The organism is Paenibacillus sp. JNU01, from assembly GCF_059130585.1.
The window spans coordinates 5,248,103-5,305,773 of sequence record NZ_CP169723.1; the positions used below are offsets into that span (position 1 = coordinate 5,248,103).

Genomic DNA, 57,671 nt, shown 5'->3' on the forward strand with positions numbered 1-57,671 from the left:
AGGCATCAAAATGGCAACCATTATTATCGCCACCTTGCCGATCATTATCATTTACCCTTTCCTGCAAAAGCATTTTGTAAAAGGAATCATGGTCGGCTCCGTCAAATCTTAAGTACAAGCAACATACAGATCTGACGGAAACGGGGGAATGGCGATGTTCAGAATCTTGATTACGGACGATGAGCCAATGATTCGAATGGGTCTGGCGAAGATGATCAAACAAGCGGGACTGTTCGACTGTGAGATTCGGCAGGCTGCACATGGGGAAGAAGCTCTCCAAGTGATGGGAGACTTTCGGCCGCACATCCTGTTTACGGATATCCGCATGCCAACGATGGACGGTATTGAGCTCTGCCGTCGTTTATCCGAGCAAGGCAGTACGATACGCATTGTTGTGGTCTCCGGTTATTCGGACTTTGAATATGCAAGAGCCTGTATGGATTATGGGGTAAAGCGATATTTGCTGAAACCTGTGGGACGACAGGAGCTTCATGAACTGCTGCTCAAATTGCTGGCATCCGAAGAGGATAAACCTACGGTTTCTCTTGTACCCGTGAGGGAGCTGAACGATTGGGCGATGCGTCTGGAAGAGGCGATATGGGAGCTAAGGCAATCCGATGTGACGGAGTTGCTCGCAGCATGGTCAGATCGTTATCCGGCTTATGCCCTGATGCCTGAGCAGACAGCGGCGCTTTTTCAGGAATTGCTGGAATTGATTGTAGCCAGAATGAATGCACGGGGAAACGGAACGATGAGTACGTCCAGTCAGATTAATGAAAGCGCTTCCTCAAAAGATTGCTTCAAGGCTCTGGGCAACGAAATCCAGATGTTGATGAAGACGATCAAGGAAAAGCGCAGCGGCAAGCGCAAGCATCCGGTGGAAGAAGCTAAGGCTTATCTGGAACAGCATTTGCGCAGGGAAGTGTCACTGGACGAGATTGCCGCCAAGTTGGGACTGAACCCGTCCTACTTCAGCCAACTGTTTAAACAGACGACAGGTCAGACCTTTATTCAATACCGGATACGCAGCAAAATGGAACTGGCCAAACGCATGCTGGAACAGCCGGGCAACCGGATTACGGATATATCCTACGAAGTGGGGTATGCGGATCATCCCCATTTTACCAAGACATTCAAGAAAATTACCGGACTGACCCCGTCCGAATACCGTAGCAAGTTGGGCATTGAATGATGAAGCGCAGCCTGTCTATCCGCCTGTTCTTTCATTTTGCCATCGTAATTACGTTGTCCCTGTCTGCTATCGGCTTGTTTACCTACACCTATGCCTCAACTGAGATGAACGACCAGTTGGCGGGCAACATCGCCCAAACGATGCGTAATACGGCGTACCAGACCGACCTGTATTTGCAAAATTATGATCGCTCAACGTACTCTATCCTCTCTAATGGAAGTGTGAAGCATTTCCTCGATATGAATTGGGAGGATAGTTATGCCTATTACGAGTACAGCCGTCAGATTAAAAGGAACGTGTTCCCGCCTGTATTTATGTTATATCCACAGATCAAGTTCCTGTATGTTATCGGGGAGAACGGGCGGGTTGTCATCGATGACAACCAGAATTCAGCGGGCATACCCGATATCGATGCTGCCCAGCAGTATAAGGAGCTGCTCGCTACGACCCCTGCGAATGGCGAATCGACGTTGCTCACCCGCAGTATTCGCAGTGGACAGAGTTCGAATGTCATTACGATTGCACGCCGGATCAGGGGGATGTCCTCCTACACACCAAACGGAGTGCTGGCGATGGAAGTGAATGTGCTGGAGCTTGACAACATCTGGGGAGAACTCGATCTCGGTCAAGGGGGATATCAGTATGTGATGGATCAGAACGGAAATGTCATCTACCTTCCTGGGGTCGAGGAGGCGCAAACCGTGATGTCATCCAGCACCGTGGACAGACTTATGCACATGGAGGCAGGGTCACTGGAACAGAACACGGATGGCACCAAACGGCTGTTTATATCGGAACTGTCTGCCTATTCGGGCTGGCGCTTTGTCGCTTCCGTGCCGCTGTCGGAGCTTCAAAGGCCGATTGCAACGATTCGCTCAGCTACATTATGGGTTGGTGCAGGAACCTTGCTCGCTGCGCTTGTTGTGGCGTATCGGATCGGAGCATCTCAAGTGGAACCCATTCGGGTGCTGATGAACGGAATGAGACAGACGGAGAAGGGAATCTGGAACAAGGTGGAGATGAAGGAAAGGCGTGATGAGATTGGCGTGCTGATCCGCAGCTATAATCTGATGGTCAGCCGTTTGTCGGACATGATTGAGAGTGTATATGAGTCGGAGCTGCGCCGCCAGAAGTCGGAAATTGAGCTACAGCAGGAGGCGTTGGAACGACACCGTGCGGAATTTCAGGCGCTCCAGTTGCAGATCAATCCGCATTTTCTCTACAACACGCTGGAGACGATCAAATGTTATGCCGTTGTACAGGACTCCGAAGAAATTGCACAGATGGTGGAATCGATGGCCCATATGCTCCGTTATTCCATTCAGACCAATCTGGAGGAAATTACGGTGGCCAATGAGTTGAAGCATGTGCTCGCCTACCTTTCTATCATGAAACATCGCATGGATCGGGAGCTTGAAGTGGAGGTCATCATTGCACCGGATCTGTTGCTGGAAAAAATGGTTCGTCTCACCCTCCAGCCCCTGGTGGAGAATGTGCTGCAACATGCGTTTCCACAGGGCATGGAACCGGGTCATTATATCCGCATCGATGCTCGGCGCCTGGAAGATCGCTTCCTTGTGATCGTGCAGGATAACGGCATGGGCATGAACGATGAACGCCTGAAGAAGCTGCGTGACCGTCTGGAATTAAATCGTCTGGCAGGGGAAGATTCCGATGATTTCTACCATCGTGGAGGCATTGGTCTCATGAATGTCCATCGACGGATTCAACTGGTATTTGGAGAAACGTATGGCTTGATGATTGAGAGTGAGCGAGGCTTGGGAACGACCATTACGATGGCGCTTCCGGCCGATCAGCACAGCAAGCGGATTTAATGTAATTGAAACCAATAACAGGGAGGAAGATCAAACATGAATATTAACTTGCAGAACAAAATTGCGTTGGTAACAGGTTCCAGTGGAGGGATTGGCGCTGCTATTGCCGGGTCATTGGCTCGCTGTGGGGCAAAGGTGGCTGTGAATGGTCTGCATAATATGGAGCGGGCGGAGGAGGTCGTGGCAGCGATTCGGGATGCTGGTGGTGAAGCGGCGGCATTTCAGGCCGATGTGACCGATATGGATGCCATAGAATCGATGGTTGGGGATATCACGCTTCGTTTCGGCGGTCCAATTGACTTGTTAATCAATAATGCGGGGCATCTGGTGGAGCGGAGCCCTATTGAAACGATGAGCGAGGAGCTTTACAGCCGGATTATGGATGTCAATCTGAAGAGCGCCGTATTTGTCTCCAAAGCGGTCATTCCTGGCATGAAGGCGGCTGGAGGCGGACGAATTATCAATCTGACCTCGGTAGCGGCTCATAACGGGGGCGGGCCGGGTGCAGCTATTTACGCAGCCTCCAAGGCGGCTGTCATTGCGTTAACCAAAGGGCTTGCCAAAGAACTGGCTCCTGGGGGGATTACGGTTAATGCCCTTTCACCGGGCTTCATTGGACAGACGGCATTCCATGCTACGTTCACCTCGGCAGAAGGCCGGACTTCTGCAGTAGGCAGCATCCCGCTTGGACGGGAAGGGACTCCCGATGATGTTGCAGGAGCGGCGTTGTACCTGTGTTCTGACCTGGGGGCTTTTATCACCGGAGAGACGATAGAAATCAATGGCGGAATGTACATGCGTTGAGGCTACAACATTGCGATAAGGAGGGAATGATACGATGGAAGTGAAACGGAAGCTTGCAGAAAGACTGTTGTACCAACCTATTAGCGGGCCGTTCCATGTGGACTATGCACCTGATGAACATACCATTCTGGCAGAGAATCCGCCAAGGTTTACCTGGATGGCGGCACAGCAGGAGGATGAGAATGCCTATCTGCTGCAAGTATCGGCGAGCCCTTCTTTTCAGAAAGAAGAGACGATGACCTTTACGCCGCTCCCGTATAATTTTTTCACACCTGACCGGGTGTTTGAACCTGGAGAGTATTATTGGCGATATGCGCTGCTTATAGATCAATCAATGCAGCAAGGAAGCGAAGCCGAAACGGATGCCGTGCAGGAGAAACAGCAGGAAATGTCATCATGGAGTGAGGTGCGGCGGTTTAAGGTTCCAGCGGGACTACCGGAGACACCTCTACCCTCCCGGGCACAGCGATACGTTTGCACAGACACATCTCACCCACGGCTGTGGCTTGGTGAGCGTGGACTGAATGCGCTTGCTGATGGTGTTGCGTCCGACTCCACGTATTGCGGCTGGGATGTGTTTATGGCAAATTCCGTGGAACCGTGGGCAGACCGTGAGCCAATTCGTGAACCGCTGCCTTACCCGGAGAACAAACGTGTCGCCACGTTGTGGAGACAAATGTACATTGACTGTCAGGAAGTGTTATATGCCATTCGTCATCTGAGTATCGCTGGGCGGGTGCTTCGAGACGAACGGCTGCTTGAAGCGGCGAAAACCTGGCTGTTGCATGTGGCGGCCTGGGATACGGAGGGAACAACCTCCCGCGATTATAACGATGAGGCAGCCTTTCGGGTCGCAGCGGCGCTTGCTTGGGGCTATGATTGGCTGCATGATGAGTTGAACAGTGAAGAGCAAGATGTGGTAAGACGCAGTTTGCTGCGGCGGACAGAACAGGTAGCCCAGCATGTAATGGTCCGCTCAAAGATTCATCATGTGCCCTATGACAGCCATGCAATTCGTTCATTGTCTTCCGTACTTGTACCGTGCTGTATGGCTTTGTTGCATGAGGAGCAGCAAGCTGCAGCGTGGCTGGATTATGCGATCGATTATTATGCCTGTCTGTACTCCCCTTGGGGTGGCAGTGATGGGGGTTGGGCCGAAGGACCGATGTACTGGACAACAGGCATGGCCTATGTAACCGAAGCGATGAATCTGCTGCGAAACTATGCGGGCATCGACTTCTTCCGTCGACCGTTCTTCCAGCGTACCGGGGATTTTCCACTCTACGTGTACCCGCCTGATGCACGGCGCGCCAGCTTTGGAGATCAGTCTACGCTGGGTGACCCGGTCAATTTGAAAACAGGCTATCTTGTGCGCCAACTGGCAGGTGTTACAGGCAACCGCTGGTACCAGTGGTACTTTGAGCGTGTACGCCAATCCGATCCGGGGACAGAGGGAGCTTTTTATAACTACGGCTGGTGGGATTTTAACTTTGACGAATTGGTATATCGCCACGATTATCCGCAGGTGGAGGAAGAGTCACCTGTGAACATCGAGCCGCTCAAATGGTTCCGGGATGTGGGATGGGTAGCTATGCATCACCGGATGGATGATCCGGATGAGCATATGATGCTGCTACTCAAGTCAAGCCGTTATGGCTCCATCAGCCATAGCCATGCGGATCAGAACAGCTTTACCCTGCATGCATTCGGTGAGCCGCTTGCGGCGGATACCGGCTATTATATCGCGCATGGAAGTTCCTTTCACCGGGAATGGCGCAGGCAGACACGCTCCAAAAACAATCTGCTGATTGGCGGAGCAGGTCAGTATGCCGAGAACAACAAAGTGCTGAACATGGCGGCAACCGGGCAGATCGAAGATGCGTATTGGCGAGACGGTGATGGTTATGTGCGCGCGGTAGCGACCGATGCCTACGCCAGCACCGTACCGCATGTGAAGCGTGTTGTACGGGAAATACATTTTCTGCAATCATCCTACTTCGTCATTGTGGACCACATTGACCTGAAGCAGCCGGACAGTGTTCAATGGCTATTCCATGCACTACACCCGTTACAGCTGAAAGGGCAGACCTTCCGTCTGAACGGTACTAAGGCAGGGCTTGAGGGGACATTTGTCTATGCTTCCTCCGGTGAACTGTCGCTCAGCCAGACGGATCAATTCGCAGAGGTGGACCCGGCAGAGTATGAAGGGCTGGACAGACATTATCATCTAAGCGCGGAAACGAGGCCTGCTTCAAGCCATAGAATTGTAACGCTGCTTGTGCCATATAAGATTGAGGAGCCGAAGTATGTCCCTTATTTCATCGATGACCAGGATCACGGCATTCATCTCTATTTTACCGACAACGGTATAACAAAGAAGATCGAGGTATCCAAGACGTACTAGTAAGTGCTGACCTAAAGAAAACGCAATCTCATCTAAAACATCCCCATTGTTGCAGGCGGTGGGGATGTTTTAACATCTATTTGAAAGCGCTTCACCAACGAGTGGTACCTAAATCTAAATCAGGATGAAAAGAGGGGTAGCATGAAAAAGTGGATGGTCACAGGCATGGCGCTATTGCTGGCGACAACCGTCATGGCGGGATGCAGCACTGGAAACGGGGCGAAATCCGGTGAGAATGGGGGAGACGGCAAGACGAGGTTCTCCATGTCACTGCGAACGCTGGCGTATACGTATGTGGAGAAGTCGCCCGACATCAACCAGGATAAATGGGTGAAAAGGCTGGAGGATCTGACCAATACAGATCTCAAAATTGTCCTGGTGCCTCATAAGGAATATGAGCAGAAAATGGTGCAAATGTTTGCCACCAATGATATTCCTGATGTGGTGCAGGGTGACGGCGGCGTCAACGGCAAGGAGATGGCCGGCTCGGTCGAAGCCGGAGTATTTCAGCCACTGGATGAGTTGTTGCAGCAGTATGGGCAAGATTTGCTGAAAGCCGTGCCGAAGGAAGCCTGGGACCAGGTCACCCATGACGGCCAGATCTATGCCATCCCTGAATATTTATCCAATCCATCCCGCCGGGCAACCTGGATTCGTAAGGATCTGCTGGATCAAACCGGATTGCCGGTGCCTACTACGGTGGAGGAGACAATGGAAGTGCTGCGCGCCTTTAAAAAGCTTGGCGTGGAGAATCCATATATGGGGCGTGAGGATTTCAAATATGCGGATACCTTCTTTGGTGCCTATGATGTGCAGCAGTTCCTGTCCATGATGGAGCAGCAGGGCGACCAGATTGTACCGAAGTTCATGGATAACGAGAATATGCAGCAAGCCCTGACGGTGTATAAGACGATGTATGAGGAAGGGCTTATCAACAAAGAGTTCGCAACCATTAATTCCACCGTATTCAAAAATACGATCCTCTCCGGCAAAGCAGGCATGTGGTCCATGAATGCCAACGAACTGATCCAGTGGGAGAAGCAGATTAAAGCGTCGGTTCCCGATGCCAAAATCGAGATTATCCCTTCCCCTGTCGGCCCGGACGGAAAAGGCGGTTATTATCTGTACGGTCCTGTGACACGTGCCTACTTTATTAATAAGGATGCGACCGATCCGGCTTCCATTATCCGTTTCTTCAACTGGATGGTGTCTGATGAAGCGGAGAAGTTCTTCACGTACGGTACGGAAGGAGAGACCTATACAGAGGATAATGGTGTGATTTCATATATAGCTCCGACAGACTCTGCTGGCGTGGACGAGGAGCGTTACCGTCAATCGTTCTTATGGTTCGTACAGGACACAACATACAACAAAGGCTCCCTATCCCTGACTGAAGAAGGCAAAAAGCTGATGAATATTTACGATACGGTTTTAGCCAAAGAAGGTCGGGATGGCATTAACTTTGATCCGCGTTTGGAAGCTTTTGTACAGAATCCCGATATTGCTCCCAATTCGGATACACCTCCTCAGGTATTGCTCACACACATGATCAAGATGGTATATGGCAAGGAGCCGATCTCCGATTGGCCGAAGGTAGTTGAAGAATGGAAATCCAAAGGCGGGGATCAGGCCATCAAGGAAGCCACAGAGAAGTTCAAGAACGGTGAAGGCGTGTCGGCACCGCGTCGATAGAATTGTACTGGATAAGCAATGATTACCATCAGCAATCGCAAGGGTATAACGTCAGGAGATTGGACTACCGTGCGGAGGGGATACAAGTGAATAATTTGTTCAAAACGTGGAAAAAACGAGTTGTCCTTGTTGCCATGTCTATGATTCTCATTAACGGCACCATCGTTCCCATGCATGAAGTCCGGGCGATGGAAGATGTTGTTCCTAGCTCTATTCGTAACCCTACACAGGAAGAAAGAGAGAACGTCCCGGAGCCGGAGGGCCCGGAGCTGGAGATTTACGCGGAAAACTTTGATGACCCGGACAATTTTGGCTCTACAGGTGGAATTGCATTGAGAGCTCCCTGGTCGCAGGAAGGGGCGGGTGGAAGCAAGGCCAAGACGTCATCTTCCACCACGGCTCCCTCGCTGCCCAATATGATCAAGATGGACGGAACCGATGCGCTTGCACTACCTCTCAACTTGACTGGATACGGAAATATTCGGCTGAGCTACTACACTCGTGCTTCCTCCTATATAACTGGAAGTGTGATTATCGAATGGTCAAAGGATGGTGGCACATCCTGGACGACGCTGGAGACATTTGAACTTCCCCCGGGCACCCCGGACCTGAAGAATAAGGAAGGCAATACGCTAAAAAGCTGGACGCTGGGTTCGGAAGCGAACAATAACAGCACGGTCAAAATTAGATTTCGGACAGGAGATGCCATGCAGGCCAACATGTATATCGACAATGTTGCCATTTACGGTCAGGCTATTCCCGGAATAACGCCTGCCCCATCCCCGGTGCCACCTGGAGAGGGGAATACTGAATTCACGCCACCGCAAGGAGTGACTTTATATGAGGATGTGGAGAGCGGTACGGCTGGTGGGCGGGCGATGTATTCATCCATTGCCGTTCCCGAGACAGCGGCAGCAGAACCGATGCCAGTCATGGTCTATATCCATGGAGGTGGATGGAATCACGGGGACCGGAAGCAGGCATTGAACTCCATATGCAACTATGTACTCAAACGCGGTTACATCGGTGTGTCTCTGGACTACCGACTGACGCCTGAGGCACCTTTCCCTGCCCAGATTCAGGATGTAAAGCTTGCTATTCGATACCTGCGAGCTCACGCTGAGCAGTACAATCTGGACCCAAGCCGTATTGGTGTCTGGGGATCATCGGCGGGCGGACATCTCGCTGCATTGCTCGGTACAACAGGGGACATGGTCGCTGGTGACACTGTAGAGCTCGATACAGGGGTGACAGTAGATATACCTGATCTGGAAGGTTCAGGCGGATGGCCTGAGTATTCCGACAAAGTGCAGGCGGTCGCCGACTGGTACGGACCTGCTGATTTTACAACGACATTTGCTAATAACTATAGCTCGGTCACAGCTCTGCTTGGCGGGCATCGCGCGTTCGATGTTCCGGAGCAGGCCAGACTTGCCATGCCGGGCACGTATGCCTCACCAGATGATCCACCATTCTGGATTCGGCACGGTGATGCTGACGCCACTATTCCCTATACCGACAGCGTTACTTTCGCGGGACAGCTTCAATCTGCGGGTGTGCCGATTGTGGATATGAAAGTCGTGCCTGGTCAGGGCCATGGATTTACAGGGACCGCTTCCGAGACTGCGAATGCAGAGGCATGGGCTTTCATGGATGAACATGTGAAGAACCGGATCGTTACGGAGCCTATTATTTTCAAAAGCAATCCTGAAGACACTTCGCCTGGAGATGAAGAAGTGGCTGAAGAAAAACCGTTGATTGAAAAGGTCATCGCCAGTAAGCTGCCAAGCGACGATGCGGCGATTGACAGCAGCAAGCCTGACCTGAATTTCAATCAGGCCACGGGCTCCAGTACCGGATTACTAAGCATCTCTTCCACTTCTTCAACCAAGAAATATGTGTACTTCAAATTTGATATGACTGGAAATGAGCCGGAAGGAGATCGGTATCGATTGCGGATTGCAGCCAAGAAAGGCACATCAAATATCGATACCACGTTGTCTCTGTACGGTTTGAATGTAACAGACTGGAGCGAATCATCGTTAACCTGGTCGAATGCTCCGGTCCAAAGTCTGAGCGAAGGTTCGCTGCTCGGCACATTCCAGGTTACGGCAGATCGGAATGGAAGCCCGGCCGTCTACGAAGTGGATGTAACCGATGTTGTGAAGAATCGTCCAGATGCGGATCAGGTTACATTTTTGCTTGCGGATGCGGAATCAACGGGTGTTTCCGTGAACGTATACACCAAGGAAGCGAACGGAACGAGCAATCCGCGTCCACAGTTAGCAGTCATTGCTTTGATCGAAGAAGGCAGTGACACGCAGTCACCCGAATGGGAGCAGGGAGCTGAGCTTGAGATTCGCAACTGGGGGACAGATTTTGCGGAACTGAGATGGCCAGCGGCCAGCGATGATACAGCTGTATCTGCCTACCGAATTTATCGAGATGGAGTCCTGCTGGCAGAACAAAGTAAGCGGTCATTTCGTGACAGCGAACTTGCAGCTGGGACATCGTATACGTTTCAAGTGAAAGCAATTGACGAGGCGGGCAATATCAGCAGTGCTTTATCAACCGAAATGACAACCCTAGACGTCCCGTTATTGTCCCTGCCTGTGGCTTCTGTCACGGCAAGTGGCAGCGACGGCAACCTGGCGACCAATACCCTCGACAATAACAGCTATACACGCTGGTCTGTTGCCGGGGAGGGGCAATGGATCACATTTGATCTGGGTCAGATACAGTCAGTGGGTTATGTGGGGATTGGTTTTTACAAAGGGGATGTCCGAAAGACCTTTTTTGAGATGGAATCGTCTGTTGACGGTGAGCAGTGGACCCAGGTATTCAACGGCGAAAGCAGTGGGGATACAACCGAAATGCAGGCATTTGATATCCCAGACACTTCTGCACGTTATGTACGAATCACAGGGCATGGCACTTCAGATGCGAGTATTTACACAAGCCTGACTGATGTGCATCTGTATGCCCCTTTTGCAGGGGGAGGGACACCTGTGGCTCTGATTCCATATATCGTGCCACAACCACCTGAAGGGACGATGCCCTTTATCGCCCCAGGTCTGACGGAAACAGATGGCACACCACATGTTGTCCATGTTCCACATGCCGTGACCGGACGTACAATTGATGTACGGGATTTTGGAGCAAATCCTGCCGACAACACGAGTGATGACCGACCAGCAATACAGGCTGCTATTGATGAGGCTGAGGTGGGTGATGAAGTGTTTTTACCCAATGGAGTGTACAATTTGTTATCCGGGCCGGATGGAACCACCAACCTGATGCTCAAATCCGGCGTGAATCTGAGAGGAGAGAGCCGTGAAGGAACCGTGCTCAAGACATCGCTGGATCAGGTAACGGGCAGTGCCGTTCTGAAGGCATCAGCTCAGCATAGCATTCTCGTATCCAAGATGACCCTAACTTCATCCTGGTCCGGCAGCTACACGACGGATCATCAATCCAATAATCCCTCCGCTGGGGGGCCGGATAGTCTGATTCACATCGCCAATTATGGTGAGTTACCATCGTATGACATTACAATTGACGGCGTAATTGTGGAGAAGTTCAAACGAATGGCGATCCGAATTGAGCACAGCCGCGATGTTGTTGTGAAGCATGCAACCTTCCGCAATGCAACAGATCTGGGCCCCGGAGGTTCAGGATACGGCATTTCGATTCAGGGAACGGCCAAGACCGATCGACTCGGCTTTGATAATGATACGTTATGGAATGTGGTGGAGGACAGTGCATTTGAGGGTCCTTATCTCAGACATGGAGCACTGATTCAGTTTGTGGCTCACAATAACGTGTTACGCGGCAATACATTTAATGGAACCAAGCTGGATGCCATTGATCTTCATGGTGAACTGGAGTATTTGAATGAAATCTCTGGCAATGTCATTACGGATGTGCTGACAGGTGCAGGGATTGGGCTTGGCAATACAGGGGGTTCAGCGCCAAGCAACCACAGCAAGTCTGGCAAAGGAAACTACATTCATGACAACACAATCAAGAACAGCCGGATCGGTATTTCGGTGACGATGGGTACCCCCGATACTCTAATTGAGGATAATCTCATCGAGAATACAACCACGATTGCAGATGCGGCTGGAATCAAAGTATTGAATGGACCAGGTACGGTAATTCGCGGCAATGTGATTCGTAACAATACTGCCAGTGGATACTGGGGCGTACGGCTTGAGCGCGACAAAGGCGATGCTGGAGCTGGCAATATAGGCGAAGGGAATCCCGAGAATGTGTTGATCGAGGATAACCGAATCGAAGGTAACACAAACGGAATCGGCTTGTTTGCCGGAGTCGGCATTCTGCTAAAGGCTAACATTCTAAACAACGTGAATGAGGACTACTACCAAGCAGAAGGTGTGACCGTTACCGAACTATAAAGGATCAGAATAAGTAGCCTAGCAGGTATCTATATAAGTTGAAGCTCAATTTTACACCTAAACGGAGAGTGCAGAACCAATTTGAAGAAGCGTAGCGTTCGCCTTTATCACTGGATTTTCCCCATAAACAAAGGGAATGATGAAAATCTGGGGATAAGAGCGATCGGAAAATGGTACTGCAATCGGAGTGATAAGGTGTAACATTCATAGTTCAACTTATGTAGCCTGATGGGCTACTTTTTGTTGTAGTCGTTATTTAAGATTCACTAAAGGTTCGTCCTCTACCATGGTTACATAAGCCTCAGTTGCTTAACAGAAACCAAGAAGGAGGATTTATCATTTTGAAAAATTTATTACGAAAAGCAGCAGTAACGGCTTTGTCCGTGACTATGGTAACGTCATCTTTTGGCCTGATGGAAGGTCCAAATGCGGCATTTGCCGCAGAGAGCACAGCGACAACCGCGAGTGCAGGCGTGACACAAGCTTATGAATCGTTGTTCCAGACGGACAACGTGATTGATGTGAATGTAACGATTGATGATGCAGACTGGAAGAGTATGCTTGAAAGTCCGCTCGATAAGGATTACAAGAATGTGAGTGTGGACGTGGACGGCAACAAGCTGGACAACGTTGGTTTCTCCACCAAGGGGAATCTGACCTTGAAAGCCGTAGCCTCGATGGAGGATTCGGATCGATACAGCTTCAGACTGAAGTTCGATAAATACGACAAAACACAAACCTTGCTCGGACTGGACAAAATGGTGCTCAATAACAACTATGCAGATCCATCCTATATGCGTGAGGTACTTCACTATGAAGCGCTTCGCAGTATTGGCATGGATGTGCCGATGACAAACTATGTTAATCTGTATGTTAATGGCGAACTGGTCGGTTTCTACACCGGGGTTGAAGCCGTAGATGACAGTTACTTGGAACGCAACTACGGTGAGGATTACGAAGAAGGCGTGCTATATGATACAGATGAGAAGAGTTATCTTCAATATGAAGAGGGCAGTGACTACAGTACAATCACCAAAGACTTGGGTACGGATAAGGACAAAGCCAAACTAAAAACCTTCATCCAAACGCTGAACGAGATGCCAGAAGGTGAAAAGGGTGATATCGAGAGCGTGCTGGACGTGGATTCGGCGCTTCAATATATTGCAGGCAACATGGTTTTCGGCAACTATGACAGCTATAGCGGCGACAAAGGACATAACTACATGCTCTATGGCGATGAGGATGGCAAGTTTACCGTTGTACCTTGGGACTTTAACATGTCCTTCAATGGATACTCCGGTGGAGGCGGACGTGGCACAACAACCGGATCAACCACGACTAACACCAACGCAACGAACGTATCTGTGGATGAGCCTGTACTAGGCATTAGCATGGAAAATGTACCGATGATTAACAACCTGCTTGCTGTACCGGAGTATAAGGAAAAATATATGAGCTACGTCAATGAACTGACGGACTATATGGAAGGCATTCAGAATCGTATTACTGATCTTGCCAATGAGATTCGTCCATATGTAGAAGCAGATCCAACGAAATTCTATACGACAGAACAGTTTGAATCCAACATTGCTTATTCTGCCAATGCAGATGTCGCTGGGGGGATGGGCGGTACACCACCTGAAGGATTTGAGGGAATGACACCACCTGAGGGCATGGAAGGCATGACACCGCCGGAAGGTTTTGAAGGAATGACACCTCCAGATGGAGCAACACCTCCGGTTGGCACAACGGGAACAGGAACAACAGATAGCACAGGCAATACGCAGACACGTCCTGGCGGTAACTTTGGCGGTGGAGGCGGAGGTATGGGTTCCATGGCAGCCGGGTCACTAACCACATTTGCACTGAACCGCCTTGCAAATCTGCAAGAGCAACTTGGGCGTGAAGTAACGCCACTGCCTGAGACTTCGGAAGAGACAGGCTCGAATACTTCATCTGGAACAACTGACAAGACCATTACCGTAACACTCGATGGTAAATCAATTACCTTCCCGGATCAGGACCCACTGCAGCAAAGTGGCCGAGTGATGGTACCTGTGTATGCAATCCTCGAAGCACTTGGTGCAGAAGTGACTTGGGACAAAACGGCGAAGACCGTAACAACCGTTCTGAATGACCAGACTCTTGTGCTCAAGATCGGAAGTAGCACAGCAATGGTAAATGGAGAGACAATTGAAATTGATGCCCCCGCGATCATTCAAAACAGTCGTACACTCGTACCCGTTCGCTTCATTTCAGAAGGACTGGGATTAGCCGTGGATTGGGATCAAGCTGCTGCACAAGTAAGCCTTACATCAAAATAAGCAATATCTTCTGCGGAGCAACGTTGTTGTACGGAGAATGAGAGAAGGGATTCGATGGTCAGATCGAATCCCTTTTTGTTCTGCTTTTGTAGATTAGAAAGGAGCGAAGACATATCTAATTTATCGTTCCAGATTGATATTTAATTTCCAACCAGCAGATCATTCTCACATAATTACGGAGAAAGCGGAAAAACTTTGATTTTTAATTTCAAATAAATGTGATGAAAGTCACTGAAATATTATAAAAAATGTGAATACTCCTACCGATATGACTATAGTGATATTCGAAACAGACTCGAAATCGGCTTGAATATCCCCACAATTACATAGGGAAAAGGGTGGCTCACACACATGCGAAGCATGAGCATCGGTACCAAAATCAGTTTGATCGTTATCAGTATATTTATCGTCTTCTCCTCAGCCGTGGCGGTAAGTGTAATCATGGAGATGAGACAGGGGATTACGACATTCGCTACAGAGAAGGCGAAGCGAGATTTGGAGATGGCGAATAGTATCATTACATATAAGTATCCAGGAGAGTGGGCCATTCAAGACGGACAATTATTCAAGGGAGATATCGCGCTGGAAGGTAACTTCGAACTGGTGGATGAGATTGGACAAGCATCTGGGGACACGGTGACCATCTTCCGAGGTGATGAACGTGTCGCTACGAATGTTATGATAAACGGGGAACGTGCTGTTGGCACGAAGGTATCTGAAGAGGTCGCCCAGATCGTTTTGCAGCAAGGGGAAAAATACTTCGGTGAAGCCGTGGTTGTGGGTCAGAAATATCAAACGGCCTATGAACCCATCAAGAATGCATCCGGGGAGATTATCGGCATTTTCTATGTTGGTGCTTCTCAATCATTAATTGATGTGATTATCTCCTCATTCCTCAAGACATTCCTGATCGTATTCCTGCTCGCAATGTTGGTCGCAATTACCCTGATCCTGTGGTACGTTCGCAGGGTGAGAGTAAGGATTGAACGGGTATCCATGGCAATCAAGCGGGCGGGCACAGGTGATTTTACACAGCCTGTAGTCGATAACGTCAAAGATGAAATTGGCATGCTGGGCACGGGATACAATGAGATGAGAAGCAATCTGCAGATGATCATTCAGGGTGGACTTCAAGCTGCGGAGAAAGCAGAGCATTCGACTGGATTGCTGCTCAAGATTGCGGATCAGACGGGTAATGAATCGGCACAGATCGCATCTTCTGTTGAACAAGTCGCGCAGGGAGCCGAGCGTCAGACGGTCAGTACGGAAGAAAATCTGCAGGCGATGGAAGAAGTGGCTATAGGCGTACAACGTATGGCAGACAAGGCCTCCAGCATTTCTGACTCTGCTATGTATTCACGCAACCAGGCAGAGACCGGAGGTGAAGCGGTGCAACGTACCGTTCAGCAGATGTCTACGATTGAATCCTCCGTTACCAGAACGGATGAAGTCATTCGCATGCTGGAAGGGAAGTCGGCACAGATTAGCCAGATGGTTTCCACCATTCATGAGATTGCAAATCAAACGAATCTGCTCGCCCTCAATGCATCCATTGAAGCGGCAAGAGCTGGGGAACATGGCAGAGGATTTGCCGTGGTATCTACCGAGGTTCGTAAACTGGCTGAACAAGCGGGAGACTCTTCAGATCGTATTGAAGAACTGGTCAAAGCTATGGAACAAGATATGCAGCAATCGCTATCGGCCATGTCGAGAGTGAAGGATGAAGTGCAAGAAGGGCTGCGCTTGACCCGGGAAACGGAACAAAACTTCAGCCTGATCCGGGATACGAACTTGCGTATGGCGACAGAGATTGAGGACATGGCTGCGACGAGTGAAGAGATGTCCGCAGGCGTGGAGCAGATTGTGGCTTCCGTACATGAGATCGCTCGCCATGCGCAGACGGCCAGTACCAATTCACAGCAGGCTGCCGAATCTGTTCATGAACAGCTCAAGTCAGTAGAGCAGATCAAGGCTTCTGCGGCTATTTTGTCTGATGTGTCGACAGAACTCCAGACTTCACTTCGTCCGTTTAAGATATAATATCTGTTACAATAGGGAAAAGGAGGGACTTCAATATGGCTCCTGATAAAACAAAACTTTTCCCCAATGAGAATATCCGCACCGTATGTTACATTCAAAACCTGCCGCCACGTTCCAACGTGGACATCGGTGATTATACGTATTATAGCGATAACACCAATCCGTCAGAGCAATTCTATGACCGGATACAACATCATTATGACTTTATTGGTGATCGCCTGGTTATTGGCAAGTTCTGTGCAATTGCGGAAGGTGTGACATTCATTATGAATGGCGCGAATCATCGGATGGAGGGCATGACGACGTATCCTTTTAACATTTTCGGTGGAGGATGGGAGCGTGTGACACCTACACTTGAGCAGCTTCCATATAAGGGTGACACGATACTGGGGAACGATGTATGGCTTGGACAACATGTGACGATCATGCCTGGTATCACGATTGGAGACGGGGCAATCGTTGCCTCCAATTCAACTGTTGTGAAGGATATCGAACCCTATACGATTGTTGGTGGTAATCCAGCCAAAACTGTTAAAAAGCGTTTTGATGAAGAAACAATTGCACTTCTGCTGGAATTGAGGTGGTGGGATCAGGATGAGGAGTGGCTGGATACGCACCTGGAACGTCTTGTCTCTACATATGATCTAGAGATATTACGCGGACTTTTGAACAGCAAGTAGAGCAGGTAGAAAGTGTATTTGACCAAAGCAAATCAGGCCCTGGACCGTTTTGAGCGGATCAGGGCCTCTTGTTGTCCAAGATGAAATGTTAGATTAGCGGATGGGGGGACGTAGAGTGCAATCAGACTTTGCTAATGGGGGTTTTGAATGAGTATGAGCTTCTGCATGATCCGTGTTTGTCTGTTTGCCTGAATAAAAGTTAATGATATCATCAACGGTAGTAAACACGACATTTAAATCCATATTATCATTGTGTGTTTGAATAAAAACCTCTTTTCAATGGGTTGTTGCGTTGTTTAATTTAAAGCTTCTTTCATGCTTAAGCCTGCTGTGAATACAGGAACTTTACCTGCAGGTAGTTGAATTTCTTTGCCTGTTCTCCGACTTCTTCCCGTTCTTGCCTCACGCTTCTGTACTTCAAATTTCCCGAATCCAACCAGTTGAACTTCTTTACCTTCTTTGAGAGCTTCCAGAATTGAGTCCAGTACAACGGTTACCGCCTTTTCAGCATTCTTCTTGGAGAAACCGCCAGCCTTGGCTACTTCTGTGATCAATTGTTCTTTATCCATGGGGAATACCTCGCTTTCATTGTTGGGGTGTGAAATTCTGTGCTGTACAACCTATGAGTAAATAAAAAGCTGCCTTATTAATAAGGCAGCTTTCATATAATTAAAGTTTAGTAACGTTCTCAGCTTGTGGTCCACGGTTACCTTGAGTTACTTCAAATTGAACGCGTTGACCTTCGTCCAAAGATTTGTAACCTTCACCTTGAATTGCACTGAAATGAACGAATACGTCTGTTCCTTCTTCAGTTTCGATAAAGCCGAATCCTTTATCCGCGTTGAACCATTTCACTGTACCTGTTTGCATGTGATTCCTCCAAAAAATAAGTTTTTAGCCGATCATTATGACGAGTATATTTGAAAAATTGACACTCACCTGGTGCATTTAAACCACAGACTTGATGTCCGCTAATGTATCGATTAATATTATAATACCATGTCCGCTAATATAAGTCAAGATTTGGAGGTAATTTCTAATGAATCAGTCATCAGGGATTTCGGTGCAGCGGGAGCCGACGATAGAAGAATTCATTCATATGCTTGCCAATGAGGATGAATTACAGCCCAAAACCGTGAAGGAATATGCAAGTGATCTGAAGCACTTTATCGAATGGTACAAGGAAAACACCCTGCTCGGGGAAAAGGTTACATTGAGAATTGAAGATATAGATACATCCACTTTAGTCCATTATCGTGAAGATTCACACAAGGTTATGCTATTGAAACCAGCCACCATTAACCGCAGGTTGATTACGCTGAAGCGTTTTTTCAAATGGGCTGTCCTGGAATCCAGACTCAATTATGACCCTTCCAAAGCATTAAAATTCATTCCGGAAGACAAAGTCAGTCCACGCCGAATGACATCCGAAGAAGAAGAAGCGTTCCTCGCGGCAGTGGAGTACGTTAACTCTCTTCGTGATCGGACTATCCTGACCCTTATGTTCCATACAGGCTTGCGAACGATGGAGGTATGCAATCTCACGCCTGGTGATATTGAACTTGGTAGACGAAGTGCTTACCTGACAGTGAGAGCCGATAAACGCAACCGGGAGCGTAAGATCCCTTTGAATATGCAGTGTATTGTAATATTGAATCAGTACTTATCTGATTTTGCTACCGATCATACGTACCTTTTTCCTTCAGAAAAGACAAACGATCGTTTAACGGAGAGAGCACTACGCCATCTGATTAAAAAAGTAATGATTGCAGCAGGGCTGGAAGGTCTGAGTTCACATGATCTGCGTCATCGTTTTGGCTACGCCATGGCAGAGCATACGCCACTGCACCGTTTGGCGGAGATGATGGGGCACACCAATCCAGATACGACAATGATTTATATCAAAGCATTAAGTACGAATCAGCGGTGAAAACATGAATAAAGAATCCATATGATACTTAGAATTAAACCCCTCTTATTAGAAGTTCTTCGAAATTTCCGTGTTTGTATTACTTTAACCTAACCTTGGCATTCATATACTCTCCTTCACATTTCACTTAGGCACTGCCCGACAGGGTTGCCTTACCTCTATTGAAGAAAGCGATTACATATCCCTAATAATATTGTATATTATGATGGCAACCTTGGATCTGATCAACATGATTCCTTAGCATTTGGCATAAATTCGGTGAGAAATAAGAAATCCAATGATTCACAATATCACACATATATCAGTTGTTAGGGCATACAGCCCATTATAAAAAGGAGGAATCCGAACGTGTACCGGGTACTGCTGGTGGATGATGAAGAAGATGTGCGGGAAGGACTTGTTGTAGAGGTCGATTGGGAAGCGCTCGATCTGCGGATTGTCGGTTTGGCTGAGAATGGGCGAGAAGCTTTGGAGATGGCGGAGCGGGTGGAGCCGGATATTGTGGTGACCGATATCAGCATGCCCTTCATGAATGGTCTGGAACTCGCGCAAAGATTGAGGAAGCGTAATCCACTTGTGAAGGTGGTCATCTTAACTGGATATGATGAATTTGATTATGCGAGGCAAGCCATCTCGTTAAGTGTGGATGAATATCTGTTGAAGCCGTTCTCGGCAGGACATCTCACCGAACTGCTCACAAGACTGCGCGCCCAGATGGCCGCTGAAGTGGCCGAGCGTGAAGATGTACAGCAGCTGCGTGAGCACTATCATACCAGCTTGCCATTACTGCAGGCAGATCTGATGGCGACCCTGCTCCATCGGCAGAAATCCTCGACATATATTCATAGTAAAGCCAAACAATGTGGTTTGGATCTGGCAGGAAAACGCTACGGGGTGTCTGTATTGACACTGCATATGGAAGGAGATGTGCAGAAGGACAAACCTGAGGAAGTATTCAACGAGCTGCCGCCGCGGCATAACCAATCAACATCTGAGGAAGCGGATCAGTCTGAGCTATTCGTGCCCGGAGGTTCATTGCGTCAATCGGAAGATGCTGAACTGAAACGCTTTGCTGCACTTAACATTGCGGCAGAAGTATGGGCGGAACACGGGGCTGGTCATGCCTTTATGCATCAGGAGACGATTGTCCTGCTCTATGTGGATCGCTTGGGCGGTACAGATGGCGCGAAGCGACAACAGAAGGCATTGGAAAATGTGATGCGCAGCATCAACCACTACTTGCGTATCCCGGCTACGGTGGGATCTGGTCAGATCGTGGATACACTTGCGGAGGTGAATCAGGCCTATGAAGATGCCCTGCTCGCCTTGGATTATCGGCTTGTACCCGGAACGGATTCAATCATATATATCGCGGATGTAGAGCGGCAGACGGCGGGCAAGCTGCGGTTCGACGAGTTGAAGCAGCAGACGCTGACACGTTGTCTTAAGGCGGGTACACAAGTGGAACTGGAGGAAGCACTGGCGATCATTTTCCGGGAAATTACAGTGGAACATGGGCGCAGTGATATTCAGCTCTATCTGATTGAAGTGTTAACAACAGTATGGAAGGCAGCGCAGGCATCCGGAGAAGAGATGGAGGACATCTTTGGAGCAGGTTTCCAATTGTATGCAGATCTGTTCCGACTGCCAGGTCTTACTGACGCACAGAAGAAGGTACGGGAGGTCTGTCTACTTGTACAACATCGCATTGCCAGTGGTCGCCAGCATGTATATAAGGATATTGTTGAGCAGGCGTTAGTCTTCACCAAAGAGCATTATGCCGACCCGGATCTGTCCATTCAGAAGGTGTGCGGACATTTGCATATCAGCTCCGGTTATTTTTGTGGCATTTTCAAAAAAGAAGTGCAGCTTACCTTCCTGCAGTACCTGATGCAGATCCGGATGGAGGCAGCCCGTGAACTGCTTCGCTCGACAGAGCTGAAGTCGTTTGAGATTGCGGAGCAGGTTGGCTTTGCTGAACCGAACTACTTCAGTTTTTGTTTCAAAAAACATATTGGCGTCTCGCCCAAAGAGTATCGTAAACAGGCTTCCCAGGCAGCACATGAAGGTTCAATCCGATGAAGTTCTGGTCCAAGTGGTTGAACTCCATGGGAATTCAATTTTGCTCCAGGCTGCGCTCGTCCAGAGTCAGCAGTATCCGTTTTATTATTACGTGGTCCTTCTCCGTCTTCATCGTTCTGGTGCTGACCATCATGGCGATGCTTCTGCATGACAAGTTCACGCAGGCTGCCGAGCGAAGTGCGGAACTGACGACGAGACAGATTGTGGATCAGGTCAGTTATAACCTGGAGGATTACGTCCGCAGCATGTCTCATCTGTACCGTGCCATTGAGGAACATATGCTGCGTGACGGGACATGGGAAGGGGAGTTGGTGGACAAACAGCTCGACACATTGCTCAGCAGTCGTGAAGATATCATCTCGATTACCCTGCTCGATTCCACGGGTCAATTGCTCAAGAACCGACCTACAGCTGAATTAAAACCGAGTGCCCATGTGACACAGCAAGGGTGGTTTCAGTCTGCGCTTCGTGTGCCGGATCACCTGAGTTTCTCGTTACCTCATATTCAGAATATGTACACAGGCCCATATAAATGGGTCGTTTCCATGAGCAAAGGCATAACGATACGGCAAAATGGTCAGGATCGGCAGGTTATCCTGCTGGTCGATATCAATTTCAAACAGATGGATGAATTGAGCCGCCGGGTCAGTCTGGGGCAACGGGGATACGTCTACATCATTGATGAGAGTGCGGGCAATATTGTGTACCATCCGCAGCAGCAATTGATGTATATGGGACTCAAAAGTGAGAATATCGAACAGGCATTGGTGGCTTCAGGCAGTTACGAAGATGAGGCAGATGGACAGAAAAGGCTGAATACCGTGAAGTCAGTTGCCAATATTGGATGGAAAATTGTCGGTGTGGCCTATTTGGATGAAATTATGACAACACGTCAGGAAGTGAACGGATATCTCATTCGTGTACTGGTCGTTGTGCTCGTGCTGGTCATCCTCGTATCGCTCTTTCTTTCCTCCAGTCTGACTCGTCCGATCCGGCGAATGGAGCGCAAGATGAAGGCTGTGGAGCGCGGGGATTTCAACGTGGAGTTGCCTATCGAAGGACCGCTTGAGGTGGAACGTTTATCCCGTCGCTTCAACCTGATGGTCAATAAAATCCGAACCCTGATGGATGAGATCATTCATGAACAGGAGCAGAAGCGTCGTCTGGAGCTGGAAGCCTTGCAGGCCCAAATCAATCCGCATTTTTTGTATAATACGCTGAATTCCGTGGTGCGAATGGTCGGCATGAGCCGCAATGAGGAAGTGATCACGATGATCACGTCTCTTTCGCGCCTATTCCGCATCAGTCTCAGTCAAGGTAAAACGATTATCACGGTCAGGGAAGAGCTGGAGCATGCGCAGCATTATTTGACGATTCAACAGATGAGATTCAAGCGAAAATTCAACTTTAACATTCAGGCAGATGAGACGCTCCTGGAATGCCTGACCTTAAAGCTGGTGCTTCAACCCCTGATTGAGAACGCCATTGTTCATGGCATCGAGTACCACATGGACGAAGGAAGTATTGAGGTCGATGTTTATTGTGAGGACAACAAGCTGGTGTTTCGCATTACAGATAATGGGGTCGGCATGACGGAAGAACAGATGTCGGGATTGTTAAGTGGCCGTCCGGTTGTCAAAAGCGGTGCAGGATCAGGTGTCGCGGTACGCAATGTACATGACCGAATCCGGCTCTATTACGGGGAGGGTTATGGTCTTGAATTTGCAAGTGAGCTGGAAGAAGGCACCACGGTCTGGATTCGAATTCCCATTCAATCGCAGCAGAAGGAGGTCGAGCCTGATGACGGAGAAACAAGTGAATAGGAACGATGCCCGTAGAGTTAAAGGATTGAATATTTGTACGTATTGGAAAAAGGTTGCTGCGAGCATCCCGGGATTTCGGAAACGTCGGTTGTTAACTGTGACAGTTGCAAGCTTCTGTCTGCTTATAAGCAGTGCCTGTGGCCTCTCGAGTCCAGATGCTGCGGCAGTACCATCACGTATTGCGCTGATTACACCAGCAGGCACTGGCGAACTTGCGGAAGCCATCCGGCTTGGTGCCGAAGCGGCTGCCAAAGAGAGTGGGGTGGAACTGATTACCGTGGAAGCATACCCTTCCGAGGGTCATGTGTACACACCTGCCCTTCTGGACGCTGATCGAAGTCAGATGAAGGTCAAACAGGCAAATCCGAACAGCCAAACGTTGTCTCGCAGTGTGCGAGAGCAGGCACAGGTTGAAGCAGCCGCATTGGCTCTGAAGCAGGGGGCATCAGCTCTATTGGTTGATCCCCTGAGTGAGAAGGCACTTAGCAATATTATTCAGGAGGCACAGACATCAAATTCCGATGGAACCATCGTTCCTGTCATTGTGCTTAACGATGAATTTCCCGTGAAAGGTGTAACCAGTATCATCTCCATGGATAATGTCGAGGCAGGGAGACAGGCGGGCCAGGCCATGGCGGAGCTGCTGAAAGGGCGAGGGCGTGTAGCTTTATTGGGTCCAGACCCCGTTAATTCCGGTCTGATTCAGAGAGAGCAGGGGGTAATGGAAGTCCTGGTACAGTATCCTGATATTCAAGTGGAACCCAAATCGATATGTAATACACGGGATGGATGTTGGCAGACTGCGAAGCAATTGCTGGACCAGCAGGATGTGGATGGCTTTATCACTCTTCAGGAACCGGCTTCACTGGGAGCAGCTGATGAACTGAATCGACGCAACTCTGCAGACAAAGTAAGAATTGTTGGATTCGGCAGTGAACAACAGCAACTGGAGCAATTGCAAGAAGGGGTCTTTGATCATCTTATCGTCCAGAATGGATATAGCGCAGGTTATCTGGGATTGAATCAAGCCGTTGCACGGCTGAACAATCAACAGGTGCAATCGAGAGTTCTACTTGAGACGAAGCTGGTTAGTACAGACAATATGTTCTGGATGGATAACCAGAAGCTGTTGTTTCCTTTTGTACAATGAACGGATGCTGGAACGAATGGTGAATGAGAAAAATTAAGCTGTTTTTTAACTTGAGGAAGATTTCGATAGAACAGGTGAAGATATTGTATTCGAATTTAATGTAAACCCTTTCATAATAAAGACATCGGTTAAGCCGAATGAACTTGGGGGAGGTCATTAGGATATGAAGAAAACATGGATGACACTGTTGATTACAGCATGTATGGTTGTGGCGGCGGGTTGCAGTAGCGGTGGAGACAGCGCAGGTGGAAGTACAGGAACAGATACAGGAGGCCAAACAGCAGCCGGGACGGAAACGCCCAAGATTGGTGTCGCCATCTACAAATTCGATGATACATTCATGACGGGGGTACGTAATGCGATGACCGCAGCAGCGGAAGGTGTTGCGACTCTGGATATTGTGGATAGCCAGAATGCACAGCCAACCCAGAACGAGAAGGTCGATCTGTTTGTGTCCAAGAAATACAATGCCATGGCCGTGAATCCGGTGGACCGGACGGCAGCAGGTGTCATTATTGACAAGGCTAAGGCAGCGAACATTCCAGTGGTTTTCCTTAACCGTGAGCCCGTGGCTGAAGATATGAACAAGTGGGATAAAGTGTACTACGTAGGAGCAAAAGCGGAGGAGTCCGGTACGATCTCTGGACAGCTGATTGTGGACTACTGGAAGGCACATCCGGAAGCCGACAAAAACGGCGATGGCAAACTGCAATACGTCATGCTGAAAGGGGAACCGGGTCACCAGGATGCAGAGCTTCGGACCAAATATTCGGTTCAGGCCATCCAGGATGCCGGTATCGAAGTGGAAGCATTGGCGGAAGACACGGCGATGTGGGACCGTGTGAAGGGTCAGGAGAAAATGCAAGCGTTCCTGGCATCCCACGGCGACAAGATTGAAGCCGTTCTTGCGAACAATGATGACATGGCCTTGGGTGCCATTGAGGCATTGAAAGCAGCCGGATACTTCAAGGATGGCAAATCGATGCCGGTTGTAGGTGTGGATGCAACAGCTCCAGCCATTCAGGCTCTACAGGATGGAACGATGCTGGGCACGGTGCTCAATGATGCCAAGAATCAGGGGGCAGCCACGGTGGCACTGGCTTCCGTACTAGCCAAAGGTGAAACACCAACGAAGGAAAATACCAAATACGATATTACCGATGGTAAATACGTCTGGATTGCATACAAAAAGATTACCAAAGACAACATTGCCGACGCCCAATAACAGCACGAGACAGGGACGTCCGACATTCGGGTAACGTCCCTTTTTTGCTGGTCATATGGAAGGGAGGAACCAAGATGGAGTCACCTTACCTGCTGGAGATGAATGGAGTCTCGAAAGCATTTCCTGGTGTGCAGGCACTAAGTCAGGTCACATTGAAAGTGAAGCCGGGAACGGTTCACGCCTTGATGGGAGAGAATGGAGCGGGCAAATCCACACTAATGAAATGTCTGTTCGGGATGTATCATCCGGATGAAGGAACGATACGCATCGAAGGAAAGGATGTGGATATTTCGAATTCCAAGGCGGCACTTCAGCAAGGCATATCCATGATTCATCAGGAGCTGAATCCGGTCCCGCATCGCCCGGTGATGGAGAATATCTGGCTGGGGCGTTTTCCGATGAAGGGAATACTGGTGGATGAGAAACGGATGTATTCCGATACACTGGCTCTGTTTAAGGACCTGAATCTGGATATTGATCCGAAGGCTCAAGCGGGAACATTGTCTGTCTCCAAGATACAATCGATGGAAATCGCCAAGGCGGTCTCATTCAATTCCAAAGTTATTGTCATGGATGAACCCACCTCTTCCCTGACAGGCAAGGAAGTGGAGCAACTCTTCGCCATTATTAATGAACTACGCAGTCGGGGGGTGTCCATTATCTACATTTCCCACAAGATGGAGGAGATCCTGACGATCTCGGATGAAGTGACAATCATGCGTGATGGCTTCGTTGTCGGGACTTGGGATGCTGCGGATTTAACGACAGATCTGATTATTACACGCATGGTGGGTCGTGATCTGGATGAACGTTTCCCGGAACGCACCAACGTACCTGGTGAAGTGATATTAAAGGCCGAGGGTCTGACATCCAACCAGTCCAAATCGTTTTGTGATGTATCCTTTGAGCTGCGAAAAGGTGAAGTGCTCGGTATTGGCGGCTTGGTTGGAGCACAGCGGACAGAACTGATGGAATCCTTGTTCGGACTGCGCGGACTCGCTTCAGGTACGATTTCGATTCATGGGCGCAAGGTGAAGATTAATTCCCCCGCAGCAGCGAAACGTCATAATATCGCGTTGCTCACGGAAGAACGAAGGGTTACAGGAATATTCCCCGTGTTGTCGGTGTATGAGAATACGATCATTGCCAGTCTGGGGCGCTACCGCAATCGCGTGGGCTTGCTGGATGAGAAAAAGGGACGGGAAGAAGCACGGGAACAGACGCAGAAGTTCAGAACCAAAACGCCTTCAGTTAACACGATGATTCGAAACCTGTCTGGCGGTAATCAACAGAAAGTTCTGTTGGCCCGCTGGTTGCTGACTGATCCGGAGATTCTGTTGCTGGATGAACCGACACGTGGAATCGATGTAGGGGCCAAGTTCGAGATTTACACCATAATTACGGAACTGGCTCGTCAGGGCAAAAGCATTATTATGATTAGTTCGGAGATGCCTGAACTGCTTGGTATGTCGGATCGCATTATGGTGATGAGTGAAGGGCGTCTAACCGGAATCGTGGACGGAGCCGAGGCAACAGAGCAGGATATTATGAGGCTGGCCGCTCAGCAGCGGATGGCTTAGTCAGGAGGGAAACAGATGAACACACAGATGATCAATCAAGTGAAAAATTATGTAACACAACGCGCCATCTTTATCGTATTGATTCTGCTCATCATTGGTATAGCTATTGCCGATCCGAATTTTCTTGCCTTCTCTACACTGCGGGACATCTTACAGCAATCCTCCACACGGGCCATTATTGCACTCGGTGCAGCCTTTATCCTCGTCACGGGTGGGGTCGATCTGTCCGCGGGAAGGGTGGTTGGTCTGACGGCTGTTGTATCGGCATCGATGCTGCAAATTGATGAGTATGCGAACCGCTTCTTCCCCGATCTGCCCCATTTGCCGGTGTTGTTGCCGATTCTGGTTGGAATCACCGCAGGTCTATTCGTGGGTTTGGTCAATGGACTGATTGTCGCCAAATTACATGTGCCCCCTTTTATCGCAACGCTGGGTACAATGGTTGCCGTGTATGGACTGAACTCCATCTATTTTGATACGGAACCCAACCAGTCACAGCCGATCGGAGGATTAAGACCTGATTTTACCGTCATTGGCTCTGGATACATTGATCTGGGCGGGGGTTATTCCATCCCGTATATTGTCCTTATCGCTATTGCGGTGGCTTTAATTTGCTGGGTGATCTTTAACAAAACACGTCTCGGCAAAAATATGTATGCCATCGGCGGTAACATTCAGGCAGCGCATGTATCCGGAATTCATGTGGCCCGCAACCTGGTTGCCCTGTATGCCATTGCGGGTGCGTTATATGGCCTGGGTGGTGTGCTTGAGGCAGCCCGAACGGGCGGAGCAACAAACAATTACGGTAATATGTATGAGCTGGATGCGATTGCCGCATGTGTGGTAGGTGGCGTATCAACGGCGGGTGGTATTGGAACGGTACCTGGAGTTATGGCGGGTGTGCTGATCTTCGGGGTCATTAACTATGGTCTGACGTTTATCGGTGTAAGTCCGTACTGGCAATTGATTATCAAAGGATTGATCATTGTTGCTGCGGTGGCTTTTGACATCCGTAAGTATATGGCGAAGAAATAAGATTAACGTGAAAAGGTTACACCGTTGTACTCCGAGTGCAGTACCATCTTCCGATCGCCCTTATCCCCTGATTTTCTTGATTCCCTATATTAATAGGGGAAAATCCGGTGATAAGCGTATGCTTCCGATGTAGCTTTCTTTCAGAAAGCTTTAGGCGAACGCTCTCGCTTCTTCAGATTGATTCTGCACTCTCCGTTGTGGTGTAAAAATTCCATTCATCTTATATGAAAAAGTAGCAAAGAAGCCAGCCCTCGGGATATAGAGAGCTGGCTTTAAGTGTTTAACCATTGACCATCCAATCGATAACGGGGATAACGGGTCCAATGATGCACAAGAGCAACATAAATCCGGCGACATTATAAGATAGCCGGGTACCGAAATGCGCACGATATTTTTTGGCGATCAGGAAGGCTGGAATCCAGAAGAGGGCTGCTACTACAAATGGAATGTGAAGTCCTTGAGTTCCATTGCTATAAATAGGTATGTTTATTAAGTTGAAACGGTAATGACTGAACATAAAATTGGCTTTGCCCCATGGAAAGTTAAAGGCAAGACCCATCGTCAGTACGAGCAGAGAAAGCGTCCCGAAGCCCAGTGGTTTGCGTTGTGTAGTCATATGATATCCTCCATAACCAAGAATTTATCCTAAATTAATCCATTAATGTATTGTAACACAATACTAACCATGCGTAGAGGAATTGTTTCACTTTTGTCGATTACAATTACATCATATGTCCTATTGCCTTCATAAATTATACATTCATGTGAATTTGACCAGCCTCCATTAATCGACAACATCAGCTAATCATAATCGATATAATACATGTACATAAGTTGTTTGATGTGAGTTTTATGTCAAAGGGGGCGAGGCTATTTGCTAAGTTACACGATGAAAATGGTAATTTTCCCACTGGGCTGTTTGCTTGTCATTCTGTCCTCTTATGTTCTAAGGCTTACCCCTCATTTGGCAATCATGTTGCTTTCGGGGACTTTATTGGTAGCAAGTATTTATGGGGAGAGAAGATATCCTGTACTTAGGAAATTTCAATGGATTTTTCTCGGAACATTCCATTATTTCAGTGAGCTGAACTGGTGCAACATGTTGTATTATATGCTCATCCTTTCCATGATCCAGGGCAAACAGCGTGTAGCGCAGACCTTGCCCATTTCACTGCTGTTTATGCTGGAATATACGGTGATTCGCCTTTCCTATGTGCCTATAGATGCATATGCATTGCTGGTATCCATGTTTGATTTGTTAACCTCTATTGTCATTATATTTTTATATCATACCTTGGTTAACAGTGAGACCGAGAAGCGCAGACTTCGGGAAAAAAATCGGTTCCTCACCCTCCATGATCCGCTGACCGGACTGCTGAATTACGAAGGGTACATGGAGATGCTAAATAAGGCAGTAGAAGAACATCGTTCTTTTTTGCTTATCCTTTTGAACGTTAATAACTTTAGCGGTTATAAAAAAGCTTCAGAAGATCCTTGGTGTACGGTAATCACAGGCACAGGCCAGATGATAAGCAATCATTTCACCGAGGCCTATGGCATATCCCGGTATGCAGGAGATCGATTCGCGGTCGTTTTGCCGGAGATACAGGATGTGGAAGAACGAATGTCGTCATTGCTATCCGTTCAGCTGCAAGGACTCCAAGTAAGCTATAGTATCTCCCTGTACCCGGAAATGTCGAATTCGTTGCAGCACTTTATGACGGTGGCCGAGGATAGACTGCTTCAACAACAGCGCAGCAAATGGCTGAAAAATGAAGAAGAAGTATTTCGTTCCGAAAGGCTAAGGGCCGTAGGTGAACTGGCCGCGGGGATGGCTCATGAAATTCGGAACCCGCTTACCGCAATTCGAGGATTCCTGCAGCTGTCACGTGGACAAGCATTTAATATCGCACCATGGTATGAAGTGATTATGGGTGAGGTGACGAGAGTGACCGATCTGACGGCCGAATTTTTACAGTTTTCGAAACCTCATGCCAATCATATGAAGCCGGAACAATTGGGTCACTGCCTTGAGCGGGTGATGTCTTTGACCGAGTCAGATGCGGCATCCCGTGGACATCGAATTACACTTGAAATGTCGAATGAACCAGTCGTGATCAACATGGATCGGGATAAGATTGTGCAGGTATTGATCAATCTGATTCGTAACGCCTTTGAAGCAATGACAGACCCTGGCGAGGTTCATATGGATTTGTTACAGGAAGGAGACGCCGTACTCATTTCCATTACAGATACAGGAAGCGGCATTCCGGAAAATTCGCTATCCACAATCTTTAATCCCTTTTATACAACTAAAGAAGAAGGGACGGGACTGGGACTTGCACTCTGCCAGAAAATCGTTCAGGATCACAATGGCAAAATCACTGTCCATAGCGAAATGGGGGTTGGTTCAACCTTCACGCTTCATCTGCCAATGGAGACGTAATGCGTATATCAAATTTTGGGACAGTAGCAGCATGCTTTCATTTAAAAAAAACAAAAAAACGCCGCATTGGGATTGAAGAACCCCATGCGGCGTTTTGTATTTCGAATAAACTATTGTGCACAAACCACATCGGTTCAGATCATTTTAGCTAATTTCTAAGGAAAATAGGACGTCTTATTGGCCCTCAGGTCCTTACTTTAATTTGTAAGAAACTTCAGACACGTTATTTCCCAAAAAAACATGAAAAAAACGCTGAAAACGCCTGTTTACTCGGATATAACGTGGCTCTGGTTCCTTAGATTTCTGAAGGAGCTTCAAAAGCTTGAATAAGACGCCTCAGATTCGTTAGAGCTCGCCCCACACGCTTTAGTTCGACTTATTTAGATGCCCCTGATGTAACTGATAGTAGAATCCTTGTTGCTGCATCAATGCGTCATGGCTTCCACGTTCAGCGATCTGTCCATCATTAATGACGAGAATCTGATCGGCTTCACGAATTGTGCTCAGTCTGTGGGCGATGACAAAGCTGGTACGATCCTTCATTAACGTCCGCATCGCTTCCTGGATCTTCATCTCAGTACGCGTATCAATGCTGCTTGTTGCTTCATCCAGAATAAGAATGGCCGGATCAGCCAGAATTGCCCGGGCAATGGTCAACAGTTGTCGTTGTCCTTGGCTTAGATTGCTTCCCCCGGAAATGATGGGGGTATCGTAGCCCTGTGACAGTTTGCGGATGAATGAGTGTGCATTTGCAAGCATAGCTGCTTGCCTGATCTGTTCATCCGTTGCATCCGGCTTGCCGTAGGCGAGATTGTCACGAATGGTACCCGAGAACAGGTAGGCATCCTGAAGTACAATGCCGAGTTGCCGACGGAGTTGATCCTTCTCCAGTTCCGAGATGTCACATCCATCAATGGTAATCCGTCCGCCTGTAATCTCGTAGAAACGGGGTAACAGATTGATAATGGTCGTTTTACCTGCGCCAGTGGGGCCAACAAGTGCAATCATCTCGCCAGGTTTTGCAGTAAAACTGACCTTCTTCAGAATGTCTCGTTCCGCACTGTACCCGAAGGACACATCCTCAAATACAACTTTACCTTGAATCTGATCCAGTTGTTTCTTCTGTTCCTCCACATATTCGCCAGGCGTATCCATGATGTGAAACACACGTTCAGCACCCGCAATGGCAGCCTGAATCAGATTGTACTGATTGGCCAGATCGCTCAGCGGTCGCTCAATCTGGCGGGAGTATGCGAGAAAACTGACAATTAGTCCGATGGACGTCAGATCATGATAAGCCATCCATCCACCTACAGAAGCCAGTATGGCAAAACCGATATTGTTCATCACGTTCATCGTAGGCCCAACCAAACCCGAAACCGTCTGGGCCTGGGTGCTGGATGTACGAAGTTTCTCGTTCAGGTTCTGAAAATGTTGATGTGCCTGATCCTGACGGTTATAAGCCGCTACGACTTTCTGTCCAGCAATGGTTTCCTGAGCATACCCATTCAGTTCACCGAGCAATTTTTGCTGGGCGGTGAAATGTTTGCGTGTTCTTGACGCGATCAGACGAGTGGCGATGGTAATTAAGGGTACCGTCACCAGACTGAGCAGGGTAAGCCGAACATCAAGTGCGAACATGATCGACAAAGAGCCAACGAGCAGGATGGCACTGGACATCAACTGGGTTACGCTTTGATTCAGCGTTGTAGATACATTGTCAATATCATTGGTGGCCCGGCTCATCAGATCCCCGCTTTGATTTTTATCAAAAAAGCTGACAGGCAGCTCTTGCAGTCGGGAGAACAACGCATGACGCAGATCTTTAACGGTCAGTTGGGACACACCAATCATGACATAGGATTGAGCCCACATCAGGAGTGAGCCAAGGACATAAACACTCAGCAAGAGGAGACATTCTTTCAGCAAACCCGCTGTTACTTTGGGAACGATATGTTCATTAACGGCACGGCCGAGAAGATAAGGTCCCGCCAGATTGAGCAGTGTTCCGAGAGCGGTCAGCACCAATGCAGCAATAACTCCTTTGCGATGACGTCCCATGTATGACCATACCCGGATTAAGGCGTGGCGAGCATTTTTAGCTCTGACTTTGGGAACAGGTCCTCTGCCCGCTGGTCCGGGTCTTCCGATGGGAGGCACGACCGTTTGTTGTATGGAGGAAGAGGCAGGTTTAGCCAAATTGAACATCCTCCTTCCGTTGCTGCGAATAATAGATGGCTTGGTAGTGGGATGAATGAGCCATAAGGTCATCATGTGTGCCGCTGGCAACGATCTGTCCTTCATCAATAACATATATACAGTCTGCATCCTTCACGGAGGAGATCCGCTGTGCAATCAAGAAGGTGGTACTGTCTTTCATCAAGGATTGCAATGCCTTCTGAATACTTGCTTCTGTGCGCAGATCCACAGCACTGGTGCTATCATCCAGAATCAGCACTTCCGGTCGCATGAGCAGGGCACGTGCAATGGATATACGTTGTTTCTGCCCACCGGACAGATTGACCCCGCGCTGACCCAGTTCCGTGTCATACCCGTCTTTCAGTTTCATAATAAAATCATCCGCAGCTGCAGCTTGTGCCGCAGCTCGCAATTCAGCATCTGTTGCACCGGGCCGTCCAAAGCAAATGTTATCCCGGATGCTGCCGCTGAACAGAATGGATTCCTGGAGCACAATGGACACACGGCTACGAAGATCCTGAAGATCCCAGTTGCGTACGTTCACTCCATTCACGAGCACTTCACCCTGCGAAGCATCATACAGACGGGGAATCAGCTGCACCAGCGATGTTTTGCCTGAACCTGTGGAACCGATCAGGGCCACTTTCTCACCCGGGCGAGCGATCAGGTTAATGCCAGAGAGTGCATGGTCTCCGTCATAACGGAAAGACACGTCTCTGAACTCCACTTGACCAGCTGTGCGCGACACGACAGGAGATGGACGGGATGATCTCTGGTGGTCACGGGTAGACGGAAGTGACTGTACAATCCTGGAGTTATCGCTTCCTGATTGAATATCCGGCTGTGTATGTAACACCTCGTTGATCCGGGCGGCAGATACCTTGGCTCGGGAGAAACTCATCATCATCATGCCGATCGACGTGAGGGATGAGAGTACAACCGTGACATAGTTGATAAAAGCAATCAGATCTCCGGCAGCAATATCGCCTCCAACTACCTGGAAACCTCCGAACCACAGCACCGCTACAATGGTAGCGTTCAGCATCAAGCTGAGCACGGGTGCATTCAGCGTGACTATACGCCAGGCTTTGAGGGCGGTTGAAGTATAATCTTCGTTGGATTGCTTGAACCGCTTTTTCTCCAGACGTGCACGTGCAAACGCCTTGACGACACGGATGCCGGCAAGATTCTCCTGGAGCACGGCGTTGACCTGATCAAGCTTGCTCTGAACACTGGCGAACAGCGGATAGGAAGCTTTTATCAGAATAAATAAAATAATAAACAGTACCGGCACAGTGGCAATAAGAATCAAAGCCAGCTTCACACTAATCGTAAATGCCATGATGATACTACCGATGATCAGCATCGGCGAACGGATGAACATCCGCAACAGCATCTGTACAAAAGTTTGCATCTGTGTAATATCACTGGTCAGACGAGTAATCAGAGATCCTTCCTGAAACGTATCCAGATTACGGAAGGAGAAGGTCTGAATATGATCAAACAGTTCCTGACGCAGGTCCGTGCCGTATCCTACGGCAGCTTTGCTTGAATAGAGTGTGCAGCCTGCGCCGCCAACCCAGCCGATTAATGCAACAAGTAACATGATCAGACCTGTAGTTACGATATGGGACAGATTTCCTGCAAGTACACCATCATCCACGATGCTGGACATCAGCTTGGGCTGGAGCAGATCCATGGTTACCTCAAGTACCATGAGTAGCGGGGCGATGATCGCCGCTGACTTATACGGTGTCAAGAATCGTTTTAACGTCCACAATAGGAAATCACCTCAGTTTTAATTGCATAAGTAAATCAATTTCATCAACCTTTAGCTGCTTCAAGCCAGTCGTTATTAGCGATATCGAGAGTTTGCATCACCTCAGGATTCACGCAGGTTTTGGAGCATACGCTGTGCAAGTGCAGACATGATCTCGGATTCTTCCGGCGTAAAATCTTTCTGAGCCTGCTGTTCCAACTCCTGAATCACGATCCTCAATTCTTGCAGCGCGGAGCGTCCCTGATCCGTCAGGTATACCCGCAGACTGCGCAGATCCTTCGGGTCTGCTTCACGTCTCACATAACCGGATGTTTCCATGCGTTTGAGCATGACGGTTACCGTTGCGGGGCTGCGCTGAAGTTGTTCGGCCAGTTTTTTCTGGGATTGGCCATCCTCCCGTTCAAGCTGGAACAACAAAGGTGGCTGCCCCGGGTATAACTCGGGGTGGTTCACAAGTTTCTCATGAACCTTGTAACGTTTGAGTTTCACGAGTTCGGATAGCTGTCCCATTAACCGATCATTGTGGACTGGGTTCATATCATCCGCTCCATTTCTACCTTCATTTCATCTTCTCGGTACTGAAAACTAGACATTTTTGAACACATCATTTAGTTAGTCGACTAACTAAATTTTAAGTTTGATTTGACATATCGTCAAGTGAATACAGATCATTTATTTTGGATTGGAAATATTGACCTGAGATAAAACGATGTGATAAATTGATATTATCTAATTGTTAATAACAAAATGTTAATAACAGAATGGGGTTTATATCGTATGACTAACGAAGGTTCCTCTGGAGGAAATGCTCCCGATTACCAGGAGCATCAGGATCAGGCACATATTAGTGAAGAACAGTTTTTGGACAGCTATGATGCTGGCGATTATGAACGTCCTTCCGTCACCGTGGACATGTTGGTATTTACGATTCGCAGTGAAGCTCAGGAGAATTATCGCAAGCTCGCGGAACCCGAACTCCAGTTGCTGCTGATTCGTCGAGGCGGCCATCCCTATCTGGGACAGTGGGCGTTACCGGGCGGATTTGTCTCCATGCAGGAATCACTGGAAGATGCTGCTCGGCGGGAATTGTTGACGGAGACGGGGCTGGATGATATTTATCTGGAGCAACTGTACACCTGGGGAGATGTGGAGCGAGACCCACGTACACGGGTTATCAGCTGTTCCTATATGGCGCTGGTGGATAGCAGCGAGCTGGAGCTTGAGGCCGGTGATGATGCCAGTGAGGCCAGTTGGTTTCGGGTGGAGCAGCGTCTTCTGGAAGAGAAGCGCCATATCCATGAGCGTGGACGTGTGATAGAACGCAGGCTGCAGTTGATTTTGACCAATGGAACAGAAGAGTTGTCGGCCATTGTTGAGACAAAAGAAACGATAGAAGGAAAAGTACGGAGCCATCATGTGACGTTGGGTGAGGTTCAGGGGATTGCATTTGATCATGCCAAAATCATTCATTATGCACTTGAGCGTCTGCGATCCAAGATCGAGTATACGGATATTGCATTCAATCTGATGCCGGAGACGTTCACACTGACTGCACTTCAGAAAGTACATGAGATCATTAGTGGCAAAAAGCTGCTGGCTGCTGCTTTCCGGCGCAAAATCACCGATTGGGTCATTGAGACGGGAGAATATGCGAGCAGTGCCGGTCATCGACCATCACGTTTATACAGATTGAATCCAGAGAGGCATACACCATAGAAACGGTAGGAACCAATGAACTCGTACGAAGTGATTCAGGCCAGAGGCCCGGATCGTTGTATACATGAGGAGCAAGTAAAGAGGGGATATGGATGGAAAAGTTTACGTTTTTCTGGCGGACAGCATCGCCGTTCTCACAGTGGCACCCGGCGGACTTTACCGTTAACGGGGTTCACTACACGAGTGCGGAGCAATACATGATGCACCAGAAAGCACTGCTGTTTGGGGATCAGACCATGGCAGACAAGATTCTGAAGGCAAGCTCTGCTTCGGTACAAAAAAAGCTGGGCAGACAGGTCGCAGGTTTCGACCAGACGTTATGGGAAGCTGAGTGCCAGCGCATCGTTTACGAGGGCAATTTGGCCAAATTCACACAAAACGAAGAACTGCTAACCGCACTGCGTGCCACTCGTGGAACGACCCTTGTGGAAGCAAGCCCGGATGATCGCATCTGGGGTGTGGGACTGGCGGAGGAAGACCCGCGCATTCGCAATCGAAGAACATGGCGGGGAACCAATTGGCTGGGTGAGATTCTGACCCGTCTAAGACAAGATATAGGAAGTGATTCAGATGAGTGATTCTAGTAGATCAACGGGCAATGGTGGCTCCAATTCACGTTCCAAGCGGGCTAATATCGCACAGCAGACGTTAGCTATTTTGGATGAAGGGCATTACGTAAATGGGTATGATCGCAAGGTTGGGATCGGTACCGATGTGCAGCAAGCCATCCGAAATTCGGTGTTATACCCTCCAGCAGCATTGTCCGCGCTCAGAGAAAAACGTCGTACAGAAGCTCAGGTTGGAATTCAACTAGCTACCCCATCATCTGAAGTTCAAGCTGCATTGGGTCGCATTGAAGTTACTGGCGAGACTACACTTGGAGCCGCTTCACGTTTGGCGGTAGCTGAAGGAAGAGAAGATGTGGTCTGTCTGAACTTTGCATCGGCGAAAAATCCGGGCGGCGGTTTCCTTGGCGGAAGTCAGGCACAGGAAGAGAGTCTGGCCCGAGCGACAGGCTTATACCCGTGCATCGCCCAGATGGATGAAATGTACGATTACAATCGCAAACAGCGATCGGGTCTCTATTCGCATTATATGATCTATTCACCAGATGTTCCGGTGATCCGTGATGATGAAGACCGACTGCTGGACAAATATTATGTATCCTCATTCATTACTGCGCCAGCGGTGAATGCGGGTGTGGTGAAAGAGCGTGGAGAAGCGGATGATCTACAGATTGAGTCGGTGATGAAGGAACGTATCCGTTATATTCTGGATGTGGCTGTTGCGAATGGTCACCGCACGATTGTTCTGGGTGCGTACGGTTGCGGCGTATTTCGTAATGAACCAGCAGTAGTGGCGAAGTATTTTCATGATGTGTTAGTGGGAGAGGCTTATAAGGACGCCTTTGAACGCATTGTATTTGCCGTATATGATCGATCAGCAGGTCAGAGAACATTAAAGGCATTTCAACGTTTTTTGGCAGAGGTCTAATAAATAAAATAAGGATCTGTGTAAATAGGATAAAGGAGAGAGATGACATGCAATTTCATGAGAGACAGCAGGATTTGTTTGATCTGGGAGATGATTACTCGCTTGCGCACTGCATATCAGCCGATGCAAGGATGGGCAAGGGCATTGCGGTACAGTTCCGCGAGCGATTCGGTTTGGAGAATCTACAAGAACAGGCCAAACAAGAGCCGCTTGAGATTGGACGATGTTATCCGGTAGGACGGACGCTCAATCTGGTCACCAAAGCAAAGTTCTCCAATAAGCCGACGTACCAATCGTTGACGAATGCGGTAGAATCCATGCGGGACGTATGTGTGATGGAAGGGATTACGAAACTGGCGATGCCCCGGATCGGATGCGGTTTGGACAGACTGAACTGGGAGAAGGTCAGTCCAATTATTCAGAAAGCTTTTGCCGATACGGATGTTGAGATTATTGTCTGTACAGTGTGAGCGTGCTTGGTGGAAAAGGGTAGATCGCAGCCTGCTGACAGATTCAAAACAAAAAACCTCAGCTTTGACCGGAATAGAGCGTCAGTATGATTCATACCAACGTTGTTCCGATTTCAAAGTGAGGTTTTTTTTGTTATTTTTTGGAGAACATTTCTTTGGCTTCATCCATGGCCATTTTATTACCGATTGATGAGTAATCGAGCCAAGGTTGTGCCCCAATCGGGTAGACATGACCGGCTTTGACTGCTTTCAGACCTTGCCAGATCGGATTGTTTTGCAGCTCCTTGAACATGGTTTGGGCTTCATCATCCGAATTCACAACCACAAAGATTGCATCTGCATCATAGTCCGGCAAGATTTCACGGGAGACGACCTGGTACGGTTTCGTTGAATCGATATCTGTGATGCCTTTGGCAGGCGTCAGACCGAGATCCTCATACAAAATGGGACCCATGGGACGGCGTGTACTGAACACACGCAACTCTTTGGCAGTAACACGAATCGCCATGACTGTACCATCACCAATCGTGTCATGAATCAGAGATTTCACTTCTTCCGTCTCAGTCGCGTAGTCCTGAATGTATTGCTCGGCTTCCTTCTCACGATTCACGAGTTTGCCAATGTCTTTCAGATGATCACGCCATGTACCGTCATCCAGATTGAAGACATGCACCGGAGCAATTTTTTCGAACTTGGCAATATCATCACCCGAGAATTCTTCGTCCAGATAGATTACATCGGGTTTCAGAGCAAGCAAAGCTTCCATATCCGGATCTTTAACCGGACCAAGTGGCGTTGTATTTTGAAGACGATCCGCAACATGGGACAGGAAGCCTTTGGCTTCGCCACCGATAACAGAACCAACTGGCGTAATACCGAGTGATAGCAGATCATTGGTCAGATGGATCGACATGGAGGCAATACGTGGTTCTCCTGAACCTGCACTGTTATCCTGATTGTTGGTTGAAGTATCCGTGGATGAACCACCAGAAGCAGATGACGAGTTATTGGCCGTTCCACAGGCAGCGAGCACAAGCACCAGACAGATACTCATGACAAGCATAAGGTTTTTCTTTAACATGGGTAGTCACATTCTCCTTGAACATCTCTGGGATGTAATTATTGTTTTTGTAAAAAAAAGATCACTTGCTTCGTACTAACAGGTACAAAAAGTAAGGTGCGCCAATCGCGGCAACCACTACACCTGCCGGAATGGCGTTAGGCTGAAAGATCGTTCGCCCAATCGTATCGGCGCTCACCAGAATAACCATCCCGATGAGCCCGGCAGCAGGGATCAGATGCCGATGCATCGGACCGACAAGTCTGCGCGCCAGATGTGGTGCGGCCAGACCGATAAAGCCAATCCCCCCGGCCATCGATACACTGACGGCAGACAAGGCTACGGCACAGAGCAACAAAATAATACGCTGGGATCGAACAGGCGTCCCAATGCTGGTTGCGGCAGCATCTCCAAGGTTGAAGGCATCAAGCGTTTTGGATCGACTCCAAATGTACGAGATACATAGCACCACCCAGGGAAGCAACGCTTGCACATGAATCCAATCCCGGCCCCAGACGCTACCTGCCAACCAGCGAGCGGCAAAGGAATAGGTGTCTTCATCCAAACGCAGGGATAAGTAGAGGGTCAACGCATGGAACCCGGCCGCTACCGCGATTCCCACCAGAATCAGCTTAATGGGAGATACGCCGTTATGGCGATCATAAGATAACAGCATGATGATCAGGGCGGCGGCAACACTGCCTGCAAAAGCGAACAACGGAATCAGCAAGGCTACAGAGCCATCCATTGTAAAGGAGAGACTAACAAACACCATTAGTCCAAATGCTGCCCCTGCATGTAATCCCAGAATGCCCGGGTCCGCCAGCGGATTGCGGGTAATCCCTTGCAAGGCTGCTCCGGCAATACCAAGTCCCGCTCCGGCCAGTACAGTAACCAGGATGCGAGGCAGTCGGTAATCAAACAGTACAATCTGATCATCCGAACTGCCGTGACCAAGCAAGGTCTGTAACACAGCTACTGGGGAGAGGCGAATGGTTCCCGTGTTCAGGCTGATTACAATTACGGCAATGGCGATGCAGAGCAGTGTGATGCTGACGACTAACGAACGTTTACCTCGTGATCGTGAAGGTGTATTGAAATTCATCGCTACAAGGCCCTCCTTTCTTTACGGGCCAGATAGAGGAAGAACGGTACACCGACAAAGGCAACCATAATACCTACTGCGAGTTCTTCCGGCGGGTTCACGATGCGTGAGCCCAGATCGGCGAGCACCAGTAATATCGCACCAAGCAGAGAAGACATCGGAATGATGAGTCGATAATCCACACCCACCAGTTTGCGTGAGATATGGGGGATGACGAGTCCAACAAATCCAATTGAGCCTACTGCCGACACGGACACACCAGCCAGCACAACAACTGCTACGAGGGCGAGAAACCTCGTCCAGCGCAGGTTGATCCCGAGATTAATCGCGACTTCTTCTCCGAGTGACATAAGGGATACACGCCGGGCGAGTGGCATAATCAGGACGAGTGTTGCGAGCAGCACGGGAAGAATCAGCTTGAGATGCCGCCATTCAATTCCGCCAAAACCTCCTGCATACCAGAAGGCCAGATCCTGACTCAGGTCAAAATAAATGGCAACGCCTGTGCTGAGGGAGGTTAACATGGCTGCAATAACAGCCCCGGCAACGGTCAGTCTGATGGAATTCAGACCACCAGGTGCTGCCATTCCAAGCAGGAAGATAAGCAGTGTGCCCAAGACAGCCCCCACGAATGATAAAACCATGATCCAGCCATATGGCAGTCCGGGCCAAAAGGCGAAGCTCAGTGCTACCACAAAAGTGGCTCCGGCATTGATGCCCAGAATGCCCGTGTCTGCCAGCGGATTACGTGTAATGCCTTGCATTAAAGCTCCTGCAACAGCAAAGGCAGCGCCGATGATAACCGCTGCAAGCACACGAGGCAGCCGCAGTTCATGAATAATCTGATGTGGTGTCAAAGCCGGGTTGTACTGAAATATGGCAGCCCATACGGTTTCCAGCGTTAGCCCTTTGGCACCTAACGAGATGGCGACAAACATACTTAGCAGCAGTATGGCTATGGCAGACAAAAACGTCAGCCCAACGGTCACCGCAGATTTTTTTGAATTAGATGGACGATGTGGCAGTCCCGGATGTTGAATACGGGTCACTCCTTTGGTACCAACAACGTATTTCATTGTTATTGATTATCATTATCAATTAGTCATCATTATAGAATCTTAATTCAGGCCCGTACATGGCATAAATTAAGATTCTGGAGATGGACATTTTTTAGATTACAAAAGTGAAGGTTTGTTCGTCAACATAGAGAGCGCTTCATCGAGCTGGATGTTGATGGAATATGGAGCATATACGACCCATGAGTTCCAGTCGATGAGATGCACACGTCCGTTTTTTACCGCGGGATGGCTGTTCCATAGTGGATTCGAAGCCATCTCTTTCCATAGTGTTGCCTTTTCATGCATAGAATTAATCGCCAGTACCAGCACATCTGCCTCCAAACCATCCCACTCTCCTGGTGTGAAGGGCAACCAGTTGAATCCGACGCCGGGAGGTTTGCCAGCCAGTTCGGTCTGAATGCGCTGAGGAACGGCCAATTGCAGACTGCGGTAAAAGACATGTCCGAAGTTGCGATGGCTGTACATCCGTGGGCCTTTAGGCGTTAACGTGCCAACGGCAACGGTAATATCTCCGACGATTTCCTTCATTTTTTTGCGTGCACGCTCCGCTTTGCGCTCATGTCGATCCAGCCAATCTGTCGCGGCTTGGGTACGATCCACAATGGATGCGATCTGATGCAGATGACCGAAGACGTCTGTCTGGTTCCAGGGAATGGTGATGATAGGGGCGACATCGCCAATATGCTCCATGGCTTTTGCAGTGGCATTGTCCTTGGTCAGAATCAAATCAGGATTCACATTGAGGAATGCCTGACGTCCTTGTTCCCACGGTTCGTAAGCATGGAAGGGCAGTGCCAGCGATTTGGGCAGATGAGGCAGGTGCCCCTGGATCTGAGCTGCGCATGGTGTGACGCCAAGTGTCATCAGATGGTCTGTGTATGGATAGGAGAGCGACACGATGTTCCGGTGAACCTGCTTCGCATAGGAAGTTGGCGCATAACCAGCATGGTTCCGGAAACGTCGGCTGAAATAGAATTCGTCACGGTAACCCACTTCACGAGCCACATCACGGATACGCAGATCGGAAGTGAGCAGCAATTCCTTGGCCCGGTTCATACGCAGATGAGTGATGTATTCAATCGGATTCTTCTGCATGCGGCTCTTGAATAGCTGTGAGTAATAGGACGGATGCATGTCGGCCAGTTCAGCCAGCTTTTCCAGCTTGATTTCGTACATATAGTTTTCACGCATATATTGCAGGGTGGACCTGAGCCACTGTTCCGGTTCCTCCTGCCCAGCCGCTGCGTCAGTCTGATCTTCTTGTTGTTGAGGCCAGAGCATATGCAACAGTTCCGTCAGGAGGAGCTGTGCCTTCAAGTCTTTTTGTGCATTTTCGTTGTTAAGGTGTGTAAGCTGCACGGCAATGCGCTGTATACCGTAAAATGGACCCTGAATCCAGCCTGTAACCGGTGAACTGAGTTCACGTTCGTAGATGCGTCTGGCTTTGGTTTTCTCCGTAGCCCGATATAGATCGAAGTGAATGATATACAGTTCAATATCATGGTCTTCATCTCCGATCAGTTCAATTGAAGCGCCGGGTGTGCACAGACAAGCTGATTTGCGAACCAGGTGGGATTCGGTCCCATTCATGATCAGTTGGCCTGTGAATTTGTGCATGTATATAAAGGTATGATGAGCAAGTTCAGTAGTGGACCAGCGCCATTTACCACGGGTTATGATATGTTCTGCCTGACGAAGTTCGATCAGGGTATCATTCAGGAATGCATCCAGATCTGCCCGGTTTGAGGGTTCCTTTTCTGAACGGGGATTTGTCTGCTGATGCAACAGGTATGGATTGATGCCGCTGTGGGCCGTACCAGGGACGGTAGTCATGGTGCTTGTGACCTCCTCTCTTTTGAAAAGTTATTAGGTAATCATTGAACAGCTATTTAGGTCATGATTGAAGCGGGAACGTACGATATTTTGGCGGACCTGAACGTCTTTGTTGAACATCCATTGATCGCGTGGCATGAGGCAAGAATTGTATGGATTGAATAGGGGCATATACCCGGATCATGCCGTGTGGACACATGTGCAGATTCTGGATCGCGCTTTGTGATAACTATACCAAGAGCTTACCGTCAGCTCGGAGACGCTGGAGTATAATTATTGGCTGAGTTGCTGTCTGGGCCTTCGCAGTATAGTCAGATATTTTTATATACCTGTAAGACAGGGATAGGATGTTGTTAATCAGGTGTGATGGTTAATTTAACCGGATTATTACTGGTTACAAGCATGCATAGGACAAGACCTCTTGGCCCTAGCCTGCTGATAATCTTAGCAAATCTATTGGAGAATTGAAATGTACACAGATATGTTCGAGGTGCTGATGAGGTGGAAGTCTAATGAACGTAAATAAAAGTAAATAATCGAAACCGTTTTCTGACGTAGGCGTTTCTTTTTGGTAAAATAAAGGGGATACCATGTTGGCCTGATCTAAATCATGAACATTTTCAACCCAAATTGCAGTAGGGAGGCTTCGATATGACAGAAGTAGTGGAACGGAACAAAGTACGTTGGGGCATTATGGGCACGGGATGGATTGCATCCCAGTTTGCAAAGGATCTGGAGCATGCCGGGAACGCAGTGAAAGCAGCGGTAGGTTCGCGGACAGCGGGAAGCGCGGAGAAGTTTGCAGCTGAATATGGTTTTGCACGCGCTTACGGCTCGTATGATGAGATGCTGCAAGATCCTGAGGTAGATATTATCTATGTGGCAACACCACATCCTGTGCATAAGGAGAATGTCATGGCGTGTCTCGAGGCAGGCAAGGCGGTACTCTGTGAAAAGCCGTTTACGATGAATGCGCGTCAGTTGGAGCAACTGGTGGAGACGGCACGGGAGCGCAATCTTTTCCTGATGGAAGGGATGTGGACACGCTTTTTGCCGCCGATTGCTCAAGCTAGAGCATGGATCGCAGAAGGTCGAATTGGTGAAGTACGTTTGCTTCAGGCAGACTTTGGTTTCCGTGCCGGTTGGGAGCCGGAAGGACGGTTGCTTAATCCGGATCTGGGTGGAGGAGCTTTGCTGGATGCAGGGGTGTACCCGATCTCCTTTGCTTCGATGATCTTTGGCGAACAGCCCCAGCATGTATGGAGTACGGCCAATATTGGTGAGACGGGTGTGGATGAGCAGTTTTCCGTGTTGTTGTCCTATTCCGAGGGACGCTCCGCTTCATTGAGTGCTGCCATTCGTCTGAACCTCAGCAATGAAGCGGTCATATACGGTACGGAGGGCAAGATTCGTCTGCCTTTGTTCCTCGCGGGCAAAGATGCTTATCTGCATGTGAACGGTCAGGACGAGCCGGAGAAATTCACGGATGATCGAACATGTATTGGTTATGCTTTTGAGGCAGAAGAAGCCGGACGCTGTATCCTCGAAGGTCGGACGGAGAGCAATACCATTAAACTGGACGAATCCCTGGAAATTATGAAACTGATGGACACGATTCGGGGTCAGTGGGGATTGCGTTACAAATCAGAGTAAACAGACGGGAGCTGACGTGTAATGGTGAAAATTCTGATATCCGGGTTTGAACCTTTTGGTGGGGACACAGTGAATCCGACTGGAGCGTTAATGGAAGCTCTTGCGAACGAGGTGGTGGAGGGGGCTGAGCAGCTAAAAACAGTACTGTTGCCCGTGCACTTCGATGAATGTGCAGACCTGCTCATCGCAGAGATGGAAGCCTATCGGCCGGATGTTGTTATCGCCTGTGGGCTGGCCAAGGGCAGAACATGCATCACACCGGAGCGGATTGCCGTGAATGTCAAAGACATTCCGCCTGGCTCCTACGCGGATAATCAGGGGCAACGTCCCGTGGACGAGCCCATTGTAGACGGCAGCCCAGACGGTTTGTTCTCCACGTTGCCGATCCGAGCCATGGTGAATGACATGTCAGCAGCAGGTATTCCCGCAGCCGTCTCTAATACAGCAGGCACGTATATCTGCAACAACACGATGTACCGGTTGCTCGATCACATTCGAGTAGGGCAACTTCCGATCCGTGCCGGATTTGTGCACTTTCCGGCCTCGACAGAGATGGCTGTGTTTCAGCCTTCCGTCCCTTCGCTACCTATACCCGTGATGCTGGATGCGCTGCGGATGATGATCCGCACCATTGTGGCTGAATCGTAGGGAAGGTTTGCTATCGTTCGGTTGCGGTTGCAGCAGATCGTAGGCGATGGTTGGATTTGTATCGTAGACCGCAATTGTGAATGGGAGAGCAGTGGGCTGGGATAATGGAGTACAGTAGGGTTCAAGATGACGTGGAGAGCTTGGAGTTGCATGGGGTTCTTTCTGCTTTGATCTTGGGTTGAGTAGAGTGATAGATATGAAGTTGAACATGAAGTAGAATAAAAAGTTGAAATAAGAAGTTGAATATAGAATTGTATATAAAGTCAAAAAAAAGAGTTGTCCCATCGTCATGAATCTGACGTTAGGGGACAGCTCTTTCTGCTTCTATGTCGAGATCGTGTGTCGCTCAAGTCTAACGAACCCAGCGCACGCTATTCACTTGAAATTTGCACATACCCATTTCTAACGAATCGTAGAAGCGTTATTGAATGAAAATAAGCGAAATTTCAGTGATATGACCCATTTCTAGATGAATAGAGTGTCTGAGATTCGTTAGAATTCTCAACGCATGATATTAGGCTAAATAGGGTGCGTAGGGTTCGTTAGATTTAGAGCGTACAGATTATAGCCAGCATAATAGCTAAAGAAATAGCTAAAGAAATAGCTGAAAAAAATCTAATATTAGATCCGCAACAGATCAAGATCGAACTCAGGAACGAGTCCTTCTTTCATGGCACGTCCAAGTAGTGCAGTAATCGCACCATATCCATCATCGCCCAGATTAGCGCTGAATTCGTTAACATACAGTCCGATATGCTGTGCAGCCACGTCAGGATCCATTTCTTGAGCATGTTCCATCACGTATGCTCTCGACTCATCCGGGTGCGCCCATGCATATTCAACGGAGGCGCGTGCCCATCCGGCGAGGGCGTGAGCATCCATGTCGCGACGTGCAATGATTGCTCCGAGCGGAATCGGAAGACCAGTATCGCTTTCCCACCAGTTACCAAGATCCGTCATCAGTTTGAGATCATAGTTCTGGTACGTGAAGCGTGCTTCATGGATGACAAGTCCGGCATCAATCTTGCCGTCCCGCACAGCAGGCATGATCTGGTCAAATGGCATGACCACAATCTCACCTACGCCGCCAGGAACATTTTGCGCTGCCCATAGACGGAACAACAAATATGCTGTTGAGCGTTCGCTCGGCACAGCAACTCGTCGTCCAGACAGATAGGCTGGATCGGTCGTACCGTTTGCGGTCAGAACCAGCGGACCGCATCCTCTGCCGAGTGCACCTCCAGCTGGAAGCAGAGCGTAGTCAGATAACACGTATGGCAGTGCTGCATAAGATATTTTCATCACTTCAGGTGTGTCGGGTCCATCCGGATTTGCCGCCAGACCATTGGTAATATCAATATCAGCATACCGGACATCCAGTCCAGGTGCGCCCGGAATCAGCCCGTGCACCCACGCGTGAAAGATAAATGTATCATTTGGACAAGGGGAAAATGCAATTTTCATGATGTAATAACCTCCCGTAAAATGGAACTTGCAGCCTGGAGCGCATCGAGGGCATCCTTGATGCGCCAAGCGTCGCGGTCGCGTGGACCGACCGCGTTGGATATGGCCCGGAGTTCGAGTGCTGGCACGCCGAACTGCTGGGCAGCGGTTGCCACGCCGAAGCCTTCCATGCCTTCGGCGGCGGCATCCGGCACGCGGCGCAATAGCTCCGCGGCCGTCTCCGCTGTTCCGGTCGCCGTGGACACGGTGACCGCAGTGCCTCCGCTGACAGCGAGCCCGGCCCGCTGCAGCTCATGGCGCAGGCGAGCGGCAAGCTCCGCGTCCGCCGCCACAATGGACGAGCCGAATCCGAGCTCGTCCACACTAAGGAAGCCGTCTGGCGTCTGCGAGCCCAGATCGGCAGCAACCATGGCGTCGGCTACCACGAGGGAGCCGACGTCCGCCCGGCCGGGGAACCCGCCGCCGATGCCGGCACTGATCACCAGCCTGTAGGCTGGTGAATATCCGGCCCCGGCAAGGGGCCCCGGCCCATCGGATGTGGCAGATGTCTGTGCCACATCCGATGGGCTTGGCGCGGTGGAACCGTGCGCCAACGCACTTGTGCTCGCAGCCGCTACGGCATATGCCAATGTAGCGGCTGTTCCAGCTGCGGCCGAGGCTGGGCCAACGCCCGCAGCAATGACGTCAAAACGTTCCGCGGCCGTGTCGCCCAAGCCGCGGAGAACTGCATCTTTTTCCGCATCCACCGCAGTGACAATTAACACACGTTGTGATGAATTTGTTTGGACCGACCGGATATCTGAAGTGATCATCTCCCCAGTTATTTCCCCCGGGTGTCCATTAGCTTCGAGTGATGCGTTCGGTTTATTACTTTGCTGTTCATCCTGTTTATGTTCATTCATCTCGAATTCTCCTTGTGAGGTATTAAGGTTGTAACAGATGCTTTGGAGGTAGCTTCCTACAGAATGTTTCAGCTACACTTCTTCGGCTGTATTCCTGCTTTGAATATTTATTCTCTGATTATTTATTTCTCTGTGAATGTATAGTTCAACTTGTATCCGTTAAATACGATCATATATTTGTCCACTACAAAAGAACATTTATCTCAATTTTGTCTTTCAAAGAGTGGACACTTTTTCTAAAAAGGTACTATATCTCTCCAAATAAATGAAACACTACATATAGAAGTTGTTTGATTAAAGAAATGTTAACAATCTATATGCAGAATATTAATTTCAGCTTGATTACACATGTCCGTGTCCACCCTTTGAAAGACATATCTGCAATATGTATGCGCAGGGCGGACAACACGAGTTGGCACCTCATACGAACAGACAAATATCAATCTTCAAATTTCATACCAACAAACCCAATGAATAACAAGCGAAGTCTACACTCAACCACTGCATAGTAGCTCATTCATACCAACCCCGAATTTAAAGCAAGTGCATCGTTTTGCTAACTCTAATATAGCTGCTTGCTGAACAGCCAACCACCGTGCAGACAATGAATCTACCAAGCAACACAACATATAGCGCATGACAGACCTAACAATCAATCAGGTTAAACGTGCACAAAATAGTAATCAAGATACAGTGATTATTGAACAATAGTTCATCTCCATCATAACGGAAGGGGAAAGACCTGAACAACCTTTGTAATGTAATTCTGTCAAAAGCGTCAAGCAAAGGTCTCGGGTAGGCGTATCACATCAAATAACCATAACGCTTCAAGTAGACGTATCACTTCAGTAAGCCTATCTCACCTGACCTCATATGAATGCCACTCTAATTATACCCCGTACTAATCCGAGACGAACTTGCTCCCAAATATTTTGATATGTCAAATAAACCATATGTTATCTCTTTTAACGTACTCCGAATAAAACAGGAAGTCAAAGTTAACGGTTGACAATCCGATTAACTGTATTAATAATAGTAGTACAGTTAATACACCTAATACACTTCAGATACAGTCATTTAAACCCATAGGTTATTTCAAACATTTACAGAAAGGAGGTGCGGGATGTTCGAATTAGATGTACGCAGTCGTAAGGCGATCTACGAGCAACTGGTGGACAAAGTCAAAGAAATGATCGTATACGGTATTCTAAAGCCTGACGAGCAGCTTCCTTCCGTTCGTGCGTTATCCACGCAGCTGACTGTGAATCCGAATACGATTCAGAAAGCGTATCGCGAGCTTGAACGTGAAGGTTACATCTATTCTTTGCAGGGAAAAGGAAGCTTCGTATCATCGTCAGTGGAACATCCGAATGAAGCCATGAGAGATGAGATCAGAGAGTCTCTGGTGAAGTTGATTGCAGAAGCTTCGTATTCCGGTATGACCAAAGCGGATATGACGCTTTTGTTTGAGGAAGCGATGGCCCGTATAGAGAAGGAGGAGCCTCATGATTGAGCTGAATCAAGTCGTCAAAGCGTTTGAACAGGAAAAGGCAGTGGATGGCGTAACGATGAACATACATAAGGGATCGATCTATGGTTTGCTCGGTTCCAACGGGGCAGGCAAGACATCGCTGCTCAAAATGATGGCTGGTATTTACCGTCAGGATAGCGGGACTGTTCGTATCGAGGATGCTGAAATTTATGAAAATATGGATCTCAAAGGCCGCACGATCTTTATGGCAGATGCGCCCTACTTTTTCCCACAATCTTCAATAACTCAGATGGCTGCATTTTATCGTTCCGTATATCCACGCTGGAATGAGGAGCGGTTCAAGCAACTGGCCACCGTGTTCAAACTGGATGTAAAACGTAAGCTGCATCGCATGTCCAAAGGCATGCGCCGTCAGGCAGCCGTATGGCTGGGACTTAGCTGCATGCCTGAAGTGCTGCTGATGGATGAGCCGATTGACGGCCTCGACCCGGTCATGCGCCAGCAGATCAAAAACTTGCTCTTCCAGGAAGCAGCTGAGCGTCAGGTAACCATTGTTATCTCGTCGCACAACTTGCGTGAGATTGAAGATCTGTGTGACCATGTGGCGATTATGCACAAAGGCCGAATTATTGTAGAGAAGGATCTCGATGATCTGAAGGCCGATACGCACAAAATCCAGGTTGCTTTCCGACATCCGGACCATGCCAAAGCCATGGATGAACAGATTGATATTTTGCATGAAGAAAAACGGGGAAGTGTATCTCTGTACATTGTCAAAGGCAACCGACAACAGGTAACGGATCAATTCCGTATACATGATCCGTATCTGCTGGATGTACTGCCTCTGACGCTCGAAGAAATCTTTATCTACGAAATGGAGGACGCAGGGTATGATATTCAACCGATTGTTCTGTAACCGGGGCATCCTGATCCAAAATTTCAGACAGCATGGATGGATCGGCATTTTATATCTAATCACGTTGCTGTTCTCGTTACCGTTATATATCGCTACGGAGTACAGGGACGTGCCACAGCAGATTACAAGTCTGTTTCAGGCCAATGGTGAAGTGCAGATTCTGTTCGCCATTACACTACCCGTAGCGGCTGGAATCTTTCTTTTTCGATATATTCAATCCGGTTCACCTTCTGATCTGTTCCATAGTTTGCCTTTACGTCGTAAACATCTGTTAACGGTTAATCTGTTGACTGGATATGCCATGATCCTGCTTCCAATCTGGATTACAACTGCGATTACCGGCTGGGTATGGGCAGTGCTGGACCAACCTGCTTTTCTGTTCGATGGCAGTGCGATCTGGATGTGGGGCTTGAGCATGAGTATTTACTCGTTGTTTATGTTCATGCTAACTGTGGCGGTCGGCATGTGCATTGGTCAATCTGTTTTGCAGGGGCTCACTGTGTACGCGCTACTCTTGTTACCTGTTGTTGTGTGGTTCATTATGTCACTTCATCTCCAGCATTATTTGCTTGGATATCCGTACGATGAATTGGGACGTAATGCGGAAGAAATGTCACTTGTTCTTCGTGTAGCTTCAATCAGTTATTCTCCTGTCACTAATGGAGAGCTTATAATCTATTCGATATTTACAATCCTGTTTATTCCGCTGACTTATGTGCTCTATGCAAAGAGACAGGTTGAGTCCGCTACACAAGCAGTTACATTCACTCTAGTAAAACCTATATTCCGCTTTGGTTTAATGTTTACGCTTGTTCTGATTGGCGGAGCTTACTTCACGATCATTGCTCCAAGAGAATCAGCCGGATGGGGAATCTTCGGATATATTCTTGGTGGAATTGTAGGTTATATCATTGCCGAGATGATTATTCGTAAAACATGGTTGATCTGGAGCAGCAAGTTACTACCCAAGATGATTCTATATGGTATTATCGCTGGTCTGATACTGTACGTACCTATTGCCGATTGGAATGGATACGCTGCCCGAGTGCCTGAACTGAATAAGGTTAAAAGTATCAAGCTTGGCGGGGATCGTTATATCTATAGTAATGGTGTCAATCAGAAGATGGATGACGGTCACCTCTATTCCAATGATTCGGAATACATGGGGGCAGTTATCGCTCTTCATCAAAAAATTGTCGATTCCGATCTTCCTTTATTGAATGATCCGATCAATCCAGGGATGCGTAACGATGAGTATGTATTTATTAACTACAAGCTGGATAACGGCAAGTTGATAAAACGTAAATACTATATTCCAGAAGCTGAATTCCATCAGGAATTGATGGCTCTGAAACAATCCCAGGACTACAAAAGAGTTGCCTTTGAAACGTATAAGCTGGAAGAAGATGCATTAAGTTTTGGCATTCGTTCTTCCACAAGTTCATACCGAAAGGTGTACATCAGCAATCCGGAGCAAGTCCGTGAGTTCAAGGAACTATTGAGACAGGACATTTTGGATCAGACCTACGAAGAACAGCGCTCTCCGTGGCAGTCGTTTGCTTACGCAGAGATGAATCAGGACTCGTCTTCGAAAGATCCAACTCAACCGAGGGAGATGTGGAATTTTGAGATCAAACCTAGCTATGATCGGGTGCTGGCCTGGTTGAAGGAGAACAACTTATACGACCAGTTGCTTGTCCAGGCAGACGAGATTGTCTCCGCACAGTTTGTGAAGCAGGAGATCAACAGTCCGGGTTCGCTTCAGTGGGCGAACCCGGAGCCCGAATATATCGATGGGAGTCTAAGTATCAAGAAGCAGGTCGCAACCCAAAATAAAGAAATCATTAGCGATTTGCTCAAACGTCAACGGTCTGGTTATAAAACAGAGAAAGATACCATCTACCAGATTAAGTTGAATGTGACTCGTGGCGAGAACATCTACATGATGCTGAAAGAAGAAGACCTAACAGAGGCAATGAAAGCTATACTGGTCAATCAATAAGTTGAGTTATATAGGTTGTTAACCATAAGCGGGAAGGGTTCTCCCGTTGATTAAAGGGTTGATATTAGACCAGGAAAACTATATAAATTGAACTAAACTATTTACACAAAACGGAGAGGACAGAAAGGACCTGAAGAAGCGGAGCGTTCGCCTTTATCCCCGGATTTCCCCTTTATAAAAGGAATCAAAAAAATCTGGGGATAACAGCGATCGGAAGGTTGTTCTGTCATCGGAGTGTGGAGTGTAAATATTCTTTAATTCAATTTATATAGACTCGACTTGACCAGATACAGCGAATGGAATATATTAGAAAAAGGGAAGGTTCGAGCGACTCGTTCAATCGAATCTCATATGGAACGGCTTATGAGGGAAGCACCCGTAAGAGCAGGCAAATGCCTGTCTTGCGGGTGCTTTTTTGTCGTTCGCTGATTTCGTTGGCGATTCTGCTACATATTTTAGAAGAGAGGGTGTAGAGACGCATGCAAACAGAAGCATGGAAGGAAACGATAAATGGACATGAGGCCATGTTAGCGATGGTATATAGTTGTTCCCTATTGGAATTATCAAGATCACATCACTTCATAGACCATCATGGTTTCTTGGAAGGAACGAAGGTCCGACAGCCTATCGAAGATTTAGCTTTAGAGGACATGGCTTCAATGGAGACAAGTGTAGGTCCATCTCGTGTTCTGACAGGACATAGCGGTAGTCACGCAGCACGTCAACGTAAAGTCCAACGATCTCATTTGCGATCATTCGCTCCTCTTTTATTTGGATCACGCCTACTTATAGGACTTGTGATTTTGTTCGGCACAGGCATGAGCTATTTTGCTTCTTCAGTCGAGGCGGCGGGCATAGATCTTGGTGTAACCGCGCAGAAAGCCTGGGACTCCGTTTTGAACAAAGCCGATGCCCAAACCAAGTTAACCTTGAAGCAAACGTATGAGAAAGTAGGGAACTGGAAGGCTCAAGAGCAGGCTTGGGAACAAAAAATAAAAACACTTCATGCCGCCAATACCGCGGAATTGGAGCGATTGCGTGTAGTAATAAGACAAACCGATGACGCGAAAATCGCGGCTTTATCTGAAAAGGTAAAACAGACCCAAGCCCGATATGAACCGCTATTCGCCCTCTATAGTTCAGTCAATCGACAGCTGGATGCAGCCAAAGCCATCAAAAATAAGGAATGGAGTGCAGCAATCCGTACGCAGGCGGAGACATTAAAACCCGTTGTGCAGCTCGCCAGAGAAGACATTCGGATCAAGAAAAAGGAACTTGCTGAAGCGCGTAAACGGAAGAGCACTGAAATAAAACGTTTACGAGCTATGCTAGCAGGGGCCGACTCGGCGAAAAAACAGATTCAAACGGCTAAAAAACAGGCAACTCTGGCAAAAGAACGATATTCGGGCGCGCTACAACAGTTCAAACAGAATACAAAGCAAGGCCAAACGTCGCGTGTACTCAGCTCATTGAACACATTGGCTTCTGCAGCAGAGAAGTGGGCAGGTACAAAACAACATATCCACACTTTGGAGCAAAAAGTATCCACTACATATATGAAAGTCAGACAGGAAATCGCCAAGAGATCCAAATAAGAGGAAACCCGGTCCTCTCCGCAACGTACACCACTTTAGATGTAAAGACGCTTCGATGATGATGGAACGAGGTGAAGCTGTTGCAGTCCAAGTTGGAGGCAAAACGTACGGGGGCAAGAGGGTTTAAACGTAAACGGTACTGGATTCCCAGCGTTGTACTCATTTTCATCATAGGTTTTGTTGGAATGGGTGCTCAATTCACACCCAAAATAACGGTATTTTTATTAAAATCATTCATTGAGATTGCTAATCAAGATAGGAACAGCAAAGATCGTATAATCTCGGAAGGCGTAACTCGTGTTGCGAATGTGCCCTATGCAGACGAAGGCCGTAATGACAGTACGCTGGATATCTATCATCCTTCCGTAACATCGGAACCTTTGCCGGTCGTGTTGTGGGTTCATGGCGGTGGATGGGTCTTGGGAGACAAAGCGGACATCGCAGAGTATGCCGTACAATTAGCCAAGCAGGGTTACGTTGTCGTTAGTATGAATTATGCGCTCGCACCAGATACGACATATCCCACTCCCGTGATCCAGACGAATCAGGTTTTGACTTACGTGAAGAACCATGTCAGCGAGTATCAGGGTGACCCGGAAAACATATTTCTCGCAGGCAACTCGGCAGGTGCCCAGATTGCAAGTCAGACTGCGGCCGTGGTGACGAATCCATCCCTCGCCAAGCTGATGAATATAACACCATCCGTTCAGCCAGAAGAATTACGTGGGGTTCTTCTATTCTGTGGTCCTTACAATCTGAGCACAGTAGCGGAAACAGGCTTTCCACTCATACGTACATTTCTCTGGTCATATACGGGAGTCAAAACATTTGAAGACTACCCAAGATTAGATGAAATGTCGACCGTTCTACAGACTACCGAAGCGTACCCGCCTGCATTTATTACCTCAGGCAATGATGACCCGTTGACCAGTCAATCGATTGAGCTGGCACAAGTCTTGAAGCGACTTGATGTTGATACGGAAACGTTATTTTTCTCGAACTCCTCAGAGAAGCTGGGACATGATTATCAATTTGATCTGAAGAGTGATGCTGGTCAACAGGCAATACGTTCGGCAGTACGATTTATGCAACAGTATAGTCGATGAGCAGACAAGTCTGTGGTACACTCGAAGCAAATGAGGGCGCAGGAGGAGAAGCATGGCAGACAAAGAAGATTTGACCCGGTTCGGGGTGGCGTTTCCGACACCTCTAATTGAGCAGTTTGACCAGTATATTGAGGAACAGGGATACAAAAACCGATCCGAAGCTTTCCGTGATCTTGTTCGCAAAACATTACTTCAACCTTCCGTACTGCAATCCGATCAGGATGTAGCTGGCACCATTGTGATGGTCTATGATCACCATGTCAGTGATCTTCCCATTCGCTTGATGGAGCTCCAACATGAGGCGCATCATGACATCATCTCCAATATGCATGTACACCTGAACCATGACCAATGCCTGGAGGTCATTGCAGTACGGGGAAACCTGGGGCGGTTGCGTCACCTGCATCAACAGATCCAAGTACAAAAAGGGGTCTTGTATGCTGAGCTTTCTGTGACCTTTGTGGATGAACTCAACAAACTGGCTTATGCTCATAGTCATGATCAGGATGACAATCCGAATCAAAGTCAGGATCACAATCACAGTGCGAGTCAGCATGGTCACAGTCATCATCATAAACATCATCGTTCTGCCGATTAAGATGAAATGAAGTGTGAGTCAATTTCTATGAAAATATAGCGAATCTAAAAAACAGACCTTTGGTTAGATGCCAACCGTCTGTTTTTTTTGTTGTTTGTTACAATACCTAACTTTATGAAGCGATACAGTTGCCGGTTTATATGAATTTTCAATGATTAAATCAAATATATGAAAATATTTGGATTTTGGAGTGAACTTTATTGACATAAGTTTTGCGTTTTGTGCTACAATTTCCGTAAAAAGTAACACGGAATAAGTGAGTGCAGCACATATTTAGAGGGGGAACGACCAGAATGGACAGATTTACATGGAGATGGGGAAAACGAAGAACAGTTAGAACAGGATTAGGCTTCCTGCTTATATGTTCCATTGGATTATCGGGTTGTGCACAGGGATCGGCGCCAACAGCTTCATCAGCAGAGAATGGCCAGTCCGGAACAACCTCAACCAAGGACGAATTGGTGCTGGCTGTTGGTACCGAGCCGGAAGGCGGGTTTGATCCGACAACCGGATGGGGGCAATATGGTTCACCGCTTTTCCAGAGTACTTTGCTGAAGAGAGACGCCAAGCTTCAACTGGTTAACGATCTGGCTACGGCATACTCCGTTAGTGAAGATGGGTTAACCTGGAAGATTACGCTTCGGGATGATGTGAAGTTCTCTGATGGGGAACCTTTGACGTCTGAGGATGTGAAATTTACGTTTGATACGGCTGCTCAGAGTGGTTCTGTGATTGATTTGACGAATATGGCTGATGTGCAGGCACCTGATGATCAAACGGTCATATTCACACTGAAGTCGCCGCAGTCAACATTCATCAGCCTGCTGACGACACTCGGCATTGTGCCTGAACACGCCTATGGTGCTGATTATGCAGAGCATCCGGTTGGATCAGGACCGTACAAGCTGGTTCAGTGGGACAAAGGACAACAAGCCATCGTTGAAGCCAATGAAGAGTATTACGGTAACAAGTCTGCATTCCACAAACTCACCTTCCTCTATCTGGATGAAGATGCGGCCTATGCTGCTGCACAGGCAGGTACAGTGGATATCGCTGCGATCCCGGCAGCATTTAGCAAACAACAAGTGAATGGCATGACATTAGAGGCCGTAAAAACGGTAGATAACCGGGGCATTATGTTCCCCATGCAGCCTGCTGGTGCCAAGTCGGGCGATGGTCTCCCCGCAGGGAATGATGTGACATCCGATCTGGCGATTCGCCAAGCGGTGAATGTCGTGATTGATCGTAAGGCTTTGGTTGAGGGTGTACTTGAAGGATATGGTCGTCCTGCTTATTCCGTCAGTGATGATCTGCCTTGGAGCAATGCAGAAGCTGTATTTACGGATGCCAATCTTGATGAAGCGAAGCGCATTCTGGCGTCTGGTGGCTGGGTGGATGCAGATGGTGATGGTATCGTCGAGAAAAACGGGGTTAAGGCCGAGTTCAATCTGCTTTATTTTGCAGGGGATATAACAAGACAATCTCTGGCCTTAGCTGCTGCGGATATGGTTGCCCAGGCGGGAATTAAAATCAATGTTGAAGGTAAAAGCCGTGAAGAGACGAAAAAGATGGCTTACTCCAACGCTGTATTATTTGGTTGGGGCAGTCATGATCCACTGGAAACCTATAACCTCTATAGCAGTACCCACAAGGGAGAGGGATATTACAATGTAGGACTGTACAGTAATCCTGTCGTGGATTCATGGATGGAGAAGGCCCTTCAGGCCACCAGTGAGGAAGAGGCATTGCCCTACTGGCAAAAAGCGGAATGGGATGGCACAACAGGTTTCAGTTATCAGGGGGATGCACCTTGGGCGTGGCTCGTAAATATAGACCATCTGTATCTGGTTACGAATGGATTAAACATTGGCGAGCAGCAGATTCACCCCCATGGTCACG

The 57,671-nt window shown here is 48.4% G+C and carries 43 protein-coding genes (2 of these 43 running past the window's edge); 31 read left to right on the forward strand and 12 right to left on the reverse strand.

All coding sequences use genetic code 11. The features are described from left to right. From NLBNIHML_RS22795 to NLBNIHML_RS22840, 10 genes are all read left to right on the forward strand, one after another. On the forward strand, nucleotides 1-112 hold the 3' end of the coding sequence (locus NLBNIHML_RS22795) for a carbohydrate ABC transporter permease (protein ID WP_494352836.1). It extends 767 nt beyond the left edge of the window; 112 of the gene's 879 nt are visible here — the last part of the coding sequence; its start codon lies beyond the left edge, outside the window; it ends in the stop codon at nucleotides 110-112. A 42-nt stretch (nucleotides 113-154) separates the two neighbouring features. Beyond that, on the forward strand, nucleotides 155-1,192 hold the full coding sequence (locus tag NLBNIHML_RS22800; RefSeq protein WP_494352837.1) for a response regulator transcription factor: 1,038 nt from the start codon (nucleotides 155-157) through the stop codon (nucleotides 1,190-1,192). Continuing rightward, nucleotides 1,189-3,027 (forward strand): cache domain-containing sensor histidine kinase, encoded by a 1,839-nt coding sequence (locus NLBNIHML_RS22805; protein WP_494352838.1) that lies wholly within the window; start codon nucleotides 1,189-1,191, stop codon nucleotides 3,025-3,027. The genes NLBNIHML_RS22800 and NLBNIHML_RS22805 overlap by 4 nt, the downstream gene beginning before the upstream one ends. Before the next feature lie 36 nt (nucleotides 3,028-3,063). Beyond that, on the forward strand, nucleotides 3,064-3,831 hold the full coding sequence (locus NLBNIHML_RS22810) for an SDR family NAD(P)-dependent oxidoreductase (RefSeq protein ID WP_339259162.1): 768 nt from the start codon (nucleotides 3,064-3,066) through the stop codon (nucleotides 3,829-3,831). Nucleotides 3,832-3,865: 34 nt separating this feature from the next. Beyond that, nucleotides 3,866-6,235 carry a DUF4962 domain-containing protein gene (locus NLBNIHML_RS22815; RefSeq protein ID WP_494352839.1) on the forward strand — a complete coding sequence of 790 codons (2,370 nt, stop codon included), beginning with the start codon at nucleotides 3,866-3,868 and terminating at the stop codon, nucleotides 6,233-6,235. Between the two features lie 141 nt (nucleotides 6,236-6,376). Continuing rightward, on the forward strand, nucleotides 6,377-7,927 hold the full coding sequence (locus NLBNIHML_RS22820) for an extracellular solute-binding protein (RefSeq protein ID WP_494352840.1): 1,551 nt from the start codon (nucleotides 6,377-6,379) through the stop codon (nucleotides 7,925-7,927). 86 nt (nucleotides 7,928-8,013) lie between these two features. Next, the gene (locus NLBNIHML_RS22825) at nucleotides 8,014-12,345 is read left to right on the forward strand and encodes an alpha/beta hydrolase fold domain-containing protein (protein WP_494352841.1); all 4,332 of its coding nucleotides are present in this window, start codon (nucleotides 8,014-8,016) and stop codon (nucleotides 12,343-12,345) included. Between the two features lie 341 nt (nucleotides 12,346-12,686). Continuing rightward, entirely contained in the window at nucleotides 12,687-14,669 is a 1,983-nt protein-coding gene (locus NLBNIHML_RS22830) for a CotH kinase family protein (protein ID WP_494352842.1), read from the forward strand. A gap of 351 nt (nucleotides 14,670-15,020) precedes the next feature. Then, entirely contained in the window at nucleotides 15,021-16,709 is a 1,689-nt protein-coding gene (locus NLBNIHML_RS22835; RefSeq protein WP_494352843.1) for a methyl-accepting chemotaxis protein, read from the forward strand. A 35-nt stretch (nucleotides 16,710-16,744) separates the two neighbouring features. Next, nucleotides 16,745-17,389, forward strand: coding sequence for a Vat family streptogramin A O-acetyltransferase (locus tag NLBNIHML_RS22840; protein ID WP_494352844.1), 645 nt, complete (start codon nucleotides 16,745-16,747; stop codon nucleotides 17,387-17,389). Between the two features lie 296 nt (nucleotides 17,390-17,685). On the opposite strand, the gene NLBNIHML_RS22845 is transcribed toward NLBNIHML_RS22840, so the two are convergent. Both NLBNIHML_RS22845 and NLBNIHML_RS22850 read right to left on the reverse strand, forming a co-directional pair. Then, nucleotides 17,686-17,958: an HU family DNA-binding protein gene (locus NLBNIHML_RS22845; protein WP_169480336.1), complete on the reverse strand. Its 273-nt coding sequence runs from the start codon at nucleotides 17,956-17,958 to the stop codon at nucleotides 17,686-17,688. A gap of 100 nt (nucleotides 17,959-18,058) precedes the next feature. Further along, entirely contained in the window at nucleotides 18,059-18,259 is a 201-nt protein-coding gene (locus NLBNIHML_RS22850; protein WP_017690333.1) for a cold-shock protein, read from the reverse strand. A gap of 169 nt (nucleotides 18,260-18,428) precedes the next feature. Between NLBNIHML_RS22850 and NLBNIHML_RS22855 the strand changes: the two genes are divergently transcribed. The 7 genes from NLBNIHML_RS22855 to mglC all read left to right on the forward strand — a co-directional run bounded on the left by NLBNIHML_RS22855 (nucleotide 18,429) and on the right by mglC (nucleotide 28,214). Next, on the forward strand, nucleotides 18,429-19,319 hold the full coding sequence (locus NLBNIHML_RS22855) for a tyrosine-type recombinase/integrase (protein ID WP_494352845.1): 891 nt from the start codon (nucleotides 18,429-18,431) through the stop codon (nucleotides 19,317-19,319). Nucleotides 19,320-19,667: 348 nt separating this feature from the next. Continuing rightward, nucleotides 19,668-21,401 (forward strand): response regulator, encoded by a 1,734-nt coding sequence (locus tag NLBNIHML_RS22860; RefSeq protein WP_339240017.1) that lies wholly within the window; start codon nucleotides 19,668-19,670, stop codon nucleotides 21,399-21,401. A 26-nt stretch (nucleotides 21,402-21,427) separates the two neighbouring features. Further along, nucleotides 21,428-23,224, forward strand: coding sequence for a histidine kinase (locus NLBNIHML_RS22865; protein WP_494352846.1), 1,797 nt, complete (start codon nucleotides 21,428-21,430; stop codon nucleotides 23,222-23,224). Next, a complete protein-coding gene (locus NLBNIHML_RS22870; protein WP_339259175.1) occupies nucleotides 23,202-24,374 on the forward strand; it encodes a substrate-binding domain-containing protein in 1,173 nt (390 codons plus the stop codon). The genes NLBNIHML_RS22865 and NLBNIHML_RS22870 overlap by 23 nt, the downstream gene beginning before the upstream one ends. Before the next feature lie 163 nt (nucleotides 24,375-24,537). Next, nucleotides 24,538-25,599: a galactose ABC transporter substrate-binding protein gene (locus NLBNIHML_RS22875; protein WP_036606548.1), complete on the forward strand. Its 1,062-nt coding sequence runs from the start codon at nucleotides 24,538-24,540 to the stop codon at nucleotides 25,597-25,599. Between the two features lie 74 nt (nucleotides 25,600-25,673). Then, the gene (locus tag NLBNIHML_RS22880) at nucleotides 25,674-27,179 is read left to right on the forward strand and encodes a sugar ABC transporter ATP-binding protein (protein WP_339259176.1); all 1,506 of its coding nucleotides are present in this window, start codon (nucleotides 25,674-25,676) and stop codon (nucleotides 27,177-27,179) included. Nucleotides 27,180-27,194: 15 nt separating this feature from the next. Further along, nucleotides 27,195-28,214 (forward strand): galactose/methyl galactoside ABC transporter permease MglC, encoded by a 1,020-nt coding sequence (mglC, locus tag NLBNIHML_RS22885; RefSeq protein WP_076214373.1) that lies wholly within the window; start codon nucleotides 27,195-27,197, stop codon nucleotides 28,212-28,214. Between the two features lie 280 nt (nucleotides 28,215-28,494). Here the strand turns inward: mglC and NLBNIHML_RS22890 are convergent, their stop codons facing one another. Beyond that, nucleotides 28,495-28,830, reverse strand: a complete 336-nt coding sequence (locus NLBNIHML_RS22890) for a hypothetical protein (protein ID WP_339259177.1) — start codon at nucleotides 28,828-28,830, stop codon at nucleotides 28,495-28,497. 258 nt (nucleotides 28,831-29,088) lie between these two features. Between NLBNIHML_RS22890 and NLBNIHML_RS22895 the strand changes: the two genes are divergently transcribed. Further along, nucleotides 29,089-30,660 (forward strand): ATP-binding protein, encoded by a 1,572-nt coding sequence (locus NLBNIHML_RS22895; protein WP_339259178.1) that lies wholly within the window; start codon nucleotides 29,089-29,091, stop codon nucleotides 30,658-30,660. A gap of 366 nt (nucleotides 30,661-31,026) precedes the next feature. Here the strand turns inward: NLBNIHML_RS22895 and NLBNIHML_RS22900 are convergent, their stop codons facing one another. The 3 genes from NLBNIHML_RS22900 to NLBNIHML_RS22910 form a co-directional block, all read right to left on the reverse strand. After that, nucleotides 31,027-32,859, reverse strand: a complete 1,833-nt coding sequence (locus tag NLBNIHML_RS22900) for an ABC transporter ATP-binding protein (protein WP_494352847.1) — start codon at nucleotides 32,857-32,859, stop codon at nucleotides 31,027-31,029. Then, nucleotides 32,852-34,639 carry an ABC transporter ATP-binding protein gene (locus NLBNIHML_RS22905; RefSeq protein ID WP_494352848.1) on the reverse strand — a complete coding sequence of 596 codons (1,788 nt, stop codon included), beginning with the start codon at nucleotides 34,637-34,639 and terminating at the stop codon, nucleotides 32,852-32,854. Before NLBNIHML_RS22905 ends, NLBNIHML_RS22900 begins: the two co-directional genes overlap by 8 nt. A 102-nt stretch (nucleotides 34,640-34,741) precedes the next feature. Then, complete coding sequence (locus NLBNIHML_RS22910) at nucleotides 34,742-35,176, reverse strand: MarR family winged helix-turn-helix transcriptional regulator (protein ID WP_339240032.1); 435 nt, start codon at nucleotides 35,174-35,176, stop codon at nucleotides 34,742-34,744. A gap of 240 nt (nucleotides 35,177-35,416) precedes the next feature. Between NLBNIHML_RS22910 and NLBNIHML_RS22915 the strand changes: the two genes are divergently transcribed. The 4 genes from NLBNIHML_RS22915 (at nucleotide 35,417) to NLBNIHML_RS22930 (ending at nucleotide 38,319) form a co-directional block, all read left to right on the forward strand. After that, nucleotides 35,417-36,355 (forward strand): NUDIX domain-containing protein, encoded by a 939-nt coding sequence (locus NLBNIHML_RS22915; RefSeq protein ID WP_494352849.1) that lies wholly within the window; start codon nucleotides 35,417-35,419, stop codon nucleotides 36,353-36,355. A gap of 92 nt (nucleotides 36,356-36,447) precedes the next feature. Further along, complete coding sequence (ybiA, locus tag NLBNIHML_RS22920) at nucleotides 36,448-36,933, forward strand: riboflavin biosynthesis intermediates N-glycosidase (protein ID WP_342572031.1); 486 nt, start codon at nucleotides 36,448-36,450, stop codon at nucleotides 36,931-36,933. Beyond that, nucleotides 36,926-37,849, forward strand: a complete 924-nt coding sequence (locus NLBNIHML_RS22925; RefSeq protein ID WP_494352850.1) for a TIGR02452 family protein — start codon at nucleotides 36,926-36,928, stop codon at nucleotides 37,847-37,849. Before ybiA ends, NLBNIHML_RS22925 begins: the two co-directional genes overlap by 8 nt. Nucleotides 37,850-37,896: 47 nt before the next feature. Further along, nucleotides 37,897-38,319 (forward strand): macro domain-containing protein, encoded by a 423-nt coding sequence (locus tag NLBNIHML_RS22930; protein WP_342572033.1) that lies wholly within the window; start codon nucleotides 37,897-37,899, stop codon nucleotides 38,317-38,319. Between the two features lie 133 nt (nucleotides 38,320-38,452). Here NLBNIHML_RS22930 and NLBNIHML_RS22935 read toward each other — a convergent pair whose 3' ends face one another. The 4 genes from NLBNIHML_RS22935 to NLBNIHML_RS22950 form a co-directional block, all read right to left on the reverse strand. Beyond that, nucleotides 38,453-39,400, reverse strand: coding sequence for an iron-hydroxamate ABC transporter substrate-binding protein (locus tag NLBNIHML_RS22935; protein ID WP_339240036.1), 948 nt, complete (start codon nucleotides 39,398-39,400; stop codon nucleotides 38,453-38,455). 61 nt (nucleotides 39,401-39,461) lie between these two features. Further along, nucleotides 39,462-40,484 carry a FecCD family ABC transporter permease gene (locus NLBNIHML_RS22940; protein ID WP_339240037.1) on the reverse strand — a complete coding sequence of 341 codons (1,023 nt, stop codon included), beginning with the start codon at nucleotides 40,482-40,484 and terminating at the stop codon, nucleotides 39,462-39,464. Between the two features lie 2 nt (nucleotides 40,485-40,486). Next, on the reverse strand, nucleotides 40,487-41,422 hold the full coding sequence (locus NLBNIHML_RS22945) for a FecCD family ABC transporter permease (protein ID WP_494354745.1): 936 nt from the start codon (nucleotides 41,420-41,422) through the stop codon (nucleotides 40,487-40,489). A 237-nt stretch (nucleotides 41,423-41,659) separates the two neighbouring features. After that, complete coding sequence (locus NLBNIHML_RS22950; protein ID WP_494352851.1) at nucleotides 41,660-43,396, reverse strand: helix-turn-helix domain-containing protein; 1,737 nt, start codon at nucleotides 43,394-43,396, stop codon at nucleotides 41,660-41,662. A 651-nt stretch (nucleotides 43,397-44,047) separates the two neighbouring features. On the opposite strand from NLBNIHML_RS22950, the gene NLBNIHML_RS22955 reads away from it, so the two are divergent. Continuing rightward, nucleotides 44,048-45,049 (forward strand): Gfo/Idh/MocA family protein, encoded by a 1,002-nt coding sequence (locus NLBNIHML_RS22955; RefSeq protein WP_494352852.1) that lies wholly within the window; start codon nucleotides 44,048-44,050, stop codon nucleotides 45,047-45,049. A 21-nt stretch (nucleotides 45,050-45,070) separates the two neighbouring features. Next, a complete protein-coding gene (locus tag NLBNIHML_RS22960) occupies nucleotides 45,071-45,697 on the forward strand; it encodes a pyroglutamyl-peptidase I (protein WP_494352853.1) in 627 nt (208 codons plus the stop codon). 621 nt (nucleotides 45,698-46,318) lie between these two features. Here NLBNIHML_RS22960 and NLBNIHML_RS22965 read toward each other — a convergent pair. Together NLBNIHML_RS22965 and NLBNIHML_RS22970 are read right to left on the reverse strand one after the other, a co-directional pair. Continuing rightward, nucleotides 46,319-47,161: a 1,4-dihydroxy-6-naphtoate synthase gene (locus NLBNIHML_RS22965; RefSeq protein WP_339259197.1), complete on the reverse strand. Its 843-nt coding sequence runs from the start codon at nucleotides 47,159-47,161 to the stop codon at nucleotides 46,319-46,321. Further along, nucleotides 47,158-47,973: a futalosine hydrolase gene (locus NLBNIHML_RS22970; protein ID WP_445252960.1), complete on the reverse strand. Its 816-nt coding sequence runs from the start codon at nucleotides 47,971-47,973 to the stop codon at nucleotides 47,158-47,160. Before NLBNIHML_RS22970 ends, NLBNIHML_RS22965 begins: the two co-directional genes overlap by 4 nt. A 1,213-nt stretch (nucleotides 47,974-49,186) precedes the next feature. On the opposite strand from NLBNIHML_RS22970, the gene NLBNIHML_RS22975 reads away from it, so the two are divergent. From NLBNIHML_RS22975 to NLBNIHML_RS23005, 7 genes are all read left to right on the forward strand, one after another. Beyond that, a complete protein-coding gene (locus NLBNIHML_RS22975) occupies nucleotides 49,187-49,576 on the forward strand; it encodes a GntR family transcriptional regulator (RefSeq protein WP_339240045.1) in 390 nt (129 codons plus the stop codon). Beyond that, nucleotides 49,569-50,471, forward strand: coding sequence for an ABC transporter ATP-binding protein (locus NLBNIHML_RS22980; protein ID WP_339259201.1), 903 nt, complete (start codon nucleotides 49,569-49,571; stop codon nucleotides 50,469-50,471). The genes NLBNIHML_RS22975 and NLBNIHML_RS22980 overlap by 8 nt, the downstream gene beginning before the upstream one ends. Next, entirely contained in the window at nucleotides 50,446-52,473 is a 2,028-nt protein-coding gene (locus tag NLBNIHML_RS22985) for a hypothetical protein (protein WP_339259203.1), read from the forward strand. Before NLBNIHML_RS22980 ends, NLBNIHML_RS22985 begins: the two co-directional genes overlap by 26 nt. 659 nt (nucleotides 52,474-53,132) lie before the next feature. After that, entirely contained in the window at nucleotides 53,133-54,068 is a 936-nt protein-coding gene (locus tag NLBNIHML_RS22990; protein WP_342572042.1) for a hypothetical protein, read from the forward strand. Nucleotides 54,069-54,148: 80 nt separating this feature from the next. After that, the gene (locus tag NLBNIHML_RS22995; protein WP_494352854.1) at nucleotides 54,149-55,174 is read left to right on the forward strand and encodes an alpha/beta hydrolase; all 1,026 of its coding nucleotides are present in this window, start codon (nucleotides 54,149-54,151) and stop codon (nucleotides 55,172-55,174) included. A gap of 52 nt (nucleotides 55,175-55,226) precedes the next feature. Continuing rightward, the gene (gene nikR, locus NLBNIHML_RS23000) at nucleotides 55,227-55,772 is read left to right on the forward strand and encodes a nickel-responsive transcriptional regulator NikR (RefSeq protein WP_494352855.1); all 546 of its coding nucleotides are present in this window, start codon (nucleotides 55,227-55,229) and stop codon (nucleotides 55,770-55,772) included. Nucleotides 55,773-56,065: 293 nt separating this feature from the next. After that, nucleotides 56,066-57,671: the 5' portion of an ABC transporter substrate-binding protein gene (locus NLBNIHML_RS23005; protein ID WP_494352856.1), read on the forward strand. Its footprint extends 56 nt past the window's final position; only the first 1,606 of its 1,662 coding nucleotides appear in the window; its start codon is at nucleotides 56,066-56,068; its stop codon lies off the right edge, out of view.

Excerpts from the sequence above, each read along its gene's own strand:
- NLBNIHML_RS22845 (WP_169480336.1), bottom strand. The coding sequence starts at position 17,958 with ATGGATAAAGAACAATTGATCACAGAAGTAGCCAAGGCTGGCGGTTTC.
- NLBNIHML_RS22915 (WP_494352849.1), top strand. The coding sequence starts at position 35,417 with ATGACTAACGAAGGTTCCTCTGGAGGAAATGCTCCCGATTACCAGGAG.
- NLBNIHML_RS22930 (WP_342572033.1), top strand. The coding sequence starts at position 37,897 with ATGCAATTTCATGAGAGACAGCAGGATTTGTTTGATCTGGGAGATGAT.
- NLBNIHML_RS22810 (WP_339259162.1), top strand. The coding sequence starts at position 3,064 with ATGAATATTAACTTGCAGAACAAAATTGCGTTGGTAACAGGTTCCAGT.
- NLBNIHML_RS22945 (WP_494354745.1), bottom strand. The coding sequence starts at position 41,422 with ATGTTTGTCGCCATCTCGTTAGGTGCCAAAGGGCTAACGCTGGAAACC.
- NLBNIHML_RS22875 (WP_036606548.1), top strand. The coding sequence starts at position 24,538 with ATGAAGAAAACATGGATGACACTGTTGATTACAGCATGTATGGTTGTG.
- NLBNIHML_RS22950 (WP_494352851.1), bottom strand. The coding sequence starts at position 43,396 with ATGACTACCGTCCCTGGTACGGCCCACAGCGGCATCAATCCATACCTG.
- NLBNIHML_RS22940 (WP_339240037.1), bottom strand. The coding sequence starts at position 40,484 with ATGAATTTCAATACACCTTCACGATCACGAGGTAAACGTTCGTTAGTC.
- nikR (WP_494352855.1), top strand. The coding sequence starts at position 55,227 with ATGGCAGACAAAGAAGATTTGACCCGGTTCGGGGTGGCGTTTCCGACA.
- NLBNIHML_RS22890 (WP_339259177.1), bottom strand. The coding sequence starts at position 28,830 with ATGACTACACAACGCAAACCACTGGGCTTCGGGACGCTTTCTCTGCTC.
- ybiA (WP_342572031.1), top strand. The coding sequence starts at position 36,448 with ATGGAAAAGTTTACGTTTTTCTGGCGGACAGCATCGCCGTTCTCACAG.
- NLBNIHML_RS22910 (WP_339240032.1), bottom strand. The coding sequence starts at position 35,176 with ATGAACCCAGTCCACAATGATCGGTTAATGGGACAGCTATCCGAACTC.
- NLBNIHML_RS22870 (WP_339259175.1), top strand. The coding sequence starts at position 23,202 with ATGACGGAGAAACAAGTGAATAGGAACGATGCCCGTAGAGTTAAAGGA.
- NLBNIHML_RS22970 (WP_445252960.1), bottom strand. The coding sequence starts at position 47,973 with ATGATCACTTCAGATATCCGGTCGGTCCAAACAAATTCATCACAACGT.
- NLBNIHML_RS22975 (WP_339240045.1), top strand. The coding sequence starts at position 49,187 with ATGTTCGAATTAGATGTACGCAGTCGTAAGGCGATCTACGAGCAACTG.
- NLBNIHML_RS22805 (WP_494352838.1), top strand. The coding sequence starts at position 1,189 with ATGATGAAGCGCAGCCTGTCTATCCGCCTGTTCTTTCATTTTGCCATC.
- NLBNIHML_RS22980 (WP_339259201.1), top strand. The coding sequence starts at position 49,569 with ATGATTGAGCTGAATCAAGTCGTCAAAGCGTTTGAACAGGAAAAGGCA.
- NLBNIHML_RS22855 (WP_494352845.1), top strand. The coding sequence starts at position 18,429 with ATGAATCAGTCATCAGGGATTTCGGTGCAGCGGGAGCCGACGATAGAA.
- NLBNIHML_RS22865 (WP_494352846.1), top strand. The coding sequence starts at position 21,428 with ATGGGAATTCAATTTTGCTCCAGGCTGCGCTCGTCCAGAGTCAGCAGT.
- NLBNIHML_RS22840 (WP_494352844.1), top strand. The coding sequence starts at position 16,745 with ATGGCTCCTGATAAAACAAAACTTTTCCCCAATGAGAATATCCGCACC.
- mglC (WP_076214373.1), top strand. The coding sequence starts at position 27,195 with ATGAACACACAGATGATCAATCAAGTGAAAAATTATGTAACACAACGC.
- NLBNIHML_RS22985 (WP_339259203.1), top strand. The coding sequence starts at position 50,446 with ATGATATTCAACCGATTGTTCTGTAACCGGGGCATCCTGATCCAAAAT.
- NLBNIHML_RS22990 (WP_342572042.1), top strand. The coding sequence starts at position 53,133 with ATGGAGACAAGTGTAGGTCCATCTCGTGTTCTGACAGGACATAGCGGT.
- NLBNIHML_RS22955 (WP_494352852.1), top strand. The coding sequence starts at position 44,048 with ATGACAGAAGTAGTGGAACGGAACAAAGTACGTTGGGGCATTATGGGC.
- NLBNIHML_RS22880 (WP_339259176.1), top strand. The coding sequence starts at position 25,674 with ATGGAGTCACCTTACCTGCTGGAGATGAATGGAGTCTCGAAAGCATTT.
- NLBNIHML_RS22850 (WP_017690333.1), bottom strand. The coding sequence starts at position 18,259 with ATGCAAACAGGTACAGTGAAATGGTTCAACGCGGATAAAGGATTCGGC.
- NLBNIHML_RS22820 (WP_494352840.1), top strand. The coding sequence starts at position 6,377 with ATGAAAAAGTGGATGGTCACAGGCATGGCGCTATTGCTGGCGACAACC.
- NLBNIHML_RS22815 (WP_494352839.1), top strand. The coding sequence starts at position 3,866 with ATGGAAGTGAAACGGAAGCTTGCAGAAAGACTGTTGTACCAACCTATT.
- NLBNIHML_RS22835 (WP_494352843.1), top strand. The coding sequence starts at position 15,021 with ATGCGAAGCATGAGCATCGGTACCAAAATCAGTTTGATCGTTATCAGT.
- NLBNIHML_RS22935 (WP_339240036.1), bottom strand. The coding sequence starts at position 39,400 with ATGTTAAAGAAAAACCTTATGCTTGTCATGAGTATCTGTCTGGTGCTT.
- NLBNIHML_RS22960 (WP_494352853.1), top strand. The coding sequence starts at position 45,071 with ATGGTGAAAATTCTGATATCCGGGTTTGAACCTTTTGGTGGGGACACA.
- NLBNIHML_RS22965 (WP_339259197.1), bottom strand. The coding sequence starts at position 47,161 with ATGAAAATTGCATTTTCCCCTTGTCCAAATGATACATTTATCTTTCAC.
- NLBNIHML_RS22800 (WP_494352837.1), top strand. The coding sequence starts at position 155 with ATGTTCAGAATCTTGATTACGGACGATGAGCCAATGATTCGAATGGGT.
- NLBNIHML_RS22925 (WP_494352850.1), top strand. The coding sequence starts at position 36,926 with ATGAGTGATTCTAGTAGATCAACGGGCAATGGTGGCTCCAATTCACGT.